The 57671-nt window shown below is 39.7% G+C and carries 48 protein-coding genes (1 of these 48 running past the window's edge); 11 read left to right on the top strand and 37 right to left on the bottom strand.

Annotation, left to right across the window (positions count from 1 at the left end):
• The 23 genes from galE to tviB all read right to left on the bottom strand — a co-directional run.
• Positions 1-55, bottom strand: the 5' portion of a protein-coding gene (gene galE / locus FTV43_RS07905; RefSeq protein ID WP_179995276.1) for a UDP-glucose 4-epimerase GalE. It extends 962 nt beyond the left edge of the window; 55 of the gene's 1017 nt are visible here — the first part of the coding sequence; it begins with the start codon at positions 53-55; the stop codon falls past the left edge of the window.
• Positions 48-1754, bottom strand: coding sequence for a glucose-6-phosphate isomerase (gene pgi, locus FTV43_RS07900; RefSeq protein WP_179995290.1), 1707 nt, complete (start codon positions 1752-1754; stop codon positions 48-50). Before pgi ends, galE begins: the two co-directional genes overlap by 8 nt.
• Positions 1755-1768: 14 nt before the next feature.
• Positions 1769-3037, bottom strand: a complete 1269-nt coding sequence (locus FTV43_RS07895) for a nucleotide sugar dehydrogenase (RefSeq protein ID WP_179995275.1) — start codon at positions 3035-3037, stop codon at positions 1769-1771.
• Positions 3038-3120: 83 nt separating this feature from the next.
• Positions 3121-4002 carry a UTP--glucose-1-phosphate uridylyltransferase GalU gene (gene galU, locus FTV43_RS07890; protein ID WP_179995274.1) on the bottom strand — a complete coding sequence of 294 codons (882 nt, stop codon included), beginning with the start codon at positions 4000-4002 and terminating at the stop codon, positions 3121-3123.
• Positions 4003-4084: 82 nt separating this feature from the next.
• Complete coding sequence (locus FTV43_RS07885) at positions 4085-5959, bottom strand: nucleoside-diphosphate sugar epimerase/dehydratase (protein ID WP_179995273.1); 1875 nt, start codon at positions 5957-5959, stop codon at positions 4085-4087.
• A 258-nt stretch (positions 5960-6217) separates the two neighbouring features.
• On the bottom strand, positions 6218-7396 hold the full coding sequence (locus tag FTV43_RS07880) for a DegT/DnrJ/EryC1/StrS aminotransferase family protein (protein WP_179995272.1): 1179 nt from the start codon (positions 7394-7396) through the stop codon (positions 6218-6220).
• 9 nt (positions 7397-7405) lie between these two features.
• Positions 7406-8014: a GNAT family N-acetyltransferase gene (locus FTV43_RS07875; RefSeq protein WP_179995289.1), complete on the bottom strand. Its 609-nt coding sequence runs from the start codon at positions 8012-8014 to the stop codon at positions 7406-7408.
• 12 nt (positions 8015-8026) lie between these two features.
• Positions 8027-9064 (bottom strand): GNAT family N-acetyltransferase, encoded by a 1038-nt coding sequence (locus FTV43_RS16230; RefSeq protein ID WP_179995271.1) that lies wholly within the window; start codon positions 9062-9064, stop codon positions 8027-8029.
• On the bottom strand, positions 9054-10061 hold the full coding sequence (locus tag FTV43_RS07865; RefSeq protein ID WP_179995270.1) for a hypothetical protein: 1008 nt from the start codon (positions 10059-10061) through the stop codon (positions 9054-9056). Before FTV43_RS07865 ends, FTV43_RS16230 begins: the two co-directional genes overlap by 11 nt.
• Positions 10051-10692, bottom strand: coding sequence for a sugar transferase (locus FTV43_RS07860; protein WP_179995269.1), 642 nt, complete (start codon positions 10690-10692; stop codon positions 10051-10053). Before FTV43_RS07860 ends, FTV43_RS07865 begins: the two co-directional genes overlap by 11 nt.
• Before the next feature lie 5 nt (positions 10693-10697).
• Complete coding sequence (locus FTV43_RS07855; RefSeq protein ID WP_179995268.1) at positions 10698-11846, bottom strand: glycosyltransferase family 4 protein; 1149 nt, start codon at positions 11844-11846, stop codon at positions 10698-10700.
• Positions 11833-12900, bottom strand: coding sequence for a glycosyltransferase (locus FTV43_RS07850; RefSeq protein ID WP_179995267.1), 1068 nt, complete (start codon positions 12898-12900; stop codon positions 11833-11835). Before FTV43_RS07850 ends, FTV43_RS07855 begins: the two co-directional genes overlap by 14 nt.
• 9 nt (positions 12901-12909) lie before the next feature.
• The gene (locus tag FTV43_RS07845; protein ID WP_179995266.1) at positions 12910-13890 is read right to left on the bottom strand and encodes an EpsG family protein; all 981 of its coding nucleotides are present in this window, start codon (positions 13888-13890) and stop codon (positions 12910-12912) included.
• Positions 13891-13925: 35 nt separating this feature from the next.
• Positions 13926-14900: a glycosyltransferase family 2 protein gene (locus tag FTV43_RS07840; RefSeq protein WP_179995265.1), complete on the bottom strand. Its 975-nt coding sequence runs from the start codon at positions 14898-14900 to the stop codon at positions 13926-13928.
• Between the two features lie 181 nt (positions 14901-15081).
• Positions 15082-16248 (bottom strand): glycosyltransferase, encoded by a 1167-nt coding sequence (locus tag FTV43_RS07835; RefSeq protein WP_179995264.1) that lies wholly within the window; start codon positions 16246-16248, stop codon positions 15082-15084.
• 5 nt (positions 16249-16253) lie between these two features.
• Entirely contained in the window at positions 16254-17501 is a 1248-nt protein-coding gene (locus FTV43_RS07830) for an O-antigen translocase (protein WP_179995263.1), read from the bottom strand.
• Positions 17502-17504: 3 nt separating this feature from the next.
• Positions 17505-18620: a DegT/DnrJ/EryC1/StrS aminotransferase family protein gene (locus FTV43_RS07825; protein ID WP_179995262.1), complete on the bottom strand. Its 1116-nt coding sequence runs from the start codon at positions 18618-18620 to the stop codon at positions 17505-17507.
• A gap of 12 nt (positions 18621-18632) precedes the next feature.
• Positions 18633-19040, bottom strand: coding sequence for a MaoC family dehydratase (locus FTV43_RS07820; RefSeq protein WP_179995261.1), 408 nt, complete (start codon positions 19038-19040; stop codon positions 18633-18635).
• A gap of 6 nt (positions 19041-19046) precedes the next feature.
• Positions 19047-19586, bottom strand: a complete 540-nt coding sequence (locus FTV43_RS07815; RefSeq protein ID WP_179995260.1) for a GNAT family N-acetyltransferase — start codon at positions 19584-19586, stop codon at positions 19047-19049.
• Complete coding sequence (locus FTV43_RS07810; RefSeq protein WP_179995259.1) at positions 19583-19981, bottom strand: FdtA/QdtA family cupin domain-containing protein; 399 nt, start codon at positions 19979-19981, stop codon at positions 19583-19585. The genes FTV43_RS07815 and FTV43_RS07810 overlap by 4 nt, the downstream gene beginning before the upstream one ends.
• Positions 19978-20862, bottom strand: a complete 885-nt coding sequence (gene rfbA / locus FTV43_RS07805) for a glucose-1-phosphate thymidylyltransferase RfbA (protein ID WP_179995258.1) — start codon at positions 20860-20862, stop codon at positions 19978-19980. The genes FTV43_RS07810 and rfbA overlap by 4 nt, the downstream gene beginning before the upstream one ends.
• Positions 20862-21920 (bottom strand): dTDP-glucose 4,6-dehydratase, encoded by a 1059-nt coding sequence (gene rfbB, locus FTV43_RS07800; protein ID WP_179995257.1) that lies wholly within the window; start codon positions 21918-21920, stop codon positions 20862-20864. The genes rfbA and rfbB overlap by 1 nt, the downstream gene beginning before the upstream one ends.
• A 12-nt stretch (positions 21921-21932) precedes the next feature.
• Positions 21933-23210, bottom strand: a complete 1278-nt coding sequence (gene tviB, locus FTV43_RS07795) for a Vi polysaccharide biosynthesis UDP-N-acetylglucosamine C-6 dehydrogenase TviB (RefSeq protein WP_179995256.1) — start codon at positions 23208-23210, stop codon at positions 21933-21935.
• A 308-nt stretch (positions 23211-23518) separates the two neighbouring features.
• Here tviB and FTV43_RS07790 point away from each other — a divergent pair, with 308 nt between their 5' ends.
• The 3 genes from FTV43_RS07790 (at position 23519) to FTV43_RS07780 (ending at position 28522) form a co-directional block, all read left to right on the top strand.
• Entirely contained in the window at positions 23519-24601 is a 1083-nt protein-coding gene (locus FTV43_RS07790; protein WP_179995255.1) for a polysaccharide biosynthesis/export family protein, read from the top strand.
• 195 nt (positions 24602-24796) lie between these two features.
• Positions 24797-26938: a GNVR domain-containing protein gene (locus tag FTV43_RS07785; RefSeq protein WP_179995254.1), complete on the top strand. Its 2142-nt coding sequence runs from the start codon at positions 24797-24799 to the stop codon at positions 26936-26938.
• 141 nt (positions 26939-27079) lie between these two features.
• Positions 27080-28522: a capsule assembly Wzi family protein gene (locus FTV43_RS07780; protein ID WP_179995253.1), complete on the top strand. Its 1443-nt coding sequence runs from the start codon at positions 27080-27082 to the stop codon at positions 28520-28522.
• A 95-nt stretch (positions 28523-28617) separates the two neighbouring features.
• Here FTV43_RS07780 and FTV43_RS07775 read toward each other — a convergent pair whose 3' ends face one another.
• Both FTV43_RS07775 and dapB read right to left on the bottom strand, forming a co-directional pair.
• Positions 28618-29262, bottom strand: a complete 645-nt coding sequence (locus FTV43_RS07775; protein ID WP_179995252.1) for an START domain-containing protein — start codon at positions 29260-29262, stop codon at positions 28618-28620.
• A 129-nt stretch (positions 29263-29391) separates the two neighbouring features.
• On the bottom strand, positions 29392-30213 hold the full coding sequence (gene dapB, locus FTV43_RS07770) for a 4-hydroxy-tetrahydrodipicolinate reductase (protein WP_179995251.1): 822 nt from the start codon (positions 30211-30213) through the stop codon (positions 29392-29394).
• A 283-nt stretch (positions 30214-30496) separates the two neighbouring features.
• On the opposite strand from dapB, the gene FTV43_RS07765 reads away from it, so the two are divergent.
• Positions 30497-30784, top strand: coding sequence for a hypothetical protein (locus tag FTV43_RS07765; RefSeq protein ID WP_179995250.1), 288 nt, complete (start codon positions 30497-30499; stop codon positions 30782-30784).
• 370 nt (positions 30785-31154) lie between these two features.
• On the opposite strand, the gene dnaJ is transcribed toward FTV43_RS07765, so the two are convergent.
• The 4 genes from dnaJ to FTV43_RS07745 all read right to left on the bottom strand — a co-directional run bounded on the left by dnaJ (position 31155) and on the right by FTV43_RS07745 (position 37190).
• Positions 31155-32270 carry a molecular chaperone DnaJ gene (gene dnaJ, locus FTV43_RS07760; protein ID WP_004970338.1) on the bottom strand — a complete coding sequence of 372 codons (1116 nt, stop codon included), beginning with the start codon at positions 32268-32270 and terminating at the stop codon, positions 31155-31157.
• 129 nt (positions 32271-32399) lie between these two features.
• Positions 32400-32777: a hypothetical protein gene (locus FTV43_RS07755; protein WP_026438412.1), complete on the bottom strand. Its 378-nt coding sequence runs from the start codon at positions 32775-32777 to the stop codon at positions 32400-32402.
• 135 nt (positions 32778-32912) lie between these two features.
• Positions 32913-36047 (bottom strand): efflux RND transporter permease subunit, encoded by a 3135-nt coding sequence (locus FTV43_RS07750; RefSeq protein WP_179995249.1) that lies wholly within the window; start codon positions 36045-36047, stop codon positions 32913-32915.
• A 3-nt stretch (positions 36048-36050) separates the two neighbouring features.
• Positions 36051-37190, bottom strand: a complete 1140-nt coding sequence (locus FTV43_RS07745) for an efflux RND transporter periplasmic adaptor subunit (RefSeq protein WP_179995248.1) — start codon at positions 37188-37190, stop codon at positions 36051-36053.
• A 413-nt stretch (positions 37191-37603) separates the two neighbouring features.
• On the opposite strand from FTV43_RS07745, the gene FTV43_RS07740 reads away from it, so the two are divergent.
• The 4 genes from FTV43_RS07740 to FTV43_RS07725 all read left to right on the top strand — a co-directional run bounded on the left by FTV43_RS07740 (position 37604) and on the right by FTV43_RS07725 (position 44081).
• Entirely contained in the window at positions 37604-38218 is a 615-nt protein-coding gene (locus FTV43_RS07740) for a TetR/AcrR family transcriptional regulator (protein ID WP_019837343.1), read from the top strand.
• A 235-nt stretch (positions 38219-38453) separates the two neighbouring features.
• On the top strand, positions 38454-41138 hold the full coding sequence (ppc, locus tag FTV43_RS07735; RefSeq protein WP_131261313.1) for a phosphoenolpyruvate carboxylase: 2685 nt from the start codon (positions 38454-38456) through the stop codon (positions 41136-41138).
• A 438-nt stretch (positions 41139-41576) separates the two neighbouring features.
• Entirely contained in the window at positions 41577-42524 is a 948-nt protein-coding gene (locus FTV43_RS07730) for a GGDEF domain-containing protein (protein ID WP_179995247.1), read from the top strand.
• Positions 42525-42782: 258 nt separating this feature from the next.
• Complete coding sequence (locus FTV43_RS07725; RefSeq protein WP_179995246.1) at positions 42783-44081, top strand: solute carrier family 23 protein; 1299 nt, start codon at positions 42783-42785, stop codon at positions 44079-44081.
• A gap of 278 nt (positions 44082-44359) precedes the next feature.
• On the opposite strand, the gene FTV43_RS07720 is transcribed toward FTV43_RS07725, so the two are convergent.
• The 5 genes from FTV43_RS07720 to ilvD (FTV43_RS07700) form a co-directional block, all read right to left on the bottom strand.
• Positions 44360-44539, bottom strand: coding sequence for a hypothetical protein (locus tag FTV43_RS07720; RefSeq protein ID WP_019837339.1), 180 nt, complete (start codon positions 44537-44539; stop codon positions 44360-44362).
• A 317-nt stretch (positions 44540-44856) separates the two neighbouring features.
• Positions 44857-45144, bottom strand: a complete 288-nt coding sequence (locus FTV43_RS07715; protein ID WP_179995245.1) for a chorismate mutase — start codon at positions 45142-45144, stop codon at positions 44857-44859.
• Complete coding sequence (locus FTV43_RS07710) at positions 45134-46453, bottom strand: hypothetical protein (RefSeq protein WP_179995244.1); 1320 nt, start codon at positions 46451-46453, stop codon at positions 45134-45136. The genes FTV43_RS07715 and FTV43_RS07710 overlap by 11 nt, the downstream gene beginning before the upstream one ends.
• 118 nt (positions 46454-46571) lie before the next feature.
• Positions 46572-48257, bottom strand: coding sequence for a dihydroxy-acid dehydratase (gene ilvD / locus FTV43_RS07705; RefSeq protein ID WP_004970362.1), 1686 nt, complete (start codon positions 48255-48257; stop codon positions 46572-46574).
• A 207-nt stretch (positions 48258-48464) separates the two neighbouring features.
• A complete protein-coding gene (gene ilvD / locus FTV43_RS07700) occupies positions 48465-50294 on the bottom strand; it encodes a dihydroxy-acid dehydratase (RefSeq protein ID WP_179995243.1) in 1830 nt (609 codons plus the stop codon).
• Positions 50295-50664: 370 nt separating this feature from the next.
• Here ilvD (FTV43_RS07700) and fmt point away from each other — a divergent pair, with 370 nt between their 5' ends.
• Positions 50665-51627 carry a methionyl-tRNA formyltransferase gene (gene fmt, locus FTV43_RS07695; protein WP_179995242.1) on the top strand — a complete coding sequence of 321 codons (963 nt, stop codon included), beginning with the start codon at positions 50665-50667 and terminating at the stop codon, positions 51625-51627.
• Positions 51624-52931 carry a 16S rRNA (cytosine(967)-C(5))-methyltransferase RsmB gene (rsmB, locus tag FTV43_RS07690; protein WP_179995241.1) on the top strand — a complete coding sequence of 436 codons (1308 nt, stop codon included), beginning with the start codon at positions 51624-51626 and terminating at the stop codon, positions 52929-52931. The genes fmt and rsmB overlap by 4 nt, the downstream gene beginning before the upstream one ends.
• A gap of 123 nt (positions 52932-53054) precedes the next feature.
• Here the strand turns inward: rsmB and FTV43_RS07685 are convergent, their stop codons facing one another.
• The 3 genes from FTV43_RS07685 to FTV43_RS07675 form a co-directional block, all read right to left on the bottom strand.
• Positions 53055-53165, bottom strand: coding sequence for a methionine/alanine import family NSS transporter small subunit (locus FTV43_RS07685; protein WP_168418353.1), 111 nt, complete (start codon positions 53163-53165; stop codon positions 53055-53057).
• A gap of 1 nt (position 53166) precedes the next feature.
• Positions 53167-54651, bottom strand: a complete 1485-nt coding sequence (locus FTV43_RS07680; protein ID WP_179995240.1) for a sodium-dependent transporter — start codon at positions 54649-54651, stop codon at positions 53167-53169.
• A gap of 516 nt (positions 54652-55167) precedes the next feature.
• Positions 55168-56610: an aldehyde dehydrogenase family protein gene (locus FTV43_RS07675; protein ID WP_179995239.1), complete on the bottom strand. Its 1443-nt coding sequence runs from the start codon at positions 56608-56610 to the stop codon at positions 55168-55170.
• A gap of 172 nt (positions 56611-56782) precedes the next feature.
• Between FTV43_RS07675 and FTV43_RS07670 the strand changes: the two genes are divergently transcribed.
• A complete protein-coding gene (locus tag FTV43_RS07670; protein WP_179995238.1) occupies positions 56783-57466 on the top strand; it encodes a TIGR04219 family outer membrane beta-barrel protein in 684 nt (227 codons plus the stop codon).
• Positions 57467-57671 lie beyond the last annotated feature (205 nt).

The following is a 57671-nucleotide window of genomic DNA, read 5'->3' as shown; positions in this document are numbered from 1 at the left end:
CACAGGTATGTGAACCAATATAGCCCGCACCGCCTGTTACTAAAATATTAGCCATCTATTTTTCCTAATAAAATTTTTAATAAACCTTGGGTCGATGCATCGAGTGCCGATAAATCCTGTTGCTGCCCATTTAAAATAGGCAAGAGCTGATTGGCAATTTCCTTGCCTTTTTCTACGCCCCATTGGTCAAAAGGATTGATATTCCACAGCACCGATTGCACAAAGACTTTATGTTCATATAAGGCAATCAACATGCCCAAACTATACGGATTGAGTTCTTGCAATAAAATACTGCTACTTGGCTGATTACCACTGTACTGCTTATATGTCGCTAAGCCATCTAATTCCTGCTGATCTAAAGCCTGATTGCCAAAGGCCAAAAGCCGCGACTGCGCCAAGCAGTTGGACAAGGCCAAATGGTGCTGCTCCACCAAAGCCTCGGCATTTTCCGCATATGTAAATTGATTGGCATTATAACGCTGCACAGGGGCAATAAAATCACAACTGACCGCATGCGTCCCTTGATGCAACAATTGATAGAACGCATGCTGTGCATTCGGCCCAACCTCACCCCAAACAATTGGGCAGGTATCCAAATTGACAGCCTCACCATTACGCTGAATCGACTTGCCATTGGATTCCATTTCTAATTGCTGTAAATACGAAGCGAAGTATTTTAAACGTCCATCATAAGGCAAGACCGCATGAGTCTGAATATTCAGGAAATTATTATTCCATACCCCCAGCAAGCCCATCAGCACTGGGATGTTCTGATCAAATGCAGCCGTTTGAAAATGCTGATCAACCGCATGTGCGCCTGCTAAAAACTGTTGAAAACCCACAACGCCTATGGTCAAAGCTATCGGCAAGCCAATACACGACCATAACGAATAACGACCACCGACCCAATCCCAAAGCAAGAGCTGATTTTCAGGGCAAATGCCCCAATCGGTCATTTTATCGGCTTTGGTGGATACCCCAATAAAGTGATGTTTCAGAATTTGCGCATGTTTACCCAAGGCTTTTTCCAGCCATTGTTTCACGGTCTGCGCATTGGATAAGGTATCAATGGTGCCAAAAGACTTGGATGAAATAATAAATAAAGTGGTTTCAGGACGCAGACGATGCAGCAATTCAGATAACTGGCTGCCATCCATGGTGGACACAAAATGTACATTCAGTGGTTTTTCTGTCGCCACTTTAAAATCAGATAAGGCTTGGGTCACCATCAACGGGCCTAAATCTGAGCCACCCACACCAATATTGACCACATCCTGAATCACTTCACCCGTGGCACCACGGTATTGGCCTGCATGGATTTTTTCCACCAAGGCATACATACGCTCAAGCTGGGTATGCACTTGCTCAGTCAATGCAGCGTAAGCATCGGTCTGATCGGAAGCACTTGCTGCTGGGCTGGTCGCAGGCAAACGCAAGGCCCAATGCATCGCATCGCGCTGTTCAGTATAGTTGATTTTCTCTGAGCCAGTTGCCGTTGAAAATAAACGTCCAATCCATTCAGCAAGCTGACTCTGCTTGGCAAACTGAACCAAGGTCTGCAACACCTTGGCATCAATCCGATGCTTGCTATAGTCAAACAGCACACTGTCCAAAGCCACCGAGAAACGCTGAAAACGCTGCGGATCTTGAGCAAACAGCTGATTTAAATGCAGCTGCTGAAACTGATGCTGCAATTGTTGTAACTGCGGCAAGGCATTGTCATTTGGAGAGATCGAGCTTTGCGTCTGTGGCATTGTGCTACGAATCATTAGCGACCGACTCCCATATAAGCAAAACCTTGTGCCTTCACAAATTCAGGATCATAAATATTACGACCATCCAAAATCAGCGGATGCTGCATCTGCTGCAACAAAGTTGGATAATCCAAACTCCAATATTGTTTCCACGCGGTCAGCACACATAATGCCGATGCACCTTCGACGGCTTGATATTGGTCTGTACATAAAATTAGATCATCGCGCTGACCATACTGTGCCACAATTTCAGGCAAGGCTTGTGGGTCGTGCAATTTGACCGTCACACCCTGCGCCCACAACGCAGGCAACATCACATGAATGGGCGAATGTTGCACCCTTGCGGTATTTTCTTTAAAGGCTGCGCCCCAAATCGCCACAGTTTTGCCGTTTAAATCGCCCTGATAATAATTCCACAACTTTCTAAACAAGAGTTCTTTTTGTTGTTCGTTAATATCCCAAACTTGCGCCAACAGCTGACTTTTCACCCCTGTGGTGGATACGGTACTGGCCAGAGTCTGAATATCATGACTAAAGTTTTCACCACCAAACCCCGCACCAGGATACATATATGATGCACCAATACGGCTATCTGCCGCCATACCCTGCCGCACATGCTCAATATCAATCCCGAGTTTTTCTGCCACCACTGCCAAGTCATTGATATAACTGATACGAGTCGCCAACATGCCTGAAATACTCAGTTTGGTAAATTCTGCATCCAACACAGGCATAAACAGATATTGCTGCGCACGTGGGAATAAGGGGCGGAGTAATTCTTTGAGTTTGACTTGCGCACGTTCATTTTCACAACCCACCGTGAGTTGCTGTGCGCGGGTCATACTTTGAATGGCATTGCCCTCTTGAATCATGTCGGGCAAATAAATCCAGTCATCTTGTGGCAAGATTTTTTGCAGGCGCTGTGTGCCATTTAAGCCCAAAGTCGAGGCATTGATCATCAATTTAGGGTGAATGATCGGACGTTGTTGCAACTGCCCCAAAACGGTTAAGGCGTGAGCTTCTTCAGTCGGGTTCAAACTGAGTAGATAGACATCCACATCTAAAGGCAATGCAGCAAAATCACAATAGTGTAAAAAGCCCTTGCTGCATTGTTGTTGTAATAACAGGCTCAAGGCTTGGTCTTGAAAGCTGAGATGTTGCTGTTCTAGTGGATGGGCAGCATCCTGAAAGATATCGCACCAATACACTTGATGCCCACATTCTGCCAAGAGTGCAGACATCACGCCTGCATAGAGGGTTTTTCCAAAGACTGCGACTTTCAAAATGTGTTCCTGCGGTATTGGGTTAACAGTGTTATTTTGTTTCTATCTTGAGAGGAATTTTCATCACTCTCAATTTTTACACCTTAAGACTCTAACTTTAATTCTTCAATCAAGGCTTTAAAATCATCGCCTAATTTTGGATGATCGAGTCCATAATGCAACACCGCCTTTAAGTAACCCAACTTACTGCCACAATCAAAAGTCTGACCTTGCATACGGTAAGCTTCGACCACACTGTTTTGTTGCAACATGGCAATGGCATCAGTCAATTGAATTTCATTGCCTGCCCCTTTAGGGGTGTTTTCTAGCAAATTCATAATTTCTGCAGGCAAAACATAACGACCCACCACCGATAAATTAGAAGGTGCCGTGCCTACTGCGGGTTTTTCGACAATGCCCTGCATCACGGTACTTTCACCTTCAGCAGGTGCTGCGGCTACATCGACAATACCGTATTGATCGACTAGATGATCTGGCACTGCTTCGACCATAATCTGTGCGGCGTTGCTTTGCTCAAAACGCTGAATCATACGCGCCAAGTCATTTTGTGCCGCATCATCTTTAACCAATACATCGGGTAACAATACGGCAAAGGCATCATTGCCCACTACAGATTTAGCACATAAAACCGCATGCCCTAAGCCTAAAGGTTGTGGCTGACGTACACTCACGACACTCACATGCGTAGGTAAAATTTCGGTAATTTCATTGAGCAAATCCAGTTTTTGTTTTTGTTCCAAAGTTGTTTCTAGCTCAAAGTTACGGTCAAAGTAGTTTTCAATGGAGGCTTTAGATGAATGGGTCACCAAAATAATTTGCTCAATCCCTGCTGCAACTGCCTCGCGCACTACATATTCAATCGCAGGACGATCGACCACAGTCACCATTTCTTTGGGAATGGCTTTACTGGCAGGTAAAAAGCGGGTGCCTAAACCTGCAACGGGTAAAATGGCTTTTTTAATCATCTCAGATACCTAATTTCACACAAATTTTTAGTTAATTTTACTCATCAACAAGTTGGACTTACTTCAACTTAGTTTTTGAAATTTAGTTCACCTTAATTTCTGTCCCACGGGCATAACCATCCACATAGTGTTCAAGCTGTGCTAAAGCCCAGTCGATATCACTTTGAATTGCGGTTAAGTCATGCATACGCTCAAACACCATCAGTAATTCATCCAACGGATACATTTTTTCATAAGAACGTAAAATACGACTGTGCTGGGTCACTTCGGTATTATCGGCATCAATCAACAATTCTTCGTAAAGTTTTTCGCCTGGGCGTAAGCCTGAATATTGAATTTCAATATCACCTTCCTGACTGCCCGTTTCACGTACTTTTAACCCACTCAGTGCAATCATTTGACGGGCCAAGTCCTGAATGCGTACAGGTTCCCCCATATCCAGCAGGAATACATCGCCCCCCTGACCTAATGCACCCGCCTGAATCACCAATTGCGAAGCTTCTGGAATGGTCATAAAGTATCGGGTTACTTCAGGATGAGTCACGGTAATGGGCCCACCTTTGGCAATTTGCTGTTTAAACAACGGCACCACCGAACCCGATGAACCCAAAACATTCCCAAAACGGACAATGCTAATTTGGGTTTGGTCTTGTGCTTCTGCCATGGCCTGACAATACAATTCTGCCATACGTTTAGACGCCCCCATGACATTGGTTGGACGCACGGCTTTATCGGTAGAAATGAGTACAAATGTTTCTACAGCTGTTTTGACCGCTGCATTTAAGCTAAATGCCGTACCAATGGCGTTGTTTTTCAAACCTGCCAATGGGTTACATTCTACCAAGGGCACGTGTTTGTAAGCAGCCGCATGGTACACGGTTTGAACCCTATACTGTTCCATCACTCGCTCTAGTTTGGCCTGCTCTAGCACTGAACCTAAAATTGGGATAATCGTGACATCGCTATTTAAGCGTAATTCTTTGTCAATGCTATACAACGCAAATTCGGTCAGTTCATAAATTACCAAGGCTTTGGGTTTGTTTTTGACAATTTGACGACACAATTCAGAACCAATGGACCCCCCCGCCCCTGTAACCAAGACCATTTTGTCTTGAATATTTTTAGCCAACAGTTCGGGTACAGGCGGCACAGGGTCACGCCCGAGCAAGTCAATAATATCGACTTCCTGAATATCCGATACGCGAATTTCACCATCGACCAGTTTGGTCAGTCCTGGAATTTCGGTAATTTTAATATGTGCAGGTTCTAAAAATGTGACGATCTCGCTTTTACGCATGCGTCCGACAGAAGGCAGTGCAATCAAAATTTCATCAATATGCTTTTTCGGCATGACTTTTAATGCTGTTTCTGCATCATAGACTTTTAAACGGCCCAACTGTTGCCCAGTGAGTGAGGGATCATCATCAATAAACAACACGGGTAAGTGTTCATCGGAATTGTATAGTGCTGCTGCAATTTGCTGTCCTGCATTGCCTGCACCATAAATCGCCACACGTTTTTTTTGTACATCTGCCTGTAAATAAGAACGCACAATAAAGCGAATAAAGCCACGGCTAAACCAAACCCATGCGAACATGAGAAAGCCGAACATGAGCGGAATAGAGGTGGGAATAAAGGCATCGGTAAAATAAGCCAAAGCATACAACCCAGCCACAGTCAAAGAGGTGCCTAGCCCCAATTTAACCATAAACAGTTCGCTGTAGGTACGCACAATAAAGCGATACACCCCAAAAATAAACAGCGATATAACGGCAATCACACTCGCCCATACCGAACCAAAAGCCAAATTGGGCACCACTTCTGCCCCCAAATCAAACTGGCGGATGGCATAACATAGCCATAGCAAGACAGGAAATACACAGAAATCCAGCACAACTAAAAATGCGAGTTTGGCAGCGCGCGGGGATTCTACAGCAGGTTCGATCATGGATTTCACGGAATGAAGCTTCTCAATTTTTTGCTGAGTATTGTCTATGAACATACTTCAAAAACAACACTCAGTTCACACTATTTTTATAAAAGTATGATATATGAATTTGCAGTATTTTTCTCTATTTTCAGTTTAAAGATTAGATGACTCTATCGCGCTGCAATAGCCTAATGATATAAAGCTGCACCAACTTACCTAGTGCAGCCCTTTACACCTTATCGTAAGTTAAAGATCACCACTTGAGGGCTGCATCACAAGTATGGCTTAGCCTGCCATCTGTTGTATCACGTGCTGAATGGCTGCAATGGTTTTTTCTATGCTGTCATTGCTTAAATTTGGATGAACCAAGAACATTAAACTGGTTTCGCCTAATTGCTGTGCATTGACCAAACGCTGTGCAGGTCGCCATGCGGTGCCATCAAATGCGTGTTCTAAATACACTTCTGAACATGAGCCGCTAAAACAAGGTACATTCAGCGCATTGATTTCCTGCATGATACGATCACGTGACCAACCCACAGGTAACTGTTCGTCGCTATTTACCTGCACATAGCACTTGTAGTTGGCATGTACATAGTCACTGTTTGGATAGTGCACAGTAAAATATGGACTGTCCTGAAACGCTGCTAAAATGCGCTGTGCATGCTCGGTACGTTTTTGTGTCCATTCTGGCATGCGCTGTAATTGAATACGTCCAATCACTGCTTGCATTTCCATCATGCGCCAGTTGGTGCCAAATGAGTCATGTAACCAACGGAAACCCGGTGGGTGCTGTTTGTGATAAATGCTGTCGTAATTTTTACCGTGGTCTTTGTACGACCACATTTTTTTCCATAGGTTTTCATCATTAGTGGTGACCATACCGCCTTCGCCACCTGTGGTCATAATTTTGTCCTGACAGAAAGACCACGCACCAATATGTCCAATTGAACCTGCAGCTTTGCCTTTGTACATCGCACCATGTGCCTGTGCACAGTCTTCAATCACATACAGCCCCTTTTCTTTTGCCAGTTGCATAATCGGGTCCATATCACACATCCACCCTGCCAAATGCACACAAATAATGGCTTTGGTATTTGGAGTCAGTACTGCCTCAATGGTACGAGCAGAAATGTTTTGTGAATCAAGTTCTACATCTGCAAAAATTGGATTTGCGCCTGCTGTAACAATTGAGCTTGCCGAAGCTAAAAAGGTGCGTGAAGTGACAATCACGTCATCACCCGCGCCAATATTCAGGGCTTTTAATGCAACATCTAAAGCGACAGTACCGTTGGCAAGTGCCACGGCATATTGGGTTTGCGCAAATTGGGCAAATTCTTTTTCAAATTCACGGCACTCTTGCCCTGTCCAGTAATTGACTTTGTTAGACAGTAAAACTTGAGATACGGCATCTGCCTCTTGTTGAGTAAAGCTTGGCCATGGTTCAAATGCAGTGTTAAGCATTTTTTTTCCTTAAATATAATCTTGGAAATTAATATCAATATTAGGGGTAGTATCTACAGGACAAACTGCATTAATAAATTCAGATGCTGTAGGCAAAGCATCAAACTCTCGTTTAAGAATAGCTACACTATATAAATCATGCCACTCCCCTTTACGGAATATTGCCTCTCGTTGACGCCCCTCAACTTTCCAACCACATTTTTTTACATAAGCCCCCATGCTAGGACCATTGAAGTCTAAAATCGCACCATGCAAACGTCTAAGACCTACATTATAAAAAGCCCAAGCCATACTCAACATAATGGCTTCGGTACCAAATCCTTTTTTAGTCTTTTCAGGTAAAAGTTTAATTGCGGACATAGCTGCCTGATTGTGCCAATCAATATCCCATAGACCTGTAATACCAATTGCTTCATTCGTTTCATTGTCAACAACGACCAAGCGATAACTTAGATTATTTGTATTCGATTGAATCCAGTTTTTTTGTGAAAATAATGAAACAGGAAAAGTCCAACCTACTACATTTTCAGAAACAAGTGGATTATTAATTAATTTTTGTAAAACAATATCATCACTTAATTCAATGGGTCTTAAAGACAATAGCTTACTTTTAATCATTTCAGTCAATACTCATGCTTTTCTGTATAAGGGAAAAAAATTAGAAATATTATCTATTTCAGTATCTGTAAACTTTAAATCTAAACACAGTTGCCTATAAACTGTGCTGTTTATTATCAGTCTAACTGTATAAAAAGAATACTCATCCGCAGAGAATCCTTTTTTAAACTTATATAAAGCATCTTGTTGACCCCCAACACCACCGCCTAAATGTAAAAAACTATAGCCTTGAGAGATACCCCAATCTATCATATAGTCTAAAATTAATTTAGAAGGCTGATACTTTCTACCTTCAACCGTTGTACCAGACAGATGATATTGAATAATATTATTATGCAACATAAACAAAGAAGCACCAATAACTTGCTCATTCAGCTTAACGATAACTAACTTTAGTTCCTCTGCCAAAAGCTCTTTCATTTTATAGAAGTATTCTTTATCGAAATAATAGAAATCAGATGCTTGTAAATAACGCATAGTTTCTAAATAAATTTCAATAAAATCATCAAAGAAGATAAAGTCAGCATCATCTACAATAGAAATATTTTCATTTTTTTTCGATTTTTTTAAGTCATATTTATGACCAGAAGAGTACTTATTATATAAATCAGGATAGCTTGAATTAAGTTTTGTAGCCAAAGTCACTCCATTACCAAATACAAACTCACTCTCTTTGACATTACTGTTTAATAAAGGATGTAATCTCAAAAACACTGAGATACAGTTTGTATTACTTAAGCAATCTCTTAATAATTCAAAAATATTTTCTCTAAAAGTGGTATCTGTATTTTTTTTAAAAGCTACCCCACCATAGCCGTAAGGTGTAATTAAATCAAAAAAAGAGGTGTTTTTAATTTTTCGTTTAATCAATGGAAAGAAAGCACAGTTTTTCTCATCTTCTAAAAAAATACAGTAGATTTCTCCTTCCTGTAAGTTTTCATTCAGTAAAAGCCATTCTATCGAGTGATATATATCTGTATCAAAATTCAACAATTGACTCTTGATAGTAGATAAATCATCCTCAGTGACTATAGAAAATTTATAATTCACAGAATATACCGTCCAAAATATTAGTTAATTTCTTTAGGTCTTGTAAATCGTACCTAAAATCTGCATGTAAAGAAACTAAAATATATCCATTAATTAAATGAATATCATTCTCATAATTTGGCCACAATACTATTGGGTATACATTATTATCAATAAGCTTTGATCTGACATAAGCGTAATCTTCTAATGATACAAAAAAAGAAAAGTAGCTATTATTTTTAAAAATTTGAATAACTGTTATATTTTCATAGTATGAATACAAAAACTCTAAATTTTTTTTCTTCTTATTATAAAGAGTATCAACATCTAGTGTAGATAGGAGTGCTAAAGTATCTTCCGAAATACCATAAATATCAGTGGTATTATTCAGCAACTCTTCAAAAGCATTAAACTCTTTTAAAAAATCTTTCTTATCAATATTTCCACCATGTAAATATGTTTTTTTAAGATGCATTGCTCTTTTCAAAGATTTTAAATTCTCATCATTTATTGATGATATTTTTTTAAGTGAAGAGCAAAGTTTTGGAAATAAAAAACCACCTTCACCTGTTGGGAATATTTTACGCAAAGAGCCAAATTGAAATTCAGGCGTGAAAGAATAAGAAAACTTTGAAAGTGGATTATGTGTTTTATCTATGGTAATTTTTAGTGAATTATCACCTACCGTTCTTAATTTATTTCCCATATATTCAACTAAAATGACTGTTGCATCTCTAGGGAACAATGAAAGATCAACAATAGAAATAGGTGAACACTCATAGAGTTTCACTTCAATCTGGCTTTCTATGAGTCGTGTAACATCATGACAATAGTATGAAGGCAAATATATCTCAGTTAAGTTCTCATAAATTTTCTTATAGAGTACTAAATCTAATATTGCATATCGACCACTTAAGTAAAGTTCACAATCACTCCAAGATACACTAGAGACATTTGAAGTAAGCTCTGTTGAAATTTCATGAAATGAAGAACCCATTTCCCAACGATTATTTTTCACTTTCTTTCTGCTTTTTTTCGATCAAATCTTTCAAACCGACATCATCGACTTCTTCAAACTTTTGTCCTGTTTTAATACCATCAGCACCTAGTACCACTAATATCGTCTTGACTATAATTTTTATATCTAACCAAAAACTTAAGTTTTCAACATATTTAACATCTAAATCTGTTCTTTGTGTAAAGCTTAAAGATTGTCTTCCCATCACTTGTGCCAAACCCGTCATACCAGGCTTAACATCATGCCTTTTTAACTGACGATCATTAAAAAGTTCTAAATGTAAATCTAACAATGGTCTTGGTCCTACAAGACTCATTTCACCTTTAATCACATTTATGATTTCTGGTAACTCATCTAAACTTGTTTTTCTTAAAAAAGCACCCACTTTTGTGACACGATCTGCATCAGACAACAATCGATTTTCACCCTCTTTAGGCTCACGCATAGTTCTGAATTTATACATAATAAAAGGTTTATTATTTCTCCCAATTCTTTCTTGTTTAAAGAAAATAGGACTACCCATTGAGAAAAAAACAAAAAATGAAAGTATTAGTAAGATAGGTAAAAGAAGTATAAAAATTATAAATCCACAAAAAATATCCATTATACTTTTTAAATAGTCTCTATACATTCTATCTACCCAACCACTTCTAAAAATTTAATTAGTCTTTTATTTACAATATTTGCATCAAATCTTTCTTTTGCAATTTCATAACTTGCTGCACCCATCAACGATATCTGCTCAGGATTCTCAATAAAATCAATCATTTTTTCAGCTAAAGCATCAGGATTCCATTTTGGTACTAAAAATCCATTTACACCATTAACAACCGTTTCTCTACAACCAGGAACATCCGTAGTGATAATTGCACGCCCTATAGCCATCGCTTCTTGTGTACTACGTGGAACACCTTCTCGGTAGGATGGTAATACAAAAATATGGTTTTCTGCTATCCAATCACACACATTACTGACGTGACCTGGATAGTGAATAATATTAGTTTGAATAAGTTGATGAAGTTCAGCTTCAGATAAGGCACCTAGATTTGCATGATCAATGGCACCGAGTACTGTAAACTCTGTTTCAGGATATTTTTCTTTTACCAGTTTTGCTGCCTGAACAAATTCATGTATCCCTTTTTCTTTCAATAAACGACCAATAAATAAAAATTTAAGGGGCAAATGAATATTATTCAATGGTTGATATGGATAGTCTTGTAAATTTAAGCCAATCCCACCTAAAACCTCTACATTTTTGACATTTATAGCATATTTTTCAAGTAAATCTTTAGGATCATCAGGGTTTAAAAAAATAAGCTGATCAAGTTGTGGTAAGGCAATTTTGTATAAAAAAACCTGTATTTTTTTTATAAGTTTGGTCTTTTTACTTAAGCCTTCAGGCTGTTCTGTAAATGTATAACCTAAACCTTCAAGCATACCAATAACACGCGGGGCTTTAGCTAATTTCGCTGCTAAAGTACCAAAAATGACAGGTTTTGAAAAATAAGAGAATACTAAGTCAGGATTAATTACTTTAATTTTTTTTGAGAGTTGATATGTAGCAATTATATCTGCAAGTGGGTTCAATCCACCACGGTTTAATGTATATGTAATCGGCGTAGCACCCAACTTTTCTATTTTTTTTAGGTCTTCTGCCGTATATTCAGACGTAAACGCATAGACTTGATGACCTTTTTTTAAAAGTGTGCGAATTAAATCTGCACGAAAGCCATAGAAGCTAGATGCAACTGTGCCAATTAAAATAATTTTTTTATTTAGCTTCATATAAAGCCAACCATTTATTTACACTTGCTTCTAAAGAAAATAAAGCTTCAACTCTTTTCCTAGCCAATTTACCATTTTTTCTTATTTGATCTTCTGTTAGCTTCATTGCCTGTTCTAATCCTTTTGCTAATGCTTCTGAATTTTCAATAGGTACTAACACTCCTGTTTCCCCCAAAATTTCTGCACTACCACCACAGTCAGTTGCCACAACAAAAGTTTCACATGCCATTGCTTCTATTACAACTGTTGGAAGACCTTCATGCCGAGATGAAAGTACAAAATAATCTGATTGATTTAAAAGCTCAGGAATATCTGATCTTTTTCCCAACAATACAATATTATTATTTATACCAAGGTCTTCTATAGTTTTTTCTAAATACGGACGGAGTTCACCATCCCCAGCGATATAAAACTTAACTTTTTCAATGAGATTATTATCTTTTAAAATTTTTATAGCTTTAAATAAGTTAGGATAATCTTTTTGCTCATTGAATCGACCTACCGATAAAATCATTATTTCTTCATTTTTTTTCTTAGTTTTAAATGATTTAAATTTACTCAAATCGATTCCATTATACACGGTGGTTAAATTATTTTGATTAAAAGCACCTTTACTAATTAAAGACTCTGTTGCTTCTTGACTCACATTACTATTGAAATCAGATAAAAAATTGGTTAATCGGTAAGCTAACATTCTAAGTTTACCGCCTTCATTTGAATTATGAGCAGTACAAATTAGTTTAGGTATTTTACAACCAATACGATTTAGACGCGAAAAAATATTAGCATGTACCATATGTGCATGCACAATATCAGGCTGAAAATCTTGAATTAATTTTCTATATCTTCTTGATGATGAATACAATTGGCTAAGATTATTTAGTTCTAAGAATACTATATCTATATTCAAATTTTTTGGACGAACTAATATTTCACCTGTTAAATAAGCAACAATTACTCTATGACCTAAATTAGACATTTGATCTGCCAAGTCACAGACAACTTTTTCAGCCCCCCCCAACCCCAAGCCCGTAATAACATATAAAATTTTCATAATACACCATTAAATCAAAAAAACGCTTTTAGCAAAATAAGCAAAACCAAACGGTATGAGCAGATAAACAAATAATAGCAGAATCTTTTCATTATTTTTAGAAAAACTTATATTTAATATTAGATATATAATAGTATAAAATAAGAAAACACCCATCAATTTGTGCAAAAGTGGCAGGTCGACAATTAATGCAGTAAATGAAAATAAAAGACCAGATGGCACCATCCAAAATCTATAACTCAAATCAAACCTTCTAATATTAAAAAAAACAAAAAATACAACTAAAATATAAAAAATAAAGCTAAAAGGTAGAAATCGCATTTGATAATCAGCATCCTCACTAAGATAATCCAAGTAATATGGATTCAACCCTAAAAACAAAATAATATCTTCCAAAAGCACCGAAACCAAAATAACAGAAAATAATAAAAATAAATAAATGAATAAATAAAAATTTAAATTTTTTATCTTTGAATAGTAGAATAAGTATAAAAATAAAACTGCTGGAATAACTGCAAAATGAAATAAACAAGGTATTAAATACCAAAATAAATTTACAAGCTTTGCATCTTTATTTAAACCTAAAGATATAAATGCTAAAAGAATACTGGCGAACCCAACCCTTAGTTGCGTTCCAAAATAAACATTAAACAATAACATAGATGCAAGCACACACAAATAAAACTTTAACAAAGTATTAGTTTTTGAGTGCAAAGCGATAGTAAAAAAAACTAAGGAAATAGCAATAACTTGAAATAATATTAGTTTTAAAATCGGACTTTCTAAAAAAAACCCAGTAAAATATGAGTATATGGATATCCCTATTTCCTCTCTACCTACAAAAGGATTCTGCATCATTTTGAGATACTCAAATCTATCTCTCGCAGTCTCCATACTCATATAGAATAAGAGTAAATATATAACAAAAAAAGGAAGTAAAAACACAATTGAATATAATGAATTTTCAACTATCTTCTTAGTATTTCGCATTTAAACATCTACTTTTTTAATTAAAAATTTAAAATCTACCCAATTACTTTTTTAAGTAATTTAATAGAAAGGTCAAATCCAAACATCGCCACCATAATTCTAAATAAAAATACTCGAGGTTCAAAACTTAACTTCAAAAAAACAGATAAAGGCTTCAATAAAGACACTATTTCATTATAAGAAAATTCCTCATGTTCACACATCTGCTTTATACAACTCAAATAATAGAATGAATAAAATTCATCAATAAAAATTTTATTATTATAATTTCCATTAGAATTCATAAAACTATAATGGTATTTAATTTGCTCCAAAATATCTAATAAATTTTTTCTTGAAGTTCTAAATGTAATAGAGTTCTCTCTATTTTTTCTATAAAAATATAGATCAATAGGATAAAATTTTATTTTTTTAGCAACCTTAAGTAGATCTCCACACCAAGATATATCCTCACTTAACTTTCCTGTAGGAAATTTTAAGTGATTTTTAGTTACAACTTCTCTTCTAACGATTTTATTGCATGCAGAAGCTAAATAAATTCTTTTCTTGAATAGAATTGATAAATTTTCTGTTTCTTTAATTTCTTTAAATTTTGGAACTCTATAATATAAATACTCCATCTCTTCATTTAAAGAAAAAGGCACCAAATTAAATAATAAAACGTCGACATCTTTATATTTAAGTACATTAAACAATTCTGATAAACCATTACCTTTTTTTTCAAGGTGATCATCACTATCAAGAAAAATTAGATATTCCCCAGAAGCGATCTCAATCCCCTTATTTCTAGTTTCAGCCAAACCTTCATTTTCTTTATTTAAAATTTTTACTCGAGCATCTTTCCGCCGATAACTCTCACAGACTTGTAATGAATTATCTGTAGATCCATCATTAACTAATATGATTTCATAATCTGCAAAACTTTGATTTAATATACTATCAATACACTCAACTAAATATTTTTCAACATTGTATACAGGAACTATAAAACTAAAAAATGGAAGCTTCACTTAAAAATCCTCATTTAAACGCATAATTTATCTTAAATATCTTTAACGCAACAACCCTTCAATTTTTAATTAATATCTAATAGACCTCTTGCGTTAGTCAAAATTTAATCATTGATAAGCGTTGATTTTTAAACAAATATCAAAGTCTAAAATAGTCAAAAATAATACTTTCGCAAGAGGTCTAACATACTTCAAGAGACCATATGTTAATAAATTTTTGATAAATTAGCTCTTCATTATGATACTTATTTATGAATTTCAATGATTCGATTGAAATTGCTTTCATTTTATTTGGATCTAAAATTAAACTTTCTAGAGTATTATATATAAAATCTTGATCAGGTAAAGCATTAATTAATACTTCCATACCATTATCTAAACCTAAGTACTTAATAAAGCTTGGGTCAAATCCACTTAAAACAATTTTACCTGCTGCCATCCCTAGAAGTCCATTCATTCCCCTATCCAAGCTATAACATTGATCAATAAATATATGGCAATCTTTGTATTTTTTAATATATTCATCATAAGGTAAATTTGTAATAACTTCATAATCTATTAGATCTGAATATTTATTTTTCAACCTTAAAATAGCTTCATGAAAAATATCATTTCCTTTTCTTAATTCCTTATTTTCCTGCCACCCATGAAATATCTTTATTGGAGTTGAGTTGAAATCCATTGAGTACGCACCTTTATCAACTTTTACAATTAATGGTATTAAGTCTTCACATTTAATTTTTTGAGCATTATAAGCGTACAAATAATCATAAAGCCCAGGAATGATTCCTTTAATGTTTTTAATTATATAATCATTTAAAGTTTTTGCGCCAAAACCATATACATATAATAATGACCAGCTAAACTTATGAAAATTTAAAAAATTCATTCTGTCAAACATAGAGTAAGGAATTTTTTTTTCCAAACAATTTTTCACCCAAACGTAATCATCTCCTAAAGCAGATAGATAAACTTTATTATTATTAGCTACCAACTTCTTTATAAAATATAAATTTGCATAAGCACCAAAATCACTCAATGGCTTTGTATTTACAAGCTGTACGACTTCATAATTTTTAAGACTTTCTATAAATTTATTATATTTTCTTATTTGAAGAAAACCCTTTAGACCCAAAAAATTCAAAATAAAATAATAGATCTTTAAGATTAAATTAATTATATAAAAATTTGATTTAATGTATTTATATTCTATAGAGTAATCTGCTCCGGAAATTTTTTTATAATTATCACCATCATGTATCCAAAAAACGTCATGACCCTTTTTTTTTAGAATATTTGCCAAATTATAAAAGGCACCTGAATACTCACCAATTAATAATATCTTCATCTTGCCTACCCTTTAATATTTCTTAACACAAAAAAACTCATAACTACCCAATACGTTGCATAATTTATTAAATAAGCAATAGAAACTCCCTCAAATCCAAAAACTTGAGTAAATATATAAGTTAATAAAATCAAAAAGATTGAAAAAATAATTTCCGTTATCACAAACAGCTTTGTCATTGCCTTACTTAGCATTAAATATGCTAATATCCAACTTCCAATTTTAAGTGAATCACCTATCATTTGCCATAAAAATAAATCACGCATTGGCATAAATGCATGACTAAATAACAAAGCAATAATCCAATCACGTAAGACGTAAACACACATACCTCCAACTACAGCTAAAGGAAAGATAAATTTATACCCCAAATACACTTCTTTTTTTATTTCATCTAAATGAGTCAATTCAGCTAGTCTTGGTAAGTAATATACGCTTAGTGTTGTTGTAACCAACATCAAATATGCTGCACTTAAGCGAATCATCGCTTCCCAATATCCAGCGTAATTTAAACCAAACTCTTGAGTTAAATAAGTACGGATTGCCATTTGAGACAACGGCACACAAATTGCACTAACAAGCGCCATAAGCGCAAAAGCCGCAAAGTTCTTAGCAATTTTTGGCTCAATTCGTCCCAATAAATATGAAATTTTAAACCAGTTGGCTTTATAACATAAAAACAACGTTACAAAAAAAGCTATGGATTGATAAATTGAAAGTGCAACTAGAGCACCATATAAATGATATTGAACAGCTAAAAACCCTGTTACTAATAAAGAAAGTATGCTTCCAGCAATATTTGCAACAACTAGTTTTAAAATCTCCTTTTTGCCATTTAAAATAGCTAAAAAGAGTGCATTTAAATTAAATAAAACTAAAAAAGCAGCAAACCACGCAAAAACAGACTGATACGCCGTCGTCTGAAAAATATACAGCGACAATTGTTTCTGGAAAATAAGAATAATGAGCGAAAAAATAAAACTAAAAATAAGAACTGAACTGCCTGCTGCTTTCCAAATTGCTCTTTGCTTAGTTTCATCCTCATGATATTCAGCAGTATATTTTATTACTGCTGTATTAATCGCGCTTCCTGCAAAAGTTGTGACCATTTGTATAAAATTTTGAAACTGTCCTATTGCTGCATAGCCCGCAGGACCAACATACACAGCTAAAATCTTATTTAAAATAAACATGGTGGCTGTTTTAATTAAAACAGCCACCCCGTTTAATGCACTGGTTTTTAGTAAATTCATGGATTAGGCTTGGAACTGATTACACAAAGTGACCACTCTTTCTGCGTCTACTATAGATAATGTTGGCCCCATAGGCAAACTCAAAACCTCGCGATGGATCTGTTCAGAAATCGGATAGCTTAAGCTATTCCACTCTTTATAAGCCTGTTGTTTGTGCGGAGGAATCGGATAATGGATTAAAGTCTGAATACCATGATTTAATAGATATTGTTGTAAAGCTTCACGCTGTTCTGTACGAATCACAAATAAATGCCATACATGTTGTTCATTATTTTCTGCATTGACTTCGCTCAATGGTAGTTGAATTAAAGGATTTTTGATTCCATTTAAATACAAGCTCGCAATACGACGTCTATGCCGAGTTTCTTCCTCTAAGTATTTGAGCTTAACATCTAACATCGCCGCTTGGATTTCATCTAAACGGCTATTTACGCCTGGTACTAAATTTTTATACTTTTCATGCGAGCCATAGTTACGCAATGCTTTTAACATGGTCGCTAATTCTGCATCATTGGTCGTGACTGCTCCTGCATCACCTAGCGCACCTAAATTTTTTCCAGGATAAAAACTAAAACCTGAAGCATCGCCCCAGTTTCCTGCTTTTTTACCCTGTATTTGTGCCCCATGACTTTGTGCGGAGTCTTCTAAAATTAATAAATTGTGTTGTTTAGCAATTTGCATAATTTCTGGCATTTCTGCCAATTGACCATATAAATGGACAGGTAAAATCACTTTGGTTTTAGCCGTTATTGCTTCTTTTATTTTTATAGGATCAATATTGTAGGTAGAAATATTTGGCTCAACTAAAACTGGCGTCAAGTTATTTGCTGTAATGGCAAGAATGCTAGCAATATAGGTATTCGATGGAACAATTACTTCATCTCCATCTTTAAGTTTGCCTAACTCTCTCCATGCACGTAGTGTCAGAATCAATGCATCTAAGCCGTTTGCAACACCAATTGCAAACTGTGTACCACAATATTCAGCAAAGTTTTTTTCAAAACTTTCTAGCTCTTTACCACCAATATACCAACCAGAATCAATCACGCGACCACAAGCGGCTACAAGTTCATCACGATATTGCTGATTAATACTTTTTAAATCAAGAAAAGGGATCATTATAAATTCACATTATTCAGGAATATAAAGTTCAGCCATACCCATAATACACTCTTGATCATTAGATACAGCAACTGTCTTAAAAATTACACGTTTCTTTTCTTGTAGAATATCTATTATTTCCACTTTAAAAATAACTTTTTCGTTTAAGTAGATAGGTCTGAGAAATTTATTTTCAAATTTTAAGTAAATGCAACCAGCACCAGGTAACTTATTTGCAAATAGCGCAGAAAATATACTTGATGCTAAAGCACCATGTACAATCCTTCTTCCAAATAGAGTTGTTTTTGCATATTCTTCATTTAAGTGTACTGGATTTTCATCACCACTTAATTTAGAAAATAAGTCCACATCATTCTCACTAAATGAGCGAACAATTTCCGCGCACATCCCGACTTTATACTCAGCAATCGATAACATATCTAATTAACCCAAAAATCGAGCATATTGAACTTTATTCTTTTCATATTTTTCTTTTGGAAAAATATAATATACATTCATACTGTCTTCTGAAGTTTTTTCAGCTCCCATTTTTAAATGAAATGAATGCACTTTCTCATTACCTTTCATTACATCATAATGACTTTGCTTGAAATCTAAATACTCAAAACCTGCCTCGTAAACTAAAAGTGCACTTTCAACCGCCGCATACTTAGTTTTATTTTCGTTTAAAATCCAGCTTCCCCAGCAAAATGACTTTGATTCCTCTTTAAAGTCGTAAAGTCGCACCGTACCAACAGCTAAATCATCACTATTTCTGCAAATAATAAAATAGTACTCTTCCCCAGCCTCTTCTCTTTTTTTATAATTGACAATCCATTGACGTTGAGCTTCTTCATCTGCTGTAGATTTAGAAATATAAGTGTTCAATTGGTCGTTATTTCTTAAACTACAAATAAATGCAGCATCATTTTCGTGTACTAATCGAAGATAAATTGTGCCCGCTTTTAAGTTAAAATTTTTCATTTAATCACCTTATTCAGAAAATCTTGATAATCACGAATATAGTCTCTTTCATCATAATGTTCACTTGCCAAAACCAATAATACACAATCTTCTGAAAAGTCATGCATTTCTCGCCAAGTTAGAGCCTCAATATACAGGCCTTGCGTTGGTGAGCTAAGAATCACTTCTTCTCTAACATGACCATTATCTAAAATAAAACGACAACTTCCTTGAACACACACCGCAACTTGCTTTAAATCAATATGCGCATGATAGCCACGAGACTGATTGGTTGTATTAAAAATATAATACAAACGTCTAATTTCAAAAGGAATAGATTGATTAGACTCTATTGCAACCAACCCCCCTCTTTGATCTCCCAAACTCGGTAAATCAATTAGTTTTATTAAGCTCATGTTAATTCAATCACCAATGAAATTAGGTATTGACCATAATCATTTTTACTCATGCTGTGACCAATCTCTAAAACCTGTTCTTTACTGAGCCAACCATTATTCAGCGCAATTTCTTCTAAACATGCCACTTTATAGCCCTGACGTTTTTCAATAGTCTCTACAAACTGCGCTGCCTCAAGTAAGCTCGCATGTGTCCCTGTGTCCAACCATGCAAAACCACGTCCAAGCAATTCCACATTTAAATCACCACGTTCTAAATATATCTGATTAACTGTGGTAATTTCTAATTCTCCACGCTCAGAAGGCTTCACTTGTTTCGCAATTTGAATCACATCATTGTCATAAAAATATAAACCTGTGACTGCAAAGTGAGATTTAGGTTGTTTTGGCTTTTCTTCTAAAGAAATTGCGCGTTTCTGCTCGTCAAATTCAACCACACCAAAACGCTCAGGGTCTTTCACCTGATAACCAAATACCGTTGCACCTTTTTGACGAGCGACGGCTTGACGGAGCATTGGGGTAAAACCTTGACCATAAAAAATATTGTCGCCAAGCACTAAGCAAACATTACTATCCCCAATAAAGCTTTCACCAATAATAAAAGCCTGTGCCAAGCCGTCTGGGCTAGGTTGGACGGCATATTCAAGCTGAATTCCAAATTGAGTGCCATCCCCCAATAAACGCTTAAATCCATCAATGTCTTCAGGAGTACTAATAATGAGTACTTCACGAATACCCGCAAGCATCAGCACTGAAAGCGGGTAATACACCATTGGCTTGTCATAAATAGGCAATAATTGCTTAGATACACCCTTAGTAATGGGATATAAACGTGTACCTGAACCGCCTGCTAAAATAATACCTTTTGTTGTATTTGACATTATGAATTTACACCTAATCTTTCGCGTTGGTAACTGCCATCTTGCACTCGATGACACCAATCTAAATTATTTAAATACCATTGCACCGTTTTACGGATTCCCGTTTCAAAAGTTTCCGTAGGTGTCCAACCTAATTCATTTTGAATTTTTGTAGCATCAATCGCATAGCGTAAGTCATGCCCAGGGCGATCTTTGACAAAAGTAATGAGTGATTCATAGGTTTGACCATTTGCCTGTGGTTTTAGCTCATCTAAAATCATGCAAATAGTTTTTACTACTTCAATATTCTGCTTTTCATTATGACCACCAATATTATAGGTCTCACCTACTACACCTTCGGTCACTACTTTATATAAAGCACGCGCATGATCTTCTACAAATAACCAATCGCGAATTTGCTGACCATTCCCATATACTGGTAAAGGTTTAGCATCCAGTGCATTTAGAATCACCAAGGGAATCAACTTTTCAGGGAAGTGATATGGACCGTAATTATTCGAGCAATTGGTCACAATTACAGGCAAACCATAAGTTCTGTGCCAAGCACGGACTAAATGATCCGAACTGGCTTTAGAGGCAGAATATGGAGAGCTTGGCGCATATGAAGTCATTTCAGTAAATAAATCTGTCGTGCCTTCTAAGTCACCATAAACTTCATCAGTTGAAATATGATGAAAACGAAAGTTTTGTTGCGCTTCAGCGTCAAGCCCCATCCAATACTTTCGAGCAGCTTCCAACAAAGTATAAGTTCCCACAATATTAGTTTGAATAAATGCTGCCGGGCCATCAATTGAGCGGTCTACATGCGACTCTGCAGCTAAATGCATAATTGCATGAGGTTGAAATGCATCTATTGCAGCTGTAATTTGTTCTGTATCACAAATATCAATTTGTTTGAACTCATAGTTCGAGTGTTGATCAATTTCTTTTAACGATTCTAAATTACCCGCATAAGTCAGTTTATCGATATTCAGAACTTGGTTATTTGTATTTTGAATAATATGGCGGATGACAGCTGAACCAATAAACCCCGCACCGCCAGTAACTAAAATTTTCATAATTTCCTTTTGTTATAAGCGAATATCTACATCTGTATGATTTAAAATATATTTTAAATCGTATAAAACATATTTTTCTTTTGCCACTGCTTTAAACTCATCTATAGACATCTGTTTAAACTGATCATGCGCAACTGCTAAAACAATGGCATCATATTTAGCGTTCGCCAAACTAGAAACAGGGTCTATACCATATTCCTTTGCTGCGTCTAACGGATCCACCCACGGGTCATAAATATCTAAATCTAAATCATATTCTTTTAAAGCTTTGACCATATCTACAATTTTAGTATTGCGAATATCTGGACAGTTTTCTTTAAAACTTAAGCCCATCACTAAAATTTTTGAACCCACCACTTGTATACGCTGCTTCACCATCTCTTTGATCAATTGTGTTGCAACATATTCCCCCATACGGTCATTTAAACGACGTGCCGCTAAAATAATTTCTGGATGCAAGCCTAAAGACTGTGCTTTATGGGTTAAATAATATGGATCTACCCCAATACAGTGCCCACCGACTAAACCTGGACGGAATGGTAAAAAATTCCACTTAGTTCCCGCAGCCTGTAAAACCGCTTCAGTATCAATATCCAACTTATTAAAGATCACGGCTAATTCATTAATTAAAGCAATGTTCACATCACGTTGGGTATTTTCAATGACCTTGGCGGCTTCAGCCACTTTTATGCTCGGTGCTTTATGTGTACCTGCAGTCACAATCAGTTGATAGACTGCATCGACAAAGTCTGCAACTTCTGGAGTAGAACCCGAAGTCACTTTTAAAATATTGGTGACACGATGCAGCTTATCGCCTGGGTTAATCCGTTCTGGGCTATAGCCTGCAAAAAAATCCTGATTGAATTTTAATCCAGACACTTGTTCCAAAACTGGAATACAGGCTTCTTCGGTAGCACCGGGGTACACGGTAGACTCATACACCACCACATCGCCTTTTTTAAGTACTTTCCCAATACTGGTAGAGGCTTTAATGAGCGGAGTTAAATCGGGTTGTTTAAACTCATCAATTGGGGTTGGGACAGTCACAATAAAAAAATTGCAGCTGCGTAGATCATCTAAATGAGCAGAATAAGTCAATTGCGTCGCTTGTTTAAGTTCTTCTGACGACACTTCTAAGGTATGATCTTGTCCGCTTTTTAATTCTTGTATGCGTTTTTGCTGAATATCAAAACCCACCACAGTCAACTGCTTACCGAATTCAACCGCTAGGGGTAACCCGACATAGCCTAAACCAATAATGGCAATTTTTAGGTCTGAAAGCTGTAGCATTTGAGCGCCTTTAAATTTATATCTGTGTTTTATGAAGAACAAATCTTTCGGCAGGAATACTAGCAGAAATTCACAAAATTACTATTGTGTTTTGTGCTTAAACCACATGAAAAATAGCATAATGTAATTTAATTTTTTCTAGGCATGCACTTTACCAAATAGGTATCATACTTTTTATGTATTGTCTTTCTCAGGAAATTTAACTAGATATGAAAATTTATCATAAATAGCTATGTACCTATTTTATAAGTTCAGTAAAATAGTATTAATTTATTTTAAATTTTTAAATATTAATAACAGGATTTCGCGTGCGACACATTCAACTGACTGTTTTATTGGCATGTGGTATTGCCACCACTGGTTGTGCAGTCACCTCTGGCTTACAAACTTATGACTTAGCGCAGCAAGGTGTATTCACTACCGACTTAGGTACAAAAGTTAATGTTATTCCTTTGACTCAAGACAGCATATATGCCTCACAACCTGCGGTGCATAATATTCAACAAGAGTATGCTCATCTTTTCAATACAACACAACGCCAGTACCGCTTAAGTTCAGGCGATATTTTATCTATTTATTTATGGGCGTATCCTGAAATCTCTGGCAGTAATTCTGACACGAACAACGGCTATCAAATTGACTCTCAGGGCTATATTCAACTCCCCGTGATTGGACGCTACCAAGTTGCTGGAAAATCTTTAAACCAAGTGAACCAAGAGTTGCGTAGGCTATTCGCACGTTATTTAAAAAACCCAGATGTGATTGTGCGGGTTTTGTCTTACCAAGGGCAGCGTTACTCTGTGCAAGGGAATATTGAAAAGGCTGGGGTGTATCATCTCTCAGATCAACCCATCAGTATATACGCTGCACTAGGTGCGGCAGGAGGAATTAATGCACAACAAGGTGACAATTCCTCTATCACATTAACTCGCCAAGGACGTAGCTATACACTCAATAGTATTGAGTTAGAGCGTGCAGGGTATTCGTTACATAATCTTCTGATTCAGGCAAACGATACGATTTATGTCAATGCTAGAGAAAGCCAAAAAGTTTATGTTATGGGTGAAGCTGGAAAAAACCACGCTTTACCCATACGTTCAGAAGGTATGAGTTTAGGTGATGTTTTGGGTGAAAGTCTTGGTATTAACCCCTTCACTGCAAGCCGTAGCAAAATTTATGTTGTGCGTTATCAACCAAATGATCAACTTTCTGAAATTTATAATCTTAACTTGACCAGTATTGCTGACTTCGGCTTAGCTAATCAATTTAAAATGCGCAGCAATGATATTATCTATGTTGATGCGACAGGTTTAGTTCGCTGGCAACGTATTATTAATCAGATTGTACCTTTTTCAAATGCCCTTTATACCTTTGAAAGTCTAGGACAGTAGAGATCTCTTATGATCTTGGTCTTCTAATTTATATGATGTTATTTAGGAATCTTAGTTATGAAAATTCTTCTAACTAGATTAATTAAAACAACATTCTATTAAAGTTGACCAAGTGAGATCTCTAAGCCAACAAACTAGAGTTTTACTCAAGATTAATTGTCTTTAACCATTTTTACTTATTTCGAATGAATAATTATGAACCCAAATACTTCTTTAGATAACGAAGATACGATTGACTTAAAGGAATTATTTTTTTCACTTATAGAGCAGTGGAAAATCATTATTCTTTGCACTCTAATTGCTTTAGTCAGCGCTTTTTTGTATTTAACAACCACGACACCTATTTATCAAACTGATGCATTAATAGAAATTAAATCTAACAAATCTAATCCCTTAGCGGGATTAAACTCAGAAATGGCAGCAATGGCAAGTTTTGCAGGCTTAGGTGGGATTGGGGATTCTTCTATACAAAGTGAAACCGAGTTATTAAAATCTCGTGCAATTTTCGGAAAAGCCATTCAAGATTTACATTTAGATATACATTTTTCTCCTAAAACAAATACTCTTCAAAAAATTTTATCTAGTAATGATGATTTCATTAAATCATATACAATTCAAGGTTTATCTGTTGCGTTAAAAAACAAAAATCAAAATTTAATTATATCTGAGTTTAAAACACCTAAATCATACGAAAACAAAAAATTACTTATCTCTTTTAAGAACAATAAATATACAATTCTTGATGGTGCCACTGAACAGATTTTGATTAAAGGAATATTAGGTCAACCACTACTAGATGGTGCTTGGAATATTGTTATTTCTGGCAATATGGCATCTGAACAAGAATTTATAATTCAAAAGAATTCCTTACCCACTGCGATGTCTAATATTTTGAAAAAATTTAATGCCAGTGAAAAGGGTAAGGGAAGTAGTATACTCGAGCTCACCTATCAAGGTGAGAATCCAGAAAACATCCCAACTATTCTCAATTCAGTTTTAAATATTTACAAACAACAAGATATCACTCGAAGTGTTATCGACAAAGATCAGCAAGTTGATTTTTTAGAAAAGCAACTACCAGAGTTAAAGGCAGACTTAAATAACTCAGAACGTCAGTTCAATCAGTTTAGAGAAAAATATGGCACTGTGGATGTTAAAGGGGAATCAGAACTTTATCTTAATCAAACAATGCAATTAGAAATCCAAAAAGTTGAACTCCAGCAAAAGCAAGCAGAGCTAAGCGCTCAATATACAAACGAACATCCAGCAATGCAGGCTATTAGTGCTCAACTGAATGCTCTTAATACTAAAATTAATGAAGTAAACAATAAAGTAAAACAGTTACCAGAAATTCAACGTTTATACTTACAGTATTATCGTGATGTTGAAGTCAAAAATCAGCTATATACAGGCTTATTAACCACTTATCAAAGCTTGAATGTAGCTAAAGCAGGCGAGTTAGGCAAAGTCAATATTATTGATTATGCCATGGAACCCACCTCTCCTATTAAACCTAAAAGATTAATTGTTTTAGTTCTTTCTATTTTTATGGGTGGCTTTATTGGTGTTTTAATTGCTTTATTACGAAATATGCTCAATTCTGGTCTTCGGAATATTGCACCTATCGCAAACCAATATCATTTAAAGAATCTAGGAAAGGTGATCTATAGTAATCAACTTGATAGTACTTCTAAATCTTTTACACCTTTATTAGCAGCTTCCCAACCAACAGAAATAGTTGTGGAACAAATGCGCCAAATTTCGACTACCCTTTATCATCACGCACAAAATGCAGCTAAGCCGATTGTACAAGTGATAGGTACACACAAAAACACAGGTAATTCAACATTAATCGCAAACATTGCAGTTGTTTTATCACAAATGAATTTAAAAGTATTGTTAATCGATTGTGATTTAAAAGATGGGAAATTAAAGCAATTCTTTAATATTTCAACAAATCTAGGTTTAAGTGACTATTTAAACAATTCTGAAACTATTTTAAATTCGATTGTGAACCCTACATCACAAACCAATCTTGACTTGATACATAGTGGTAACTTTTCTGGAATTTCTGCCTCTTTACTCAGTAGTTCTAAAATGACTGTATTGTTAAATACTGTAACGTCTAATTATGACCTTATCTTAATTGATAATGCAGCAGTTCTAGAATCATCTGATGGTTCTATCTTGGCTAAACACATTGATACAAATATTTTAGTCACAAGATTTAACTCTTCCACGCTAGAACAAATCGAAACTGCTTTGGAAAACTTTGGTAATTCAGAACTTAAGTTCGATGGAATCATTTTAAATATGGCAAAAAACTCACTGATTTAGAGGAAGCTGTATTTAAATTAAAGTTGCAAATTAACTACTCAAAAATTAGGGATCGAAAGTTTAATTTACGATCCCTCAACCAAATATTAAGGTATAGACTATTCAAACTAATAGTTTAGCCAATAGTTCTAGGAATAAAACATGTCCAAATTTAGAAGTTTCCTTTTTATATTAAGTTTAAGCTCCTCCTTCACCTTTGCCCAAGGTATTGTATTAAATGACCAAAACTTACGTACCGATTTAAACTGGCTAAATCAGCAAGGCGTGATTCAAATTAGTACGTCAACTTGGCCTATGAGTGGTGATGAAATTCAGCGGGCACTTTCTCAGGCTAAAGTCAGCAATACCAATCAACAAAAAGTCATCGATGCAGTGGTGGCACATTTAAATGCCAATAACCAACTGCTCAAAGCCTCGCTTTTTGCAGAAACAGATCAAAAGAATATTCTACAAGCATTTGGCGACCAACAAAAAGCGCAATATCAAGCAGGCTTGGAACTCAATGCAGGCAATCAATACTGGGATGCTAAAATTCGGGTCAATGCAGAAAAAGACCCACAAATTGATAACGATCAAGATGTCAATGTCGAAGGTTCATATATTGCAGCCAAACTTTGGAATCAATGGCTGATTGCTGGGCAAATTCCAACCTACTGGGGGCCTGCACATGACGGCAGTTTAATTCGTGGCGATGCTAGCCGCCCAGTTTACGGCGTAACCATGCAACGTGCCGAACAACAAGCCTTCAGCAATAAATGGTTGTCATGGATTGGCCCATGGCAATATCAAGCCTTTGCAGGTCAATTGCATGATTATGATGCTGTACCCGATGCCAAATTGATTGGTTTACGTGTCACTGCACAACCGCTGCCTTATTTGGAATTGGGTGCTTCACGTGCCTTTCAATGGGGGGGTGAAAATCGTCCAGAAAGCTTGAACTCACTTTGGGATGCTTTTGTTGGCAATAAAGACAATGGTGGTACTGGCGAACCTGACCCCTCTAACCAAGTAGCAGGCTTTGATGCGCGTTTAAACCTACAGCCATTGCTACAAGTTCCAATGGGCGTCTATGCACAATATGCAGGTGAAGATGAAGCAGGCGGCTTACCCGCTAAAAAAATGTATTTGGCTGGGGTAGACTATTCATCAAGCTATCAGAATATGCCATTCCAACTCTATACTGAATGGGCTGACACCCGTACCAACGGTACAGCACAAGGTATCACTTATAATCACAGCACCTATACTGACGGTTTCTACCAACATGGCTATCCTTTAGCGCATGCTATTGGCGGTGATGGACAAATGATTTCAGTCGGTGGTGATATTCGTTTTGATCGTATGAATCGCGTGAATGCACGTATGCTGTTTGCCAAATTAAATGAATCAAACCGCACAACTAACCAAGCTTTCCCAGAAAAAGATCAGTTAAAAGCTTTAGATTTGACTTGGACACACTATTTACGCCCAGATATTCCACTTAAACTGAATGGCTGGATTAGCGATTCAGATGCCCATGGCAATGATGGTGGTGCATCGATTGGCATTGAATTTCCTTTAGAAAAAGGGCTGTTTTCTTATTAAGTCTATAAGCTAGACCGAAAATACATCATGGATGAGATCGACACCGATTTCATCCATTTTTCTAAAATCAAAAGAATTCAGCGTAACTCAACCATTTAACGCAAAATTTCAGGCAATGCCTTAAAACTACCGCTTTTGCTTAATTCAATTTTCATTTTTTGCAGCATTTGATACGGTTGCTGCTGCACAAACATATTCACAAAACTTAAAGGAATGGCACCTTCAGGGTTAGCATAGCCATAGGTACTGACCTTGACTTTCTGATTGCCCAATTTCTGAAATGTCCAATCTCCCTCATACTGCCGAATACGCACATAGTTAGGATTCAGCGGGTAGCCGCCTTCAATGGCTGTATTTTGAATGCTGATGACTCCCTGTGCATCTTTGCTCATTTTTCCTTTAACCACCAAATCTCGGTCTTTCAAGGGAAATGGAAAATCCAGCACCATATACAATAAGAACTCACCTTTTTGATCATCTCGTGACAAGACTTTAACGCTGCCCACATAAGGCACCCATGTCACAGCATGATCAACATCTAAAATTAAAGCAGCTGCTTTTTCTAAAGGAACATTAAAGGTAGTTTCTGCCTTGTATAAAAATACAGGACTAGACTGCTGTTGATAGGTCCAGACTTTAATATTGTTTTTATGAATACTGAGTTTGGCATGTTCAAGGCTTTGCGCATGCGTGATACAGCTACAGGCGATCATGCCAAGAATTGGCAGAATTTTTTTCATTATCTTGTGCATCTTATTTTAGTTTTGTGTGGGGTCTGATGCTTCATCATCCATGACATCAGACCCTAGTTTTAACTGCAGATCACGATTTGTTCAAGCAGTTTTTATTATTTTATCATCAGCGGCGATTTAAACTTGAATATCGTTAAAGCCTAGTACATCTTTCATGTCGTATTTACGGGCTTCACGTCCAACTACCCAAGCTGCCGCACGAACAGCACCTGCAGCAAAGTTCATACGGTTGGTGGCTTTGTGAGTAATTTCCACGCGCTCACCATCGGCAATAAACATTGCGGTATGCTCACCGACAATATCGCCACCACGAATGGTTTGAAAGCCGATGCTCTTGCGTTCACGCGCACCGGTATGTCCTTCACGGCAGTAAACAGCATCGTGTTTTAAATCACGACCTAAGGTTGCTGCAATGGCCTCGCCCATCATCAATGCCGTGCCTGATGGTGCATCAACTTTGTGACGATGGTGCGCTTCAATCACTTCAATATCAACAGTATCGCCAAAAACTTTGGCTGCCAATTCCAGCAGTTTGATTGATACGTTTACCCCAACTGAATAGTTGGCTGCGTATACCACTGGAGTTTGTTGTGCCGATTCTTCCAAGACAGCTTTTTGTTCATCGTTCATGCCTGTGGTGCCAATCACAATCGCCACGCCTGCTTCACGGCAAAGTTTTAAGTGCTGTGCGGTTGCCGCAGGTGCCGTAAAGTCGATTACGACATCACAGTCACCCAATACTTGCTCTAGGCTACCCACTACTTTTACACCCAATGTGCCAACGCCTGCCAACTCCCCTGCATCTGCACCCAACAGGCTGCTTTCTGGGCGTTCAACTGCTGCAGCCAATTGATAGCCTGCTTCCTGAACGGCCTGAATTAAGATGCGTCCCATACGACCGCCTGCGCCTAATACACCAATGCGTGGAGTTGCTGACATAGCATATTCCTAAAATAGATTCTAAATTGTGCTTACTATATCAAAACTCGCTGCTCAGACTAAGTTTGCTGCGCAAGTTTCTGGGTTTATTTTTATCGGAAAATTACTGTCTTTGGGGGAGTAAGTCAGACTTTAGATCATACTGGCTAATTTTTAGGAGATTTCCATTAAAAATTTAGCAGCAAAAAGCTGTTTTTTATGTGAATTTCACAAATTTGCAAACTTGTATGCGCAGACTAGCCTGCACGAATGATAACAACTGCAAAAATTAAAGGGGATTTACATGCATTCGAAGAACATGGTATTGGCATTATTGTTGGGCATGAGCACAGCATCCGTATTTGCAGAGCCTGCACTTCAAGAAGGTGATACGCTTGAAAGCCTGTCTAAAGTCCGTATTAGCGTGACGCTACAAGAACCTCTTGCTGTTGAAGTCGATGCACCTGAACTAGAAGAAACAGCACCAACGGAAAATGTGGTTGTTGCAACCGTTCAACCACAAACTACCGTTGAAACTACAAGCTCAGAAAATGCAGATGTTTTAGAAATTGATGTGCCTGAAGTCGAATAAGATTATAGGTTACATAACAAAAAAGCACCAAGCGTACCAAACAAAATACCAGCTCATTAATTGGCTGGTATTTTGTTTGAATTCTAATAAATATTAGATACGCGGAAAGTCATCCGCAACTGTTCGAGGCAGGACTACATCAAAAAGTTAATGTTTCTGCGATTAAGCCGCTTATTGACGACATTGGACGAGTTTTTGCGGATGACAGATGGTTTTGGCTACTTTTCCCGAAAGAAAAGTAGCATTTGAGCTCCAAAAATTGGATTAAAAAAGAGAAGACTCCGCCATGTCTATTATTTGAATAATGAAAAATATCATCAACTAAATTTCAAATAATATGCCACATAACTGCACACGGCAAAAAACTAAATTAATCAAACAAACGATCAAAGAAAGACTTCTTCTTTGGTGATGACTGACTGCCCTCACCTTCCATCGTCGTCTGCAACTCTTTTAACAATTCACGCTGACGTGCAGTTAAATTCACAGGTGTTTCCACCACAATACGGCAGAGTAAATCGCCCTGCATACTGGTACGCACAGGTTTTACCCCTTTACCACGCAAACGGAACAATTTACCCGTTTGTGTTCCCTCAGGTACTTTCAGGCTCACGCGACCATCTAGAGTCGGAATTTCAATTTCCTTACCTAAAGCAGCATCGGCAATGCTAACAGGCACATCCATATACAGATCAGCACCATCACGCTGGAAGATTTCGTGCTCACGCACCACCACTTCTACATATAGGTCGCCCGATTGACCATCACGAATGGCTTCACCTTTACCTGTTAAGCGTACGCGGTCGCCATTGTCCACGCCAGCAGGAATGGTCACCTCAAGGGTTTGCTGACGATCTGACACACCCGAACCATGACATTTTTTACATGGGTTCTTGATAATTTTGCCCTGACCACGACAAGTGCTACAGGTTTGCTGTACCGAGAAGAAACCTTGCTGCATGCGTACTTGACCCGCACCATGACAGGTTGGACAGGTTTCAACATCATTTGGATTTTCCGAGCCTTTACCATCACAAGCTTCACATGGCGCAGGTGCTGTAAAGGTGATGGTTTTCTTAACGCCTTTGACTGCTTCTTCAAGCGTCAATTCCATCACATAGCGTAAGTCTGAACCACGGCGTTGACGTTGCTGGCCACGCCCCCCCCCACCAAAGGCTCCACCGAAAATATCCCCAAACTGGCTGAAAATATCTTCCGCACTGAAACCACCGAAGCCGCCAGCACCACCGCCCATACCACCTTCAAAGGCTTGATGGCCCATACGGTCGTACATGCTGCGTTTTTCGCTGTCTGACAGAACTTCATACGCTTCTGAAGCTTCTTTAAACTTCTCTTCAGCTTCAGGATTGTCCGGGTTACGGTCTGGATGATATTTCATCGCCAACTTACGGTAGGCTTTTTTAATTTCATCATCACTAGCGGTTTTAGAGACGCCCAAAACCTCATAATAATCACGTTTAGCCATGTCTGGCGATGCTCCTCACGGAATTCTATTTAAAACTTAACTGAAGTCTGAAATTGGGGTCAAACTGAGTTTTACAAGGGAAAGCTGTTAAAAATTTTAGCTGAAGTGCTTTAGATGAAGTTCAAGCCATTAGAACACAGCTTTATTTTTCAAAAATTTGGATAGCCCTTTAATCCAAGCATTGATTAAAAATAAGAAGGCAATCACGGCAAAGACCACACCTGCTACGGTGCAGGCTTTGACCCATAAAAAGGCATCCCAAGGAAAGAAGGCCAATGGAATAAACCACAATGCAGCAAACAATGCCAATACACTGTAAATCACCACATTACGCATGATCCATAAAGCCTGTGCCTGTAACCAGACTTCAGTGCTATCGACCACAATCACTTTTCGTGCATACCAATACGCCAATGCACCACTCACCACAGTAAATAAAGCAAAAAACATAAACACGTAAGAGATCGCGACAGACCGGCGAAACTTTACCAAGTTATCTTGCTTCATAATGTGATTTAACCCCATCTGTGCCATGCTTTATTTTTTAATCTGGCGCATGCTGTAACGTATGCAAAGGCTGAAAAATATAAGGTGCTACTATATTGAAATTTTCCAAGTTTCGCACCCGTTATTATGTCACTTTTACAGATTATGTGGATTTTTTTTCACTTTAAACCACTGTGCATATAATGCAGGTAAAAAGAACAGGGTTAATAGGGTCGCGACAATTAATCCACCCATAATCGCCACAGCCATCGGGCCAAAGAAAATACTGCGAGAAAGTGGAATCATGGCCAATACTGCCGCCAAAGCGGTCAGTACAATTGGACGACAACGGCGCACCGTAGCGTTAATAATCGCGTCCCACTGCGATTCCCCAGCCCGAATATCCTGCTCAATCTGATCAATTAAAATCAAAGAATTGCGCATGATCATGCCCGATAAGGCAATGGTGCCGAGCATCGCCACAAAACCAAAGGGTTTGTTAAACAGCAACAGGAACAATACCACGCCAATAATGCCGAGCGGTGCAGTTAAAAACACGATGAATGCACGGGACATGCTACGCAGCTGAATCATCAACAAAGTCATCACCACGGCAAGGAAAAATGGCATGCCTGCATTGACTGACTTTTGCCCACGTGCCGATTCTTCAACCGTGCCACCCACTTCAATTAAATAGCCACTTGGCAACTTTTCACGCAGGGCCGCCATCGGTTCAGACAGTTCTGTCACCACCGTTGCAGGTTGCAAATTGCTACGAATATCACCACGTACGGTAATGGTCGGCAAGCGGTTACGATGCCAAATTAAGCCTTCTTCAAAACGGTATTCAATTTGTGCAATTTGCGCCAACGGCACCGATGTTCCACGTGAAGTCGGTATAGCCAAACTGCTTAAAGATGCGACATCTAGGCGCTCGGTTTGATCACCACGTAAACGGATTTCAATCAGTTCACGTTTTTCACGATACTGGTTAATAGCCGCGCCACTGATAGTGCTATTAAGGAAGTTAGCTAAATCCAGACTCGACACCCCCATTTGACGGGCACGGTCTTGATCAATCTGCAATTGAATGACTTTGCTCGGCTCACCCCAATCTAAATGCACATTGGTACTGTTTGGATTGGCACTGATGGTGGCTGCGACTTGCTGTGCCCATTGTCGCACTTGTGCCAAGTCTTCTCCTGACACGCGGAATTGCAATGGATAACCCACTGGTGGGCCATTTTCCAATAATGACACGCGAGTACGCACCTCTGGCAATAACAAGCGAATTTGTTCAGATAAATTACGGCGAATTTCATTGCGGTCTTCTAAAGACGATGCCAATACCACAAATTGGGCAAAACTGGCCTGCGGTAATTGCTGATCTAAAGGCAAATAGAAACGCGGCGAACCTGTGCCAACATAGGCTACATAATTGTCGATGCCTTGTTGTTGCGCCAAGAACTTTTCAACTTTTTTAACGGCTGCTTCTGTGGCTGTTAAAGACGCACCTTCTTCAAGTTTTAAATCGACTAAAATTTCTGCCCGATTGGAAGGTGGGAAAAATTGCTGTGGTACCAATTTAAACATGGCAATGGATAGGACAAAAATGGCCACGGTCGCTGCAATGACGGTTTTACGATAGCGCACACAGGCATTGACCCAACCTCGAAACACTTGATAGAAGCGGGTTTGATAAGGGTCGTGTAATTCACCTGTTGGCTGTAGCACAGGCTGCGGCTCAGCTTGTTTGCCTAAACGCGCCCAAAGACGTTGATACCACGGCGCTCGCTGTGCATGACGCTGAAAATCTGGCAATAATTTATCGCCCAGATAAGGCACGAATAGCACGGCAGCAAACCAGGACACCACCAAAGCTATGGTGACCACTTGGAAGATTGAACGGGTATATTCCCCTGTACTTGAGGCTGCTGTTGCAATGGGTAAAAAACCTGCTGCGGTAATCAATGTCCCAGTCAGCATAGGAAAAGCAGTCGTTCGCCACGCATGACCTGCCGCTTGCAAGCGGCTATAACCCTGTTCCATTTTAATCGCCATCATTTCAATGGCGATGATGGCATCATCCACCAATAAACCTAGGGCTAGAATAAGCGCACCGAGTGAAATCTTATGCAGCCCGACATCAAACAAATGCATACCTGCAAAAGTCATCGCCAAGACCAGTGGAATGGAAAATGCCACCACCAAGCCCGTGCGAAAACCCAGTGAAAAGAAGCTGACCAAGAGCACGATAATCACCGCCTCAGCCAACACTTTCATAAATTCATTGACGCTGTGTTTTACCGCAACAGGCTGATCAGAAACTTTTTGCAGTTGCATGCCCAAAGGCAAGGTCTTTTGCAAACGGGCAAATTCAGTTTCCAGATTTTCACCCAAAGCCAGAATATCACCGCCTTTACGCATCGACACCGCAATGCCAATGCCATTTTCGCCCATAAAGCGCATACGCGGTTGAGCAGGTTCGCTAAACCCACGATAGACCTCGGCAACATCGCCCAGTTGAATAGTGGTGCCATTCACCAACAATGGCATTTGTTTCAGTTCATCAACACTGTGCAATGCTCCGCTGACTCGTACCTGAATACGGTCTGACTCAGTTTCAAAAAAACCTGCACTGGCCACGCTGTTTTGTTGTTGTAAGGCTTGCTGAATAGCAGTGACAGGAATGCCAAGTTGTGCAGCTTTAGTATTGGATAGTTCAATCCAGATTTTTTGGTCTTGTAACCCAACCAAATTGACTTTGGCTACATCTTTCACTCGCTGTAACTGTAGCTGCAAACGGTCGGCATATTCTTTGAGGGTGGCGTAGTCATAGTCTGCGCCTGTCAGCACATAAATATTGCCAAAAGTGTCGCCAAATTCATCATTAAAAAATGGGCCTTGTACCCCTTGCGGCAATTCATGACGAATATCATTGACCTTTTTACGCACCTTGTACCAAACATCTGGAATTTGGCTAGAACGCATGGAATCTTTGGCAATAAAAGTCACCATGGACTCGCCCGGACGCGAATAAGCCATGATGCGTTCATAGTCGCCCGTGCTCATCAATTCTTTTTCGATGCGGTCGGTGACTTGTAACGAGACCTCTTTGGCGCTCGCTCCCGGCCAATAGGTTTGAATCACCATCACTTTAAAAGTAAACGGTGGATCTTCACTTTGTGCCAGTTTAGAGTAGGAAAAAATACCAACAATGCCCAACAACAGCATCAAATAGACCACTAAACCCTTATTTTTTAACGCCCATTCGGATAAGTTAAAATTCATATTTTAACGCTCCGTCTGTGTAGCAGCAGGAGCTGCCTGAGCGGTTGGATTGACCGCCTGTACAGCTTGATTGTCACGGTTAATTGGGCGGATTTTTTGTCGATCACGCAGTAAATGTACCCCACCCATCACCACATAATCTTGCGGCTGCAAGCCCCTCAGTACAGGTACGCTGTCCCGTCCATAAGCGCCCAAGGTAACGGGAATTTGGCGAACGGTTGAATCCGGCTGCAAAACCAAAACAAAAGCCTGTTGCCCTGTTGCCGATACGCTAGATAAAGGCACATATAAACCCTGATTGGCTTGGCGAGTCAGAAATACCCGCGCACTTTGCCCCAATTGAATCTGTGCATTGCCTTCACGTAAAGCCACTTTGACTTTAAAAGTACGCGACTGATCTGCCGCAGGGGAAATTTCTCGAACCGTACCTGCAAAACGGGTATCGGGTTGTGACCATAAACTTACCGTTGCCTCTTGCCCGACTCGAATTTCACCCACCGCTTGTTCAGGCACGCCAATCACGACTTCACGCTCCCCATCAATCGCCAATTGATAAGCGACCTGCCCTGCCGCTAAAACCTGCCCAACTTCAATATTGCGTTCAGTAATCACACCATTTTTTGTGGCACGTAACTGGTTATAGTCGGTTTGATTACTGCTGACTGCATAATTGGACTGTGCCTGTTTCAACTGTGCCATAGCATGTTGATATTGGTTTTTGACTGCATCATATTGCGAGCGACTGACGGCATTCATGGGTAATAATTGCTGAAAACGCTGTAACTCATCGCTAGCAATTTTTGCAGCAGATTGCGCACTTTCCAGTTGCGCACGCGCGGCATTGAGCTGCAATGCTGCATCTTGCACATCCAGTTTTGCTAAGACTTGCCCAACTTTGACCTGATCTCCCACATCGGCAAAACGCTGTGTAACTTGCCCTGCAACCCGAAATGCCAAAGCCGTTTGCTGACGAGCTTGCACCTCGCCTGCATAGCTTTTTTGCTCAAGATGTAAACTGCTAGGCTGGGTCACCATCACCAAAGGGACTTCCTGTTCAACCTCGGTTTTTTGCTTGCTGCATCCAATTAGGGTGATACAGCACAGCAGCATCAGGCTGGCAATGAGATTCTGAGTCGTGTTCATCAGGTTTGCTCTTATTTAAACGTTTTTTTTAGGGCAGAATACGGTAGGGTTTGCTGACACTTCGTCTATGTTTGCGACAGCGCATATTTTTAGCTGATATAAAGCATGAGGCAGGAAACTTAGTCATTCTAAGTAACTGACTCATAACGTAATAGCAGTAAAAAATATGCTTGTTCCAAAGGACTGTGGCTAAAACTTTCTCAGATTGCGTTATGAAACTTGGTAATAGTCTCGCTATTCCCTGCGTTTCATGCCTGATCTGCTCAGTTTTAGCCTACAGCGCAAGCCATTTATGAAGTGCGTGCAAACCCCTATATTAAATTGATTATTTTTTAATTAATATACCACTGGGTACATTAATTAAAACTGAAGCGTCATTTTCCAGTTGTACTGATGCAAATTAGGATGAGCGTGTGCAGATTCATGTCGGACGACCAAAAGATTTAGAAAAACGCCAACGCATTTTAATGTCGGCAAAACACTTGTTTTTAAAATTGGGCTTTCATGGTTCTAGTATGAATCAGATTGCACGTGAAGCAGGCGTGACCAAATTAACGGTGTATAACCACTTTCAAGACAAAGCCACGTTATTTTCCTGTGCCATTGAAGAAACCTGTGAAAGTCTGCTCAAAGCACAACCTTTGGACTTGACTGCACATAGCAATTTTAAGCAGGCCTTATACCAAGCCTGTAAACTGTCCTTGAACTTGGTCAATATGCCTGAAGCGATTAAATTAGAACATTTGCTGATGGAACTGGCCTCGGAGCAAAATCCGTTGGCATTGCAGTTTTACAATGCCTCACATGCCAAACTTCGCGCGATGTGGGAAAGCTTCTTTCGCCAAGCAGTAGAATTGCAGTTTATTCAGGCCGATGAACCAAAAACGCAAACTGAATTGATCGTTTCCTTACTGCATGGTTTACGTCACCATGAAGTTTTACTCGGTGTACGTGCCGTGCCCGATGCTGCACAATCTCAAAAGATTATTGAAGATGCGATTGGTATTTTTATGCTGCGTTATGGCTGAGCAAGCTAATTTTGCAGCCTCATCATGCGAAATCTAACTCTCACGTTGCACATATACGAATGATCAACTGACTCATATCTCCGTCCTGTATTTCTCTCCTAAATACTGCCACTTGGCACTATAACTTCAGATGCGCAAAATCCATGCAACTTTTGTAGATAGCCCGCTTGGATTGTATCTAAATCGGGGTATAGTCTTAACAGAGTAGAAAAACACAGAACATGGAGAACAACGAATGATTCAACAAATTGATGCTCCTCTACGCGATGACGTACGCTTACTTGGCAACTTATTGGGTGAAACCCTCAAGTTACACGCAGGACAAGATTTGTTTAATCAGGTCGAACAAATTCGTGCTTTATCTAAAGGCGCGCGCGATGGACAAGCCGAAGCTGAAAAACAACTCGAACAACTGTTTTTAAGTCTGGAAGATGATGAAATCTTACCGCTCACCCGTGCCTTTACCCACTTTTTGAATTTTGCCAACATCGCTGAGCAATATCATGTGGTGCGGAGCCGTCGCCAAAGCGAATTTGATGAAAATGGCGTTTCTCCAAACCCACTAGATCACTTATTTATCAAGTTTAAAGACAACCAAATTTCTGCAGAAACACTCTTTCAACAAGTCTGTGAACTGAAAATTGAGTTGGTTTTAACTGCGCATCCGACTGAAGTCAGCCGTCGTACCCTCATTCAAAAATATGACGATATTAATGACTGCTTGTTTAAAATGGATCAGCAAAAACTGACACCACGTGAACGTCAGGCAGTTTTGGCAGATTTAAAACAGCTGATCAGCTCGGCTTGGCAAACCGATGAAATTCGCCAACATCGCCCAACCCCTGTCGATGAAGCCAAATGGGGCTTTACCACCATCGAACAAACCTTGTGGAATGCGGTGCCTAAATTCATGCGTGAGTTAGACAGCATTGTGCAGGAACATTGTGGGCAAAGCCTGCCGCTGAGTGTTGCGCCTGTGCGTTTCGCCTCTTGGATGGGCGGTGACCGCGATGGCAACCCGAATGTCACCCATAAAGTCACTCAAGAAGTATTGTGGCTATCGCGTTGGAAAGCAGCAGAACTGTATTTACGTGATATTGAAAACCTGCGTTGGGAACTCTCCATTCAGCAATGCAGCCCAGAATTGGCAGATGCTTTGGGACATTTCCATGCCGAGCCGTACCGTGAATATTTACGCGACACCCGAGAACGCCTAAAAGCCACCCGCGACTGGTTAGCAGCGAAACTGCAAGGCAAAGAGGCTGATGACAGTTTGGTCATCAAAAGCAAAGACGAACTGTTACAGCCTTTATTGCTGTGTTATCGCTCGCTGACGGCTTGCCAATTATCAGACATTGCGAACGGCAAATTGTTGGATTTAATTCATCGTGTGAATTGTTTCGGCATTGAATTACTAAAACTGGATATTCGCCAAGAATCGGGACGTCATCGCCAAGCCATTTCTGCCATTACCGAATATTTAGGTTTGGGCAATTTTGAAACATGGACTGAACAAGCACGTCAGAACTTTTTGCTTCAAGAGCTGCAAAGCAAACGTCCGTTATTGCCAAAATTCATGCAAGAACCTGCACAAAGCCTGATTCAACATCCCGATGTGCAAGAAGTGTTTGCCACCATGCGCACTTTGGCTGCACAGCCGCAGGAAAGTTTGGGCGCTTATATTATTTCCATGGCGGAATATCCAAGTGATGTATTGGCAGTGTTATTGCTGCAAAAAGAAGCGGGCATTCAGCATCCTTTGCGTGTGGTGCCGCTGTTTGAAACACTGAAAGACTTGGATGGGGCTGCCCAAACCATGAATACCCTATTTAATATGCATTGGTACAAACAGCATATTCAGGGCAAACATGAGGTGATGATTGGCTACTCAGACTCCGCCAAAGATGCAGGGTTCATGTCTGCCAACTGGGCGCAGTACCGCGCGCAGGAAGAACTGACTGCGGTAGCGCAGCAACATGCTGTGCAGCTGACTTTATTCCATGGTCGCGGTGGTTCCATCAGCCGTGGCGGTGCACCAACACAACAAGCATTGTTCTCACAACCACCGGGTTCTATTTCAGGTGCAATCCGCGTCACCGAACAAGGTGAAATGATTCGTTTTAAGTTTGGGCTTGAAGGGGTTGCCTTACAAAATCTGGAAGTCTATACCGCTGCAACCTTAGAAGCGACGCTGATGCCACCACCTGTGCCGAAAGCAGAATGGCGCGAGCTGATGGATAACATGACCGAACTTTCGGTGCAGGTCTATCGTCAAACCGTGCGTGAAAATCCGCATTTTGTGAAATATTTACGCACTGTCACGCCAGAGCTGGAATTGCAAATGTTGCCACTCGGTTCACGTCCCGCGAAACGTAAAGTGAGCGGTGGAATTGAATCCTTACGTGCCATTCCATGGGTATTTGCATGGACACAAATCCGTTTGATGCTGCCTGCTTGGTTAGGGACAGGCGCAGCAATTAACCAAACGCTCGATCAGGGACAAAAAGCCACTTTGGATGAAATGCTCAGCGATTGGCCGTATTTCCAGACTTTAATTGATATGCTAGAAATGGTGCTATCTAAAGCCGACAGCAATATTGCCCTGTACTACGAATCTAACCTGACCGATGACGAAGACTTAAAACAACTGGGTGAGCAACTCCGTCAACGTCTGCGTGATGCTGTGACGACCCTACTGACCCTTAAAGGTGAATCGCAATTGCTCAGCAGCAATGATGTGCTAGATCAATCGATGCGGGTGCGTAAACCTTATTTATTGCCACTGCATTTGCTACAGGCAGAATTGATGAAACGTCGTCGTTTGTATTTGGCAGAACAGCATGCCGAACATACCCCTGTCGATCATGCCCTCATGGTGAGTATTGCAGGGATTGCAGCAGGCTTACGTAATACAGGTTAAGCCTCTACGAATAGCACAAGCAGAGTTATGCTCTGCTTGTGGCTCATTCACTCACTTAAACATGATTTGGGACGGATGACTACATATTAGGCTAAGTAGAAAAAATCATAAAAAAACATGATAACTGGCATTTTTTATGATTTCTGTCTCAACTTATTTGAATTATGCTTAGATTAGACAATAAATAAGAGTTTGGACTTGCCTATGCCAGAAAGCTCTACAATGACGACTTTATTAAAGCTAAAAATTTTTAATTTTTTCAAGGGTATAAAAATCTCCTCAGTTTAAATAACATCCAAAAATCACGTGTCGTCAGTGGCTTGGTTTTTTTCTTTCATTTACTCTTTTTAGTGGTACTTTGGCTCAGTCAAAGCCAACCCCTGTTTACCCCATACATGCTGCCATGGGTATTGGGTTGTTTAATATTGTATTTGCTGATTGCCTTGGTCTTTATATGTCATCAGCTATCGTATTCCTGAAAATCAGACCACACTCTATTATTTTCCAATTCTGTGTTTAGGCTTTTATAGCAGCTCACTCATGAGTATTGGCTATTTTCTGGGTCAAATGACGGTACTCACAGGCGTATTTACCATTGGCTCCATTTTTACAGGCTTATTGTTGTTTAAACGCAGCATTATCTTTTGGGGCACCATTCCCTGCTTGGTGGTATTTTACGGTGGTTCTTTGCTGACCTTGAGCAATATTATCCCCTATGCGCCCGTTTTTCAGCCCTATACGTTTACCAGTGCAGAATTCCAAAATTTCATGCTCATCAATAACTTGATTGGCAGCACCATCATTGGTGTTCTGTTGGCCATTTTATTTAATACTTTTTTGGGACGCTGGATGATTCGTGAAGAACATCAGCAACAACTAATTCTGCTTGATCCACTCACCCAAACTCTCAACCGACGCGGTTTAAGCATAAAATTCAACCAACTGGTGAATCAAAAACAATTGGCGGGGCAAAACAAAGAACACATCTGCCTTGCCCTGCTCGATTTAGACTGGTTTAAGCAAGTAAATGATCGCTATGGACACGATGGAGGGGATCAGGTACTCAAGCAAATTCCAAAAATTTTGCAAAAAAATCTACGCAGTGAAGATATTATCGGACGTTTTGGTGGCGAAGAATTTATGATTATTTTCTCCAATACCTCACCGCAAATTGCCCAAAATGTACTGGAACGCTGCAGAATTGCCATTGAACAACATCGTATTGCCTATGCAGAACATGAGATTCAAATTACCGCAAGTTTTGGTTTAAGTGCCTTATATGTTTATCATGCAGATCAACATGAATTAATTCAGCGTACTGATGCTGCGCTGTATAAAGCCAAGCAAAGTGGACGTAATAATGTGCAGCAAGATATTGAATCATGAATATTAATTTTGTATAAAATACAAACAAAAATCGCAGGTCATACAATTTTTTTTAAACTGCGACTATCACTAAGTGACTGCAATACATTCTTTAAATTTATAAATAAAATTACTTATTTATATTAAATGCAATTTTTATCAAATAGTAAAATTTTATCCTAAAAATAAACAGCTGGTAAGTTTCATCGCAAAATTTTTAAAAAATTTATGCAATACAAGAGTATGATGTGCTCAATTTAGCTTTTGAGTGCTCACTTTATGTCCAATTGGTTTCCCAAATGGCGCCCTTATGAAGGCAGCATTGATGCACGTCCTGTAGGGACCAATGAGTATCTACCGCCTGCACAAACCGTTGTATTAGGGATACAACACGCGTTTGCCATGTTTGGTGCTACGGTACTTGCACCTTTCTTAATGGGCTTTGATCCGAACCTTGCCATTTTAATGTCAGGGATTTGTACCATTCTGTTCTTTTTCATGACAGGTGGGCGCGTGCCAAGTTATTTAGGTTCGAGCTTTGCCTTTATTGGGGTAGTGATTGCTGCCACAGGCTATGCAGGTGCAGCAGGTGGTTTAAATGCCAATATAGGGGTCGCGGCAGGCGGGATAATTGCCTGCGGTATTTTATATGCCCTGATTGGCTTTTTGGTCATGGCTACAGGCACCCGTTGGATTGAAAAATTGATGCCACCTGTGGTGACAGGTGCCGTGGTAATGATCATTGGTTTAAACCTTGCCCCAGTCACGGTCAAAGCGGTTGCAGGCAATCCATTTAATATGTGGATGGCATTGGTAACTGTACTCTGTATGGGCATCATTGCCGTGTTTACCAAAGGTTTACTGCAACGCCTCTTGCTTTTAATTGGCTTACTCATGTCGTATCTGATCTATTTTGTGGTCACCAATGTCATGGGTTGGGGTACGCCAATTAACTTCGCACCAATTCAGCAAGCCGCATGGTTTGGCGTTCCAGACTTTCACGCGCCTGTATTTGATGTGAATGCTATGCTGATTATTGCCCCAATTGCCTTCATTTTGGTGGCAGAAAACTTGGGACACATTAAAGCAGTCGGAGCAATGACAGGTGAAAACCTCGATCCACACATTGGTAAAGCCTTTGTGGCAGATGGTGTTGCCACAACACTCGCAGGTGGTGTCGGTGCACCAGGTATGACCACTTATGGTGAAAATATTGGCGTGATGGCTGTTACCCGCGTGTATTCCACAATTATTTTTGTGGTGGCGGGGGTCTTTGCAATTTTCCTTGGGCTTTCACCCAAATTTGGCGCGATTATTCACACCATTCCTACCGCCATTTTAACTGGTGCTTCAATTGTGGTCTTTGGCTTGATTACCATTGCTGGCGCAAAAATCTGGATTGAAAACAAAGTCGATTTTTCTAAAAACAAAAACTTGATGGTGGCTGCCGTGACCATTATTTTAGGAACGGGCGACTTTGCGCTGCAATTGGGCAGCTTTAATTTGGGTGGGATTGGTACAGCAACTTTTGCGGCCTTGTTCCTAAACTGGTTCTTTAGTTTGCGTGATCCATCCTAATCAGAACCTGCTGTCATCTGCTGTAACTAAGCAGATGCCGAAACAATGCAAAAAGACCGAACAACAATGATTGTTCGGTCTTTTTTAGCTCAAACGGTCTGTCTAGAATAAACCGCTTTTAAGAGATCATGATTTTACTAAGGCTTATTTCTGTTTTTTAAGCTCTTGCTTAAGTTGCTTCAATTTGCCTTTATGTTTTGAAATCTTTTTCAAACGTGCTTTGATTTTTTGCTTCAAAGATTTAACTTGCTTAGCCATGGTATTACTCCTTAGTAAGGCTATTCGTTGCTATTGTGTTGTTTCACAAAACTACGAATAAATTTTCTTAATTCACGAGCAGCACTAGTATCAAGTTCTTCACATAAACGAATAAATTCATCACGTTCAGTACTATTAATACGAATTAAAAGTTGTCCATCTTTCTTGCCTGTCTTTATTTTTTTGATTTGCTCGTTCATTGCTGATCTCTCCAAAATAAAGACTGCTTTGCAAAAGATGTATATACAATATATATACTTTTCAAAATAAAGCAAACCTACAATGTTAAAAAATGTAATAAAATCATATTCTTTTTTTTACCATTACTTTATAAATAGCCGTCAAAGTCAAGACAAGCAAGGCTTTACGCTTAAAGCTGCCAGCAGAAAAAATAAGCAAATTATTTTTAAAAATTATGGTTTGAACACGAAGATGGCATACAAATAGCGGTTTTACCGCGTAAATATAAAGTTTGGGCTGCGGTTGAAGCATCACCCAAACTTATAGATAAGACCAGTTAGGGACGAAATTCTTTTAATTCACGCTGAATAAAATGCTGAATCATATCGTGATACAAACGCTCGACCATGTCTGGATCGACTGCATGTTGCACGGCCAAAGCACGGACTTTTTCAATCACTTCTTTCACGCGCTGCGGCGACTGTACATCTTCCACAGTCTGTTTATGGCGCATGGCCTGATCGACATAAAACTGACGCGATGCAATCAGTTCAATTAAAGCCACATCAATTTGGTCTATTTTGTCACGTGCTTGTTGTAATGAGTTTACTTTTTCATTGTTCATGGGCTTGGGCTACACTTTCAGTTTCGGTTTCGTTTTCACTCTTATACTTTTCTTCTAACACATTACTGAAAATACTTTCAATCATCCACACCCGATATAAGCTGTTAAACACGTAGCTTTGCCCATCTATGCGCAATTCCAACACAGGAAAATCGGGCTGAGATTTCATTTCACACAGCATATCGTTTTCTTTGAGCAACTCGGTCACATCGGCTGTGGTCAGTTGATCTAACTCCAGTTCACGCTGCATACGCTCAAAATGCGCTTTAAAGGATAAATCCTGTCCCCTCGTCCATACCGCCTGCAAAATGCGATACATGGCATCGACACGCTGTTCTTCAGGCACACTGTAATACAGTTGCGCCATTTGATAAGTCGCCTGCTCAGTCGGGCGGCAAAACGGCGTAAACGCAACATCAGTACGTTTAGATAAACGTGTTGCCAAACTCCAGTCAAACCAGTCGCGTCCATGATAAGACAAGGGATACACATTCAAATGGATATTGTAATAGGCAGCTAATTCTTCTTTGATATACGCCAATAACAACCAAGAAATCGGGTCTTCCAGTGCAATATACAAATCCAGTTCAGGGTCGAGTGCCTGAATTTCATTGAGTTCTTCGGCATCACTAATTAAATGTTCTCGCCATTCAATGTGATTGATCAAGAAAATAGGATTATCGGTGAGTAATTTTTGTTGTTTTAAACGGCGTGTCAAACGCAATAAATCATCGACCGCATGATATTTACGTCCACCAAACTCAAAATAACTGGCCAATACAGGTGCATCATCAAAAACCCGTTCAGGAAAATCCTGAATTTGATGATGACGGCTGGACATGGCATATAAAGTGCGTAATTTACCCGACTGCTTTTGCCACAGCATGTGAAACACATCTTCGAGTAAATACAAGAAATCCTGACCACGTAACGGCGTATGCCGCAAAATAGCTTCTGCCTGCATTAAGGCCTCTGCAGTCGGTGGTTCAGGGCTATCGTGAAAACTAAAACGGTGTTGTTTGGCAAGAATTTGTGCATCTTGAATACAATAATTTTGCCATTCTGCAGCCGACATTTGATTCGGTGCATCGCCACTTTGCCGCGAAATCACCACGGTTAAAGGTTTTAATTCATCGGCCAGAATATCTTCTAATTGCGGCAACTGCTGTACCGCCAAATAGCTATATACATCATCTAGACGTAAATACACACTCAGTCCGTGTTCCGTGGGCAACACCGCTTGCCGAGATGGTTTTTGATAAAACCAACTCGATCTGATCGGATCGAACCAACGGCGTAACAGTGACATGAGATCAGCCTCTAAAAAGAAAATCCTTGTGGTTTGGGGACAAGCCACATGCAAATCATGTGCGCTCGTCCTTCAATAGTACACAAGGATTTATATCAATTCATATAAAAATGATCAATTAGACCTCTAAATTCAGATCAGTCACTGCACCTTTTTCTGCGCCCGATGCCAATTTAGCAAATTTCGCCAATGCACCATGGGTATAGTTTGGCTTTGGTTTGACCCATGCCGCTTTACGTGCTGCCATTTCCTCTTCCGACACATGCCAAGTCATTTCACGGGTTTCGGCATTAATCGAAATTTTATCGCCATTTTTCACCAGACCAATTGGCCCGCCTTCATACGCTTCTGGGGTCACATGCCCAATCACAAAACCGTGACTGCCACCCGAAAAACGTCCATCGGTAATTAACGCGACTGAATTACCCAAACCTTTGCCAATAATTGCAGAAGTTGGTTTCAGCATTTCTGGCATACCCGGGCCACCTTTAGGGCCTTCACCACGAATCACCACCACTTCACCTTCTTGCACTTCGCCATCTAAAATACCGCGCATCGCGCCAATTTCACCTTCAAAAACGCGTGCAGGGCCTTCAAAATACAAGCCTTCTTTGCCTGTAATTTTTGCCACTGCGCCCGTAGGTGATAAGTTGCCTTTTAAAACCACCAAGTGCGAATCTTTTTTGATTGGTGCATCAAACGGTAAAATAATTTGCTGACCTTCAGGATAATCGGCAACATCGGCCAAGTTTTCTGCCAAAGTTTTACCTGTAACCGTTAAGCAAGAACCATCAAGCATGCCTGCATCTAGCATGCGTTTCATCAACGGTTGAATGCCGCCAATGGCAATCAGCTCCGACATTAAATACTTGCCCGATGGACGTACATCGGCCACCACTGGGGTTTCCTGACCAATACGCACGAAATCATCCAGTGTCAGTTCAACCCCTGCAGAATGTGCCATGGCAATTAAATGCAGTACACCATTGGTCGATCCACCCAAAGCAATCAGCACTTTAATGGCATTTTCAAAGGCAGATTTGGTCATAATGTCACGTGGTTTAATATCCAGACGTAACAGATTCATGACTGCTTCGCCTGCACGTTGGCAGTCATCCATTTTATCTTGAGAAACAGCTTCTTGTGCCGAAGACCCTGGTAAACTCATGCCCAATGCTTCAATGGCCGATGCCATAGAGTTCGCGGTGTACATGCCACCACAAGAGCCTGCACCTGGCAAAGCCACTTCTTCAATTTGTTTGACCTGAATTTCGTTAATTTCACCTTTGGCATGCTGACCCACGGCTTCAAACACCGAAATAATATCGGTATGTCCTGCACCTGGTTTAATAGTGCCGCCATAAACAAACAAGCCCGGACGATTTAAACGCGCCAGTCCCATAATGCAGCCTGGCATGTTTTTATCGCAGCCACCAATTGCAATCACACCATCATAGGCCTGACAACCCACCACGGCTTCAATTGAGTCGGCAATGATTTCACGTGAAACCAGTGAATATTTCATGCCTTCGGTGCCGTTTGAAATACCGTCTGAAATGGTGATGGTATTGAAAATAATGCCTTTACCACCCGCTTGATTCACGCCTGTTTCCGCTTCACGCGCCAAGCCATCAATATGCATATTACATGGTGTGACATTGGCCCAAGTCGATGCAATGCCAATAAATGGACGAGTAAAATCTTCATCCTTAAAACCCACCGCACGCATCATGGAGCGTGCAGGTGCATTTTCAATGCCTTCATAGACTTCGGCTGAATGTTCGCGGATATTCTGTTTACTCATAGCGGATTCCTTGCAAGATCGGTCAAGTCATACGGATCTAATTTATTCTGTATTTCATTGTATAGAAAGCAGGCACGATATAAAACCAAATGCCCAAGAAAAACCACGTGTGATTTGGATGCTTCATCCGGCACAAGTATGCACATGAAAAAAAGCACCCCAATATTTGGAGTGCTTTTTGTGGCCACTTAAATTGCTAAGTACTGCTTAGATTTCGCGTACCGCACCTTTTGCTGCACTGGTGGTGTGCATAGCATAGGCTTTCAACGCTTTAGAAATTTTACGTGGACGTTCTTCTGCAGGATGCCAGCCTTTAGCTTCTTGCGCTTCACGACGTGCCGCCATAGTTGCGTCATCTACCGCCAAGTGAATGCTGCGGTTTGGAATATCAATTTCGATACGGTCACCATCTTCAACCAGACCAATCGCACCACCTTCAGCCGCTTCTGGAGAAACGTGACCAATTGAAAGACCTGAAGAACCGCCAGAGAAACGACCATCGGTGAGTAAGGCACATTCTTTGCCCAAACCTTTCGATTTCAAATAGCTGGTTGGATAGAGCATTTCTTGCATACCTGGGCCACCACGTGGGCCTTCGTAGCGAATCACCACCACATCACCCGCTGTAATTTTACCGCCCAAAATCGCGTCTACAGCAGCATCCTGACTTTCAAAAACACGTGCTGTGCCGTTGAATTTTAGAATGGAATCATCCACCCCTGCAGTTTTTACAATACAGCCATCTAAAGCGATGTTGCCGTAAAGTACCGCCAAACCACCATCTTTAGAGAAGGCGTGTTCTGCATTACGAATCACACCATTGTCACGGTCACCATCTAAACGTGAATAGTAACGGTCTTGTGAGAATGCAGTTTGGGTGGGTACGCCGCCTGGTGCAGAACGGAAGAACTGGTAAACGTCTTCATTTTCGGTACGGATGATGTCCCATTTATCCAAAGCATCTTTTAAAGTCGCTTCGTGAACTGTGCCTACAGAAGTGTCCAATAAACCTGCGCGATCTAGCTCACCTAAAATAGACATAATACCGCCCGCACGGTGTACATCTTCCATGTGAACATCTTGTTTTGCAGGCGCTACTTTACATAGTACAGGCACTTTACGTGATAAACGGTCAATGTCATCCATGGTGAAATCCACACCTGCCTCATTGGCAGCCGCCAACAAGTGCAGTACGGTGTTGGTTGAACCGCCCATAGCAATGTCCAACGTCATAGCATTTTCATAAGATGCTTTGGTTGCAATTGAACGTGGCAATACGCTGTAATCGTCTTGTTCATAATGGCGTTTGGCCAATTCCACAATCAACTGACCTGCTTTATCAAACAGTTTTTTACGGTTGGCGTGAGTTGCTACAATTGAACCGTTGCCCGGTAAAGATAAACCTAGAGCTTCTGTTAAGCAGTTCATTGAGTTTGCAGTGAACATCCCTGAGCATGAACCACAAGTTGGACATGCAGAACGCTCATATTCAGCAACTTCTTCATCGGTATAGTTATCATCTGCCGCCACAATCATCGCGTCAATCAAGTCAATCGCGTGTTCATTGCCACGAATTTTGACTTTACCTGCTTCCATTGGGCCGCCAGACACAAACACCACTGGAATGTTCAGACGCATAGCAGCCATCAGCATCCCTGGTGTGATTTTGTCACAGTTGGAGATACACACCATGGCATCGGCACAGTGCGCGTTGACCATGTATTCTACCGAATCGGCAATCAAGTCACGCGATGGCAATGAATACAACATGCCGTCATGGCCCATGGCAATCCCGTCATCTACGGCAATGGTGTTAAATTCTTTGGCAACACCACCTGCCGCCTGAATTTGTTCTGCCACCATTTGACCGAGGTCTTTTAAATGCACATGGCCAGGTACAAATTGGGTAAATGAGTTGACCACCGCAATAATCGGCTTACCGAAATCTTCGTCTTTCATACCCGTTGCACGCCATAAGCCGCGTGCACCCGCCATATTTCTTCCGTGTGTCGATGTTTTTGAACGATAGTCAGGCATTATAAAGTTCCAACTTGGTTGTGCTGAAATGAATCTGAAATTCATTCTGGCGAAATAATACTGTTTGCAAGATCTGTATCACTGCAAAATAGTTTAAGAGTCTTTGTATTTTACTACAGCTTGAGGTAGTAAGGCTGCTGCTTTACCAACTTTATGATGGATAAAAAGTGACGAAAAACTACAGCACTTTGTTGATCATACTGAATGCAATACAAAACTTTCATGAATAATTTTTAAATTTTGCATTACTAATTTTTATCATAATAATTTATAGCACAGCGACAAGGTGGATTTGTTACAACCCGTTCCGACCTTTGAGCCGCAATTTGTTATAATTGCCGCGTTATCTATTTACATGGGTTGATTTCCATTGAAAATCGTTTTTGCGGGTACGCCTGAATTTGCTGCAAGCGCATTGGCAGCACTCCTAAACACCGAACATGAGATTGTCGCGGTCTACACTCAGCCTGACCGTAAAGCGGGACGTGGGCAAAAACTCACTGCTTCAGCGGTTAAACAATTGGCACTGCAACACGATCTTCCTGTGTATCAACCTCTGCACTTTAAATCATCTACTGAAGAAGGTTTAGCGGCCCAACAAGAATTGGCTGCCCTGAATGCCGATGTCATGGTCGTCGCAGCTTATGGTCTCATCTTGCCACAAGTGGTTTTAGATACCCCTAAATACGGTTGTTTGAATATCCACGGTTCGTTATTACCACGTTGGCGTGGTGCAGCGCCTATTCAGCGTGCTATTGCTACGGGCGATACTGAAACAGGCGTAACCATTATGAAAATGGCCGCAGGTTTAGACACAGGCGATATGATGTATAAAACTCTGTGCCCCATTACTGCAGAAGACACCTCTGCCAGCTTACATGACAAATTGGCCGAGCAAGGAGCCGAAGCGATTGTTGAAGTATTGGCTTCAGAACAAAAATTACAAGATTATTTAGCAGCGCGTGAAGTGCAAGATGAAGCCTTGACGGTCTATGCACATAAACTCTCTAAAGCCGAAGCGCAAATTGACTGGTCACAGTCTGCGGTTGCAATTGACCGTAATATTCGTGCCTTTAATCCGTGGCCTGTGGCGTTTATCCCTTTAGATGACAGCCAAAACTTGCGAGTATGGGGTTCACAATTATCGGATGAATTTGTACAAGGTCAGGCAGCAGGCACGATTTTAAAACTGGATAAACAGGGCGTACACGTGGCCTGTGGCGATCAACAAGCGGTATGTTTAACCTCACTGCAATGGCCAGGTGCTAAACCGCTGAATCCTGTGCAAATCATTCAAACTCAAAAACTTCAAACAGGACAAGTTCTCGCATGAGCCCATCTGAATCAGGCAACTCACATTTGAACTTGCGTGCCCAAGTCATCCGTACGCTATTGGCTGTACAACAAGGGCAATCATTGGCGAGCGTTTTACCTGCACATTTAAGTAAAGTCGCAGAACGTGACCGCGCCTTGTTTCATGAACTGGTTTTGGGCACTTTGCGTCAATGGTATGCCCTAAAAAGCATTACTTTGCCGCTGTTGGTGAAACCACTCAACAATGAAACTGTTGAAACCTGTTTATATGTCGGCTTATATCAAGTGCTTTGTACTCGTGTAGCCAGTCATGCCGCAATTTCTGAAACCGTAACTGCAGCCAAACAATTGGGCTATCAAGCACTCAGCGGTGTGGTGAATGCAATTCTGCGTCGTGTTTCACGTGAAACATCGGAATTTCAAAAGGCTTTGGCGCAGGCACATGGTTTGCCAAGTTGGTTGTATAAACGTCTGAAAAAAGATTGGCCTGAACAACAAGAACAACTGACGCAAACTTTAAAGCAAACCGCGCCTCTGACTTTAAGAGTCAATACACGCCAAATCAGCCGCGATGACTATTTAGAAATTTTGCAGGAACAAGAGATTGCTGCAGAAGCTTGCACCGTGTCTGAAGTCGGTATTGTGATGCTGCAAAATGTGCACATTCCAGACTTGCCTGGTTTTGATGAAGGCGTATTTTCCGTACAGGACGAACATGCCCAACTGTGTGCAACGCTCTTGCCAAATTTAGATGGCAAAGTGGTAGTCGATGCCTGCGCAGCACCCGGTGGTAAAACAGCGCATCTGCTTGAAAAATTTCAGCCTAAAAAATTGATTGCCTTAGATCAGGATGCCAAACGGCTGTTACGTGTCAGTGAAAACCTAGAACGTCTACAGCTGAATCAAGACACACAGGTCGATATTGTCGCTGCTGATGCCACCACATGGACGACCAGTGAAACCGTAGACTGTATTGTATTAGATGCACCATGTTCAGCAATTGGAGTTTTGCGTCGTCATCCAGATATTCGCTTGCTGCGTCAATCTGGCGACATTCAACAAACCGCAGCCTTACAACAACAGATTTTGCAGCAGATGTGGCAGCAACTTAAAGTGGGTGGCACATTGCTCTACATTACCTGCTCGATTTTAAAAGCCGAAAATGAACAGCAAATGCAGCTGTTTTTTGCCGAATATGACAATGCCAAAGAAGTCAAAATTGAAGCAGACTGGGGCATTGCGCAACAATATGGACGCCAATTGCTACCACAGCAAGGTCGTGGTGATGGTTTTTATTATTGCCGTATCGAAAAAACAGCATAACTTTATTGCTACTTTTTCTCTTTTCAAAAAAATACCCCTTGATCGATTCAAGGGTTATTTTTTGACTTTTTTAAACTTCAGGATGTACTTGGCATAAAGCACTTGTACATCCTCATCTCAAGTTTAGTCTTCTAGCTCATCTGGGTTTTTAATCAGATGAATCATCGCTAAGACCAATCCACCCCATAGCACCACAGTTGAAATGAGCAACATCACAATTGCCGATGTATTCATATTATTTCTCCGCTGCGTCGTGGTCTTTTAAACGGCTAAGCAGTACCGCACCCAGTACAAATAGCAGCACTGTACCCCCACCCACGGTGAGTAAAATGTGTAATGGATAGCCACCATAGCCTTCTGCAAAAATAGATTTAAGGGTTAAACCTAATGCAACCAATAAAGAAAGTGGCGTAACCACGGTTAAGAGGAAATTCCAGCCCCAACCCAATTTGATGCTTGAGTATTGATTGACGTGTGCTTGTAATTCTTTAAGCAATGGACGACGGAACCAAGTCACCAAAATAATTGACAATAAACCACCACCGACAATACCAATGTTATTGGCAAAGTAGTCAATGATGTCTACAAAAGTAATTGCGCTGTGGGTAGAGAATAACAGAGTCGAAATAATCGCTGAACCACCTGCAATAATGGTCACTGCACGTTTACGAGACCAACCCAGTTTGTCTTGGAAAGCAGCAATAGGGACTTGTAGAATACTCACCATTGAAGTCACACCAGCAACGGTCAATGAAGCAAAGAACAAGAAACCGAATAAATCGCCACCTGCACCGAGGCTTGAAATAATTTTTGGGAATGCAATAAACGCAAGACCAATACCACCAGAAACTACTTCATCTACCGATGAACCAGCGCTGTAGGCCATGAAACCAAGCGCAGCAAAAATACCAATACCCGCTAGAATTTCAAATGAAGAGTTGGCCAATGCCACCACCAAGCCAGAACCTGTCAAATTGGTTTTACGCTTTAAGTAAGATGAATAGGTCAGCATGATCCCGAATCCAACTGAAAGCGAGAAGAAGATATGACCAAAGGCAGCTAACCAAACTTTATAGTTCGCCATAGCTTCCCAATTTGGAGTAAAGAAAGCATTTAAACCATCTACCGCACCAGGTAAACGTAAAGCTTGAATCACCAAAATGGAGAATAAAATCACCAACAATGGCATAAAGATTTTATTCGACAACTCCACCCCTTTTTTGACCCCACCATATAAAATGAACATCACCACCGTCCACACGATGACTAATCCAATAAATAAAGTCGGTACAAAACCGAAAGCTAAGCCTTCACCATTTTGCAAATAGGTCGAGAAGAAGAATTTTTCTGTATCTGCACCCCATTGTTGACCAATGGAATAGAACATATAGCTGCCTGCCCAAGACAACACGCTGGCATAGTAAATCCCAATCAACAAGGTCACCATCACTTGCCACCAACCAAGTGATTCGCTGTTCATCAGCTTTTTATAAGCCGTTGGCGGTGCTTTACGGTACTTATGCCCGACCGCATAGTCCAAAAACAATAATGGCAAACCTGCGGCAAAGATCGCAATTAAATACGGAATTAAAAATGCACCGCCACCATTTTCATACGCAACATAAGGGAAACGCCAAATATTGCCTAGCCCGACCGCAGAACCAATGGCTGCAATAATGAAGCCTGATCGTGCGGACCAACTCTCACGAGAATCTGTCATAGAACACCTAAACTTCAGAATATTTTTTTACTGCTTGTTTTTAATTTTAACCTTTTATATAAATAAACCTGCTTTTTCATTAGCTTAAATTTACTTATATTACGGTACTTTAGCGCACACAAAAAATATTCTGCAAAAAATGAAAATCTGGGTGTTTGCTTTAGAGTTACACCTTGTGAGCGTCATGATCTAAAGATCAAACAGCGAAATATTCAGAAAATCTTGCTTAAAGTTTTTACAAAATAGTGCGCTTTTGTATGGCTTAACAATACTCATTTTTGAACAATTTTTCTGTAAATTCTGCTCAGAAAGATGCTTTTTATATGCACTTTTTTAATCAAACGTTCAAATTCCATTCCATTTTGACTTGATTTTTAAGTTATAAATAATATAACTATTTGGAATATATTTTTTAGCTTGTTCTGATTATTTTACTTTTCACCCATTCTAAGCAGCGCCGAAGTTGTTTTTAAATCACTACAGCGCTGGCTAAATGACGTAAAAAAGAGAAACTCCTTAACGCTTAATCACCAATAAACGTTCTTCTTGCATATCACGAATGGCAGATTGAATCCCTTCTCGCCCTAAACCTGAATCTTTCACACCACCATAAGGCATATTGTCCACGCGGAAGGATGGAATATCATTAATAATCACACCACCCACCTGCAACTGCTCCCATGCATACAGCATTTTGTCCAGACTTTGTGTATACACACCTGCCTGTAAACCAAAACGGCTTTGGTTAATACGTGTAATTCCTTGTTCAAAAGATGAATATTTTTCCAAAATGGCAACAGGGCCAAAAACTTCATCTTTATAAACCTCCAAGTTTGGATCGACCTGTTCCAATAAAGTCGGCTCAAACATCACACCTTTCAGCTCGCCACCTGCCAATATTTTTGCACCTTTTTTCACCGCTTTATCAATCCACTTTTTCAAGCGCTGCGCTTCAGCTTCCTTAATCATTGGCCCGACCAAAGTACTGTCCAAATCAGGATCTGCTGCTTTAATTTTCTTAAGCTGACTCACAAGTTTCTTTTTCAGTTCGGCATATACGTCAGCATGCACCAAAATACGTTGCACACTAATACACACCTGCCCTGCATGATTATACGCACCACCAATTAAGCGATGAATCAATGCATCATTCAATTCAGTATCGGGTTCAATCATCACTGCTGCATTGCCGCCCAACTCTAGCGTTACTTTTTTGCGTCCTGCGCGGGCTTTCATATCCCAACCCACCACATCTGAACCGGTAAAACTGAGCAGTTTAAAGCGGTCATCTGTCACTAAAACATCAGCTTGTTCACGCTCACAAGGCAATACCGAAAACGCACCTTTAGGTAAATCTGTTTCTGCCAACACTTCTGCAATTTTCAATGCTGAAATAGGCGTGGCACTGGCAGGTTTTAATACAAAAGGACAACCTGCGGCAATCGCAGGTGCAATTTTATGTGCAGTTAAATTCAACGGAAAATTAAAAGGACTAATCAAAGACACGGTACCAATGGGTACATGCTTAACCATCCCTTGATAATTCGCAGCAGCAGCCGTCACTGCCAACGGCAAAATACGCCCTTCATCTAGTTGTGACACCGCATCTGCCGCAATTTGGAAGGTATTAATTAAACGCTCGACTTCTGCCATCGCAGCCAAACGTGGTTTTCCACCTTCGGCAATTAAAATTTCGACCAATTCTTCACGCATGTTTTGAAAACGCTGCACACAATGCAACAGAATTTTTTGTTTTTGAAAGGGCTGTAACTTTGCCATTTCGGCTTCTGCTTTTACGGCTGCACGAATGGCTTTTTCAATACTTTTCGCATCGGCAAGTGCGACACGCGCATATAAATTTTGAGAATATTTATGCTGAACGGCTAACCATTGCCCTGTTTCTACGGCTTTATTGGCAAGATAGAGCGGGTAATCGACAGGTGGATGGGTATTTTGCATACTGAAATCCTCTATTTTTGGCGCGAATTAGGCTATATTTTTACAAGAATTTTGATTCAAGAAAATGTATGATGCGCTAAGTTGGACAATATTTCACATGATTTTTTGTCACGAGAACATCACAACACTAAACCATTCATCCCAAATGATGATGAAAAATACTAGGGTTTATATGCTTACATTACAACGTTTTGCTTTAGCATGCAGCTTAATTGGTTGTTCAGCGGTTCATGCCGATATTATTGGGGTAAAAGCCAGCGTAGATTATTGGAAATATAGCGCAGACTGGAATCAGGCTCAGTTATCACCAAACTTGGATGATGATTTTGCCTTACCCTTCAGTCTAGCAGTAGAGCATCCAGTACCATTTTTACCCAATGCTAAAATTAAACATGCCAATTTGCAGGCCGAAAGCGAGCAAAGCGCTGCTGGTGTAAAAATCAATCAACTAGATTTAGATTACTCAGACTTCATTTTATATTATGAAATTTTAGATAACATTGTTGCCGCAGATGTTGGATTTGGTGCCAAAGTACTTGAAGGCGACTTAAGATCGAATTTGTTTTCGACACAAGACGTCAGTGAAACTTTACCTATGCTGTATGCAGAAGCAGCGGTCAAATTACCATTTACAGGTTTAAGTGCCAAAGCTGAAGCTAACTATGCCAAAAATAGCGACAATGAAGTTCGTGATGCTCAGGCAGAAATTAAATATAACTTTATAGATGCCATTTTAGTCGATGTTGGTTTAAAAGCAGGTTATCGCATTTTAGATATTAAGCTCAATCAAGATTCCAATCAGGAAACTCAATTAGAGTTTAAAGGCCCATATTTAGGTTTAGAAGCACATTTCTAAATATTTGATATTTAAATAAATTTAAAACCCTTAAATTATGTTTAAGGGTTTTTTTATTCATTCTACTTTTCTTTCCCACATAAAAAAACACCCCCAACGCTAGTTGAGGGTGTTTGAATAATGAGCTGGCGATGACTTACTCTCACATGGGTAACCCCACACTACCATCAGCGCGAAGAGGTTTCACTTCTGAGTTCGGGAAGGG

The organism is Acinetobacter sp. YH16053 (assembly GCF_013417035.1).
Taxonomy (GTDB): Bacteria; Pseudomonadota; Gammaproteobacteria; order Pseudomonadales; family Moraxellaceae; genus Acinetobacter; species Acinetobacter towneri.
The sequence above is the reverse complement of the archived record's forward strand: the minus strand, read 5'-3'. Positions and strand labels throughout refer to the sequence as shown.

Excerpts from the sequence above, each read along its gene's own strand:
- pgi (WP_179995290.1), bottom strand. The coding sequence starts at position 1,754 with ATGCCACAGACGCAAAGCTCGATCTCTCCAAATGACAATGCCTTGCCG.
- galU (WP_179995274.1), bottom strand. The coding sequence starts at position 4,002 with ATGATTAAAAAAGCCATTTTACCCGTTGCAGGTTTAGGCACCCGCTTT.
- FTV43_RS07880 (WP_179995272.1), bottom strand. The coding sequence starts at position 7,396 with ATGCTTAACACTGCATTTGAACCATGGCCAAGCTTTACTCAACAAGAG.
- FTV43_RS07875 (WP_179995289.1), bottom strand. The coding sequence starts at position 8,014 with ATGATTAAAAGTAAGCTATTGTCTTTAAGACCCATTGAATTAAGTGAT.
- FTV43_RS07860 (WP_179995269.1), bottom strand. The coding sequence starts at position 10,692 with ATGTATAGAGACTATTTAAAAAGTATAATGGATATTTTTTGTGGATTT.
- FTV43_RS07855 (WP_179995268.1), bottom strand. The coding sequence starts at position 11,846 with ATGAAGCTAAATAAAAAAATTATTTTAATTGGCACAGTTGCATCTAGC.
- FTV43_RS07850 (WP_179995267.1), bottom strand. The coding sequence starts at position 12,900 with ATGAAAATTTTATATGTTATTACGGGCTTGGGGTTGGGGGGGGCTGAA.
- FTV43_RS07845 (WP_179995266.1), bottom strand. The coding sequence starts at position 13,890 with ATGCGAAATACTAAGAAGATAGTTGAAAATTCATTATATTCAATTGTG.
- FTV43_RS07835 (WP_179995264.1), bottom strand. The coding sequence starts at position 16,248 with ATGAAGATATTATTAATTGGTGAGTATTCAGGTGCCTTTTATAATTTG.
- FTV43_RS07830 (WP_179995263.1), bottom strand. The coding sequence starts at position 17,501 with ATGAATTTACTAAAAACCAGTGCATTAAACGGGGTGGCTGTTTTAATT.
- FTV43_RS07825 (WP_179995262.1), bottom strand. The coding sequence starts at position 18,620 with ATGATCCCTTTTCTTGATTTAAAAAGTATTAATCAGCAATATCGTGAT.
- FTV43_RS07820 (WP_179995261.1), bottom strand. The coding sequence starts at position 19,040 with ATGTTATCGATTGCTGAGTATAAAGTCGGGATGTGCGCGGAAATTGTT.
- FTV43_RS07815 (WP_179995260.1), bottom strand. The coding sequence starts at position 19,586 with ATGAAAAATTTTAACTTAAAAGCGGGCACAATTTATCTTCGATTAGTA.
- FTV43_RS07810 (WP_179995259.1), bottom strand. The coding sequence starts at position 19,981 with ATGAGCTTAATAAAACTAATTGATTTACCGAGTTTGGGAGATCAAAGA.
- rfbA (WP_179995258.1), bottom strand. The coding sequence starts at position 20,862 with ATGTCAAATACAACAAAAGGTATTATTTTAGCAGGCGGTTCAGGTACA.
- rfbB (WP_179995257.1), bottom strand. The coding sequence starts at position 21,920 with ATGAAAATTTTAGTTACTGGCGGTGCGGGGTTTATTGGTTCAGCTGTC.
- tviB (WP_179995256.1), bottom strand. The coding sequence starts at position 23,210 with ATGCTACAGCTTTCAGACCTAAAAATTGCCATTATTGGTTTAGGCTAT.
- FTV43_RS07785 (WP_179995254.1), top strand. The coding sequence starts at position 24,797 with ATGAACCCAAATACTTCTTTAGATAACGAAGATACGATTGACTTAAAG.
- FTV43_RS07780 (WP_179995253.1), top strand. The coding sequence starts at position 27,080 with ATGTCCAAATTTAGAAGTTTCCTTTTTATATTAAGTTTAAGCTCCTCC.
- FTV43_RS07775 (WP_179995252.1), bottom strand. The coding sequence starts at position 29,262 with ATGAAAAAAATTCTGCCAATTCTTGGCATGATCGCCTGTAGCTGTATC.
- dapB (WP_179995251.1), bottom strand. The coding sequence starts at position 30,213 with ATGTCAGCAACTCCACGCATTGGTGTATTAGGCGCAGGCGGTCGTATG.
- FTV43_RS07765 (WP_179995250.1), top strand. The coding sequence starts at position 30,497 with ATGCATTCGAAGAACATGGTATTGGCATTATTGTTGGGCATGAGCACA.
- dnaJ (WP_004970338.1), bottom strand. The coding sequence starts at position 32,270 with ATGGCTAAACGTGATTATTATGAGGTTTTGGGCGTCTCTAAAACCGCT.
- FTV43_RS07755 (WP_026438412.1), bottom strand. The coding sequence starts at position 32,777 with ATGAAGCAAGATAACTTGGTAAAGTTTCGCCGGTCTGTCGCGATCTCT.
- FTV43_RS07750 (WP_179995249.1), bottom strand. The coding sequence starts at position 36,047 with ATGAATTTTAACTTATCCGAATGGGCGTTAAAAAATAAGGGTTTAGTG.
- FTV43_RS07745 (WP_179995248.1), bottom strand. The coding sequence starts at position 37,190 with ATGAACACGACTCAGAATCTCATTGCCAGCCTGATGCTGCTGTGCTGT.
- ppc (WP_131261313.1), top strand. The coding sequence starts at position 38,454 with ATGATTCAACAAATTGATGCTCCTCTACGCGATGACGTACGCTTACTT.
- FTV43_RS07725 (WP_179995246.1), top strand. The coding sequence starts at position 42,783 with ATGTCCAATTGGTTTCCCAAATGGCGCCCTTATGAAGGCAGCATTGAT.
- FTV43_RS07720 (WP_019837339.1), bottom strand. The coding sequence starts at position 44,539 with ATGAACGAGCAAATCAAAAAAATAAAGACAGGCAAGAAAGATGGACAA.
- FTV43_RS07715 (WP_179995245.1), bottom strand. The coding sequence starts at position 45,144 with ATGAACAATGAAAAAGTAAACTCATTACAACAAGCACGTGACAAAATA.
- FTV43_RS07710 (WP_179995244.1), bottom strand. The coding sequence starts at position 46,453 with ATGTCACTGTTACGCCGTTGGTTCGATCCGATCAGATCGAGTTGGTTT.
- ilvD (WP_004970362.1), bottom strand. The coding sequence starts at position 48,257 with ATGAGTAAACAGAATATCCGCGAACATTCAGCCGAAGTCTATGAAGGC.
- ilvD (WP_179995243.1), bottom strand. The coding sequence starts at position 50,294 with ATGCCTGACTATCGTTCAAAAACATCGACACACGGAAGAAATATGGCG.
- rsmB (WP_179995241.1), top strand. The coding sequence starts at position 51,624 with ATGAGCCCATCTGAATCAGGCAACTCACATTTGAACTTGCGTGCCCAA.
- FTV43_RS07685 (WP_168418353.1), bottom strand. The coding sequence starts at position 53,165 with ATGAATACATCGGCAATTGTGATGTTGCTCATTTCAACTGTGGTGCTA.
- FTV43_RS07680 (WP_179995240.1), bottom strand. The coding sequence starts at position 54,651 with ATGACAGATTCTCGTGAGAGTTGGTCCGCACGATCAGGCTTCATTATT.
- FTV43_RS07675 (WP_179995239.1), bottom strand. The coding sequence starts at position 56,610 with ATGCAAAATACCCATCCACCTGTCGATTACCCGCTCTATCTTGCCAAT.
- FTV43_RS07670 (WP_179995238.1), top strand. The coding sequence starts at position 56,783 with ATGCTTACATTACAACGTTTTGCTTTAGCATGCAGCTTAATTGGTTGT.